General features: G+C 71.7%; 48 protein-coding genes (1 of these 48 cut by a window edge). 22 read left to right on the top strand and 26 right to left on the bottom strand.

Annotated features, from left to right (window positions below; translation table 11 throughout):
• From ACZ4UV_RS05640 to ACZ4UV_RS05625, 4 genes are all read right to left on the bottom strand, one after another.
• Window positions 1–938 carry the 5' portion of a carbohydrate ABC transporter permease gene (locus ACZ4UV_RS05640; RefSeq protein WP_351495410.1) on the bottom strand. The gene continues 4 nt to the left of window position 1, outside the view, so the window shows 938 of its 942 coding nt (coding positions 1–938); its start codon is at window positions 936–938; its stop codon lies beyond the left edge, outside the window.
• A gap of 2 nt (window positions 939–940) precedes the next feature.
• Window positions 941–2,284 (bottom strand): ABC transporter substrate-binding protein, encoded by a 1,344-nt coding sequence (locus ACZ4UV_RS05635; RefSeq protein WP_451018986.1) that lies wholly within the window; start codon window positions 2,282–2,284, stop codon window positions 941–943.
• A 65-nt stretch (window positions 2,285–2,349) separates the two neighbouring features.
• On the bottom strand, window positions 2,350–3,561 hold the full coding sequence (locus ACZ4UV_RS05630; protein ID WP_390039984.1) for an ROK family transcriptional regulator: 1,212 nt from the start codon (window positions 3,559–3,561) through the stop codon (window positions 2,350–2,352).
• A gap of 249 nt (window positions 3,562–3,810) precedes the next feature.
• Window positions 3,811–4,638, bottom strand: coding sequence for a hypothetical protein (locus tag ACZ4UV_RS05625; protein WP_451018985.1), 828 nt, complete (start codon window positions 4,636–4,638; stop codon window positions 3,811–3,813).
• A gap of 251 nt (window positions 4,639–4,889) precedes the next feature.
• Between ACZ4UV_RS05625 and ACZ4UV_RS05620 the strand changes: the two genes are divergently transcribed.
• Window positions 4,890–5,426 (top strand): hypothetical protein, encoded by a 537-nt coding sequence (locus ACZ4UV_RS05620; RefSeq protein WP_467835923.1) that lies wholly within the window; start codon window positions 4,890–4,892, stop codon window positions 5,424–5,426.
• Between the two features lie 12 nt (window positions 5,427–5,438).
• Here the strand turns inward: ACZ4UV_RS05620 and ACZ4UV_RS05615 are convergent, their stop codons facing one another.
• Window positions 5,439–6,074, bottom strand: coding sequence for a Uma2 family endonuclease (locus ACZ4UV_RS05615; protein ID WP_451018983.1), 636 nt, complete (start codon window positions 6,072–6,074; stop codon window positions 5,439–5,441).
• Between the two features lie 139 nt (window positions 6,075–6,213).
• A complete protein-coding gene (locus ACZ4UV_RS05610) occupies window positions 6,214–7,317 on the bottom strand; it encodes a mechanosensitive ion channel family protein (protein WP_467835921.1) in 1,104 nt (367 codons plus the stop codon).
• 352 nt (window positions 7,318–7,669) lie between these two features.
• On the opposite strand from ACZ4UV_RS05610, the gene ACZ4UV_RS05605 reads away from it, so the two are divergent.
• Window positions 7,670–8,206 carry an HNH endonuclease gene (locus ACZ4UV_RS05605; protein WP_181805740.1) on the top strand — a complete coding sequence of 179 codons (537 nt, stop codon included), beginning with the start codon at window positions 7,670–7,672 and terminating at the stop codon, window positions 8,204–8,206.
• Between the two features lie 121 nt (window positions 8,207–8,327).
• On the opposite strand, the gene ACZ4UV_RS05600 is transcribed toward ACZ4UV_RS05605, so the two are convergent.
• Window positions 8,328–9,026, bottom strand: a complete 699-nt coding sequence (locus ACZ4UV_RS05600) for a TetR/AcrR family transcriptional regulator (protein ID WP_451018982.1) — start codon at window positions 9,024–9,026, stop codon at window positions 8,328–8,330.
• A 99-nt stretch (window positions 9,027–9,125) separates the two neighbouring features.
• Between ACZ4UV_RS05600 and ACZ4UV_RS05595 the strand changes: the two genes are divergently transcribed.
• From ACZ4UV_RS05595 to ACZ4UV_RS05580, 4 genes are all read left to right on the top strand, one after another.
• Entirely contained in the window at window positions 9,126–9,683 is a 558-nt protein-coding gene (locus ACZ4UV_RS05595; RefSeq protein ID WP_390039996.1) for a hypothetical protein, read from the top strand.
• A gap of 343 nt (window positions 9,684–10,026) precedes the next feature.
• Window positions 10,027–10,236, top strand: a complete 210-nt coding sequence (locus tag ACZ4UV_RS05590) for a hypothetical protein (RefSeq protein ID WP_366364196.1) — start codon at window positions 10,027–10,029, stop codon at window positions 10,234–10,236.
• Window positions 10,237–12,282 carry a 4-alpha-glucanotransferase gene (malQ, locus tag ACZ4UV_RS05585; protein WP_467835917.1) on the top strand — a complete coding sequence of 682 codons (2,046 nt, stop codon included), beginning with the start codon at window positions 10,237–10,239 and terminating at the stop codon, window positions 12,280–12,282. It begins immediately after the preceding gene.
• Window positions 12,283–12,389: 107 nt separating this feature from the next.
• Entirely contained in the window at window positions 12,390–13,433 is a 1,044-nt protein-coding gene (locus tag ACZ4UV_RS05580) for a helix-turn-helix transcriptional regulator (protein ID WP_451018978.1), read from the top strand.
• 68 nt (window positions 13,434–13,501) lie between these two features.
• On the opposite strand, the gene ACZ4UV_RS05575 is transcribed toward ACZ4UV_RS05580, so the two are convergent.
• Window positions 13,502–14,557 carry an SDR family oxidoreductase gene (locus tag ACZ4UV_RS05575; RefSeq protein ID WP_467835915.1) on the bottom strand — a complete coding sequence of 352 codons (1,056 nt, stop codon included), beginning with the start codon at window positions 14,555–14,557 and terminating at the stop codon, window positions 13,502–13,504.
• Window positions 14,558–14,689: 132 nt separating this feature from the next.
• Between ACZ4UV_RS05575 and ACZ4UV_RS05570 the strand changes: the two genes are divergently transcribed.
• Complete coding sequence (locus tag ACZ4UV_RS05570) at window positions 14,690–14,941, top strand: hypothetical protein (protein WP_390040004.1); 252 nt, start codon at window positions 14,690–14,692, stop codon at window positions 14,939–14,941.
• 113 nt (window positions 14,942–15,054) lie between these two features.
• Here ACZ4UV_RS05570 and ACZ4UV_RS05565 read toward each other — a convergent pair whose 3' ends face one another.
• Complete coding sequence (locus ACZ4UV_RS05565) at window positions 15,055–15,654, bottom strand: TetR/AcrR family transcriptional regulator (protein ID WP_390040006.1); 600 nt, start codon at window positions 15,652–15,654, stop codon at window positions 15,055–15,057.
• 142 nt (window positions 15,655–15,796) lie between these two features.
• On the opposite strand from ACZ4UV_RS05565, the gene ACZ4UV_RS05560 reads away from it, so the two are divergent.
• Window positions 15,797–17,311, top strand: coding sequence for an FAD-dependent monooxygenase (locus tag ACZ4UV_RS05560; protein WP_451018976.1), 1,515 nt, complete (start codon window positions 15,797–15,799; stop codon window positions 17,309–17,311).
• Between the two features lie 5 nt (window positions 17,312–17,316).
• Here the strand turns inward: ACZ4UV_RS05560 and ACZ4UV_RS05555 are convergent, their stop codons facing one another.
• The 4 genes from ACZ4UV_RS05555 to ACZ4UV_RS05540 form a co-directional block, all read right to left on the bottom strand.
• Window positions 17,317–17,775: a DUF5707 domain-containing protein gene (locus ACZ4UV_RS05555; protein ID WP_467835912.1), complete on the bottom strand. Its 459-nt coding sequence runs from the start codon at window positions 17,773–17,775 to the stop codon at window positions 17,317–17,319.
• A 212-nt stretch (window positions 17,776–17,987) separates the two neighbouring features.
• A complete protein-coding gene (gene pepN / locus ACZ4UV_RS05550) occupies window positions 17,988–20,561 on the bottom strand; it encodes an aminopeptidase N (RefSeq protein WP_390040012.1) in 2,574 nt (857 codons plus the stop codon).
• Between the two features lie 101 nt (window positions 20,562–20,662).
• On the bottom strand, window positions 20,663–21,451 hold the full coding sequence (locus ACZ4UV_RS05545; RefSeq protein WP_451018974.1) for an SDR family NAD(P)-dependent oxidoreductase: 789 nt from the start codon (window positions 21,449–21,451) through the stop codon (window positions 20,663–20,665).
• Between the two features lie 261 nt (window positions 21,452–21,712).
• The gene (locus ACZ4UV_RS05540) at window positions 21,713–22,729 is read right to left on the bottom strand and encodes an aspartate-semialdehyde dehydrogenase (RefSeq protein WP_390040016.1); all 1,017 of its coding nucleotides are present in this window, start codon (window positions 22,727–22,729) and stop codon (window positions 21,713–21,715) included.
• A gap of 320 nt (window positions 22,730–23,049) precedes the next feature.
• Here ACZ4UV_RS05540 and ACZ4UV_RS05535 point away from each other — a divergent pair, with 320 nt between their 5' ends.
• A complete protein-coding gene (locus ACZ4UV_RS05535) occupies window positions 23,050–23,577 on the top strand; it encodes an RNA polymerase sigma factor (protein ID WP_390040018.1) in 528 nt (175 codons plus the stop codon).
• A 2-nt stretch (window positions 23,578–23,579) separates the two neighbouring features.
• Window positions 23,580–24,380: a hypothetical protein gene (locus tag ACZ4UV_RS05530; RefSeq protein ID WP_451020211.1), complete on the top strand. Its 801-nt coding sequence runs from the start codon at window positions 23,580–23,582 to the stop codon at window positions 24,378–24,380.
• Between the two features lie 47 nt (window positions 24,381–24,427).
• Here ACZ4UV_RS05530 and ACZ4UV_RS05525 read toward each other — a convergent pair whose 3' ends face one another.
• On the bottom strand, window positions 24,428–27,739 hold the full coding sequence (locus ACZ4UV_RS05525) for a S8 family serine peptidase (RefSeq protein ID WP_467835909.1): 3,312 nt from the start codon (window positions 27,737–27,739) through the stop codon (window positions 24,428–24,430).
• A 211-nt stretch (window positions 27,740–27,950) separates the two neighbouring features.
• On the opposite strand from ACZ4UV_RS05525, the gene ACZ4UV_RS05520 reads away from it, so the two are divergent.
• The 6 genes from ACZ4UV_RS05520 (at window position 27,951) to ACZ4UV_RS05495 (ending at window position 34,480) form a co-directional block, all read left to right on the top strand.
• Complete coding sequence (locus ACZ4UV_RS05520; RefSeq protein ID WP_451017587.1) at window positions 27,951–28,415, top strand: NUDIX hydrolase; 465 nt, start codon at window positions 27,951–27,953, stop codon at window positions 28,413–28,415.
• A 244-nt stretch (window positions 28,416–28,659) separates the two neighbouring features.
• Entirely contained in the window at window positions 28,660–30,435 is a 1,776-nt protein-coding gene (locus tag ACZ4UV_RS05515) for a TIGR03767 family metallophosphoesterase (RefSeq protein ID WP_467835907.1), read from the top strand.
• 96 nt (window positions 30,436–30,531) lie between these two features.
• On the top strand, window positions 30,532–30,948 hold the full coding sequence (locus ACZ4UV_RS05510; RefSeq protein ID WP_451017585.1) for a YciI family protein: 417 nt from the start codon (window positions 30,532–30,534) through the stop codon (window positions 30,946–30,948).
• On the top strand, window positions 30,948–32,093 hold the full coding sequence (locus tag ACZ4UV_RS05505; protein ID WP_390040029.1) for an RNA polymerase sigma factor: 1,146 nt from the start codon (window positions 30,948–30,950) through the stop codon (window positions 32,091–32,093). The genes ACZ4UV_RS05510 and ACZ4UV_RS05505 overlap by 1 nt, the downstream gene beginning before the upstream one ends.
• A 310-nt stretch (window positions 32,094–32,403) precedes the next feature.
• Window positions 32,404–33,615: a glycosyltransferase gene (locus tag ACZ4UV_RS05500; RefSeq protein WP_451017594.1), complete on the top strand. Its 1,212-nt coding sequence runs from the start codon at window positions 32,404–32,406 to the stop codon at window positions 33,613–33,615.
• A 250-nt stretch (window positions 33,616–33,865) separates the two neighbouring features.
• The gene (locus ACZ4UV_RS05495) at window positions 33,866–34,480 is read left to right on the top strand and encodes a hypothetical protein (protein WP_467835905.1); all 615 of its coding nucleotides are present in this window, start codon (window positions 33,866–33,868) and stop codon (window positions 34,478–34,480) included.
• Window positions 34,481–34,603: 123 nt separating this feature from the next.
• On the opposite strand, the gene ACZ4UV_RS05490 is transcribed toward ACZ4UV_RS05495, so the two are convergent.
• Together ACZ4UV_RS05490 and pepN (ACZ4UV_RS05485) are read right to left on the bottom strand one after the other, a co-directional pair.
• Window positions 34,604–35,641, bottom strand: coding sequence for a hypothetical protein (locus tag ACZ4UV_RS05490; protein WP_467835903.1), 1,038 nt, complete (start codon window positions 35,639–35,641; stop codon window positions 34,604–34,606).
• A gap of 207 nt (window positions 35,642–35,848) precedes the next feature.
• A complete protein-coding gene (gene pepN / locus ACZ4UV_RS05485; RefSeq protein WP_467835901.1) occupies window positions 35,849–38,434 on the bottom strand; it encodes an aminopeptidase N in 2,586 nt (861 codons plus the stop codon).
• Window positions 38,435–38,583: 149 nt separating this feature from the next.
• Between pepN (ACZ4UV_RS05485) and ACZ4UV_RS05480 the strand changes: the two genes are divergently transcribed.
• Window positions 38,584–39,246 (top strand): mycothiol-dependent nitroreductase Rv2466c family protein, encoded by a 663-nt coding sequence (locus ACZ4UV_RS05480; protein ID WP_351495350.1) that lies wholly within the window; start codon window positions 38,584–38,586, stop codon window positions 39,244–39,246.
• Window positions 39,247–39,424: 178 nt separating this feature from the next.
• Here ACZ4UV_RS05480 and ACZ4UV_RS05475 read toward each other — a convergent pair whose 3' ends face one another.
• The 7 genes from ACZ4UV_RS05475 to ACZ4UV_RS05445 form a co-directional block, all read right to left on the bottom strand.
• Window positions 39,425–40,072 carry a superoxide dismutase gene (locus ACZ4UV_RS05475; RefSeq protein WP_390040036.1) on the bottom strand — a complete coding sequence of 216 codons (648 nt, stop codon included), beginning with the start codon at window positions 40,070–40,072 and terminating at the stop codon, window positions 39,425–39,427.
• 142 nt (window positions 40,073–40,214) lie between these two features.
• Window positions 40,215–41,105: a TauD/TfdA dioxygenase family protein gene (locus ACZ4UV_RS05470; protein ID WP_451017581.1), complete on the bottom strand. Its 891-nt coding sequence runs from the start codon at window positions 41,103–41,105 to the stop codon at window positions 40,215–40,217.
• A 54-nt stretch (window positions 41,106–41,159) separates the two neighbouring features.
• Window positions 41,160–42,500, bottom strand: coding sequence for an LLM class flavin-dependent oxidoreductase (locus tag ACZ4UV_RS05465; protein WP_390040040.1), 1,341 nt, complete (start codon window positions 42,498–42,500; stop codon window positions 41,160–41,162).
• A gap of 130 nt (window positions 42,501–42,630) precedes the next feature.
• Window positions 42,631–43,344 carry an ABC transporter ATP-binding protein gene (locus ACZ4UV_RS05460; protein ID WP_451017579.1) on the bottom strand — a complete coding sequence of 238 codons (714 nt, stop codon included), beginning with the start codon at window positions 43,342–43,344 and terminating at the stop codon, window positions 42,631–42,633.
• Complete coding sequence (locus ACZ4UV_RS05455) at window positions 43,320–44,165, bottom strand: ABC transporter permease (RefSeq protein WP_467835898.1); 846 nt, start codon at window positions 44,163–44,165, stop codon at window positions 43,320–43,322. The genes ACZ4UV_RS05460 and ACZ4UV_RS05455 overlap by 25 nt, the downstream gene beginning before the upstream one ends.
• Complete coding sequence (locus ACZ4UV_RS05450) at window positions 44,162–45,229, bottom strand: ABC transporter substrate-binding protein (RefSeq protein ID WP_467835896.1); 1,068 nt, start codon at window positions 45,227–45,229, stop codon at window positions 44,162–44,164. Before ACZ4UV_RS05450 ends, ACZ4UV_RS05455 begins: the two co-directional genes overlap by 4 nt.
• 195 nt (window positions 45,230–45,424) lie before the next feature.
• Window positions 45,425–46,633, bottom strand: a complete 1,209-nt coding sequence (locus ACZ4UV_RS05445) for an ROK family protein (protein WP_467835895.1) — start codon at window positions 46,631–46,633, stop codon at window positions 45,425–45,427.
• A 435-nt stretch (window positions 46,634–47,068) separates the two neighbouring features.
• On the opposite strand from ACZ4UV_RS05445, the gene ACZ4UV_RS05440 reads away from it, so the two are divergent.
• Window positions 47,069–47,653: a biotin transporter BioY gene (locus tag ACZ4UV_RS05440; protein ID WP_451017575.1), complete on the top strand. Its 585-nt coding sequence runs from the start codon at window positions 47,069–47,071 to the stop codon at window positions 47,651–47,653.
• 65 nt (window positions 47,654–47,718) lie between these two features.
• Here ACZ4UV_RS05440 and ACZ4UV_RS05435 read toward each other — a convergent pair whose 3' ends face one another.
• Window positions 47,719–48,435 carry an LPXTG cell wall anchor domain-containing protein gene (locus ACZ4UV_RS05435; RefSeq protein WP_451023364.1) on the bottom strand — a complete coding sequence of 239 codons (717 nt, stop codon included), beginning with the start codon at window positions 48,433–48,435 and terminating at the stop codon, window positions 47,719–47,721.
• Window positions 48,436–48,738: 303 nt separating this feature from the next.
• Between ACZ4UV_RS05435 and ACZ4UV_RS05430 the strand changes: the two genes are divergently transcribed.
• Window positions 48,739–50,406: a serine/threonine-protein kinase gene (locus ACZ4UV_RS05430; RefSeq protein ID WP_467836582.1), complete on the top strand. Its 1,668-nt coding sequence runs from the start codon at window positions 48,739–48,741 to the stop codon at window positions 50,404–50,406.
• Window positions 50,407–50,409: 3 nt separating this feature from the next.
• Here ACZ4UV_RS05430 and ACZ4UV_RS05425 read toward each other — a convergent pair whose 3' ends face one another.
• Window positions 50,410–51,843 carry an amino acid permease gene (locus tag ACZ4UV_RS05425; RefSeq protein WP_390040052.1) on the bottom strand — a complete coding sequence of 478 codons (1,434 nt, stop codon included), beginning with the start codon at window positions 51,841–51,843 and terminating at the stop codon, window positions 50,410–50,412.
• Between the two features lie 204 nt (window positions 51,844–52,047).
• Here ACZ4UV_RS05425 and ACZ4UV_RS05420 point away from each other — a divergent pair, with 204 nt between their 5' ends.
• Both ACZ4UV_RS05420 and ACZ4UV_RS05415 read left to right on the top strand, forming a co-directional pair.
• The gene (locus ACZ4UV_RS05420; RefSeq protein WP_351500145.1) at window positions 52,048–52,533 is read left to right on the top strand and encodes a ribose-5-phosphate isomerase; all 486 of its coding nucleotides are present in this window, start codon (window positions 52,048–52,050) and stop codon (window positions 52,531–52,533) included.
• 359 nt (window positions 52,534–52,892) lie between these two features.
• Window positions 52,893–53,696 (top strand): Fpg/Nei family DNA glycosylase, encoded by an 804-nt coding sequence (locus tag ACZ4UV_RS05415; protein ID WP_467835893.1) that lies wholly within the window; start codon window positions 52,893–52,895, stop codon window positions 53,694–53,696.
• Between the two features lie 22 nt (window positions 53,697–53,718).
• Here ACZ4UV_RS05415 and ACZ4UV_RS05410 read toward each other — a convergent pair whose 3' ends face one another.
• Window positions 53,719–54,960, bottom strand: coding sequence for a GNAT family N-acetyltransferase (locus ACZ4UV_RS05410; RefSeq protein ID WP_451023069.1), 1,242 nt, complete (start codon window positions 54,958–54,960; stop codon window positions 53,719–53,721).
• Window positions 54,961–55,134: 174 nt separating this feature from the next.
• Between ACZ4UV_RS05410 and ACZ4UV_RS05405 the strand changes: the two genes are divergently transcribed.
• Entirely contained in the window at window positions 55,135–56,298 is a 1,164-nt protein-coding gene (locus ACZ4UV_RS05405; RefSeq protein WP_351500139.1) for a PP2C family protein-serine/threonine phosphatase, read from the top strand.
• Window positions 56,299–56,544: the final 246 nt, after the last annotated feature.

The raw sequence follows: 56,544 nt of genomic DNA, 5'->3' as shown, positions 1-56,544 counted from the left end.
TCACCTGCCTGGATGAGACCGCCCCGGCGCCGCATCAGGAACGCGGTGAACACCATGGACAGGGCGAAGAGCACGAGGGCGACGACACACGCGGAGCCGTAGTCGAAGCGCTGGAAGCCGAGGTTGTAGACCAGTTGCGGGAGCGTCAGCGTCGACTTCTCGGGATAGCCGGGCTCGAACTGCGTGCCCGCGCCCTGGATGACACCCGAGGCGACCTTTCCGGCGATGAGCGGCTGCGTGTAGTACTGCATCGTCTGGATGACACCCGTCACGACCGCGAACATCACGATCGGCGAGATGTTGGGCAGCGTGACGAAGCGGAAGCGCTGCCAGGCCGACGCGCCGTCCAGTTCCGCCGCCTCGTACTGCTCCTTCGGCACGTCGAGCAGTGCGGCCATGAAGATGACCATCAGGTCGCCGACGCCCCAGAGCGCGAGCAGGGTCAGGGCCGGCTTGGACCAGGACGGGTCGTTGAACCAGCCCGGGGCCGGGATGCCGACCTTCTCCAGGATCGAGTTGACCGGTCCGGTACCGGGGTTGAGCAGGAACGCGAACGCCATGGTCGCCGCGACCGGCGGGGCCAGGTAGGGCAGGTAGAAGAGGGTCCGGAAGACCCCCGTACCCGTCTTGATCTTCGTGATGAGCATGCCGACGCCGAGTCCGAAGACGACCCGGAGCGACACCATCACGATGACCAGCCACAGGGTGTTGCGCAGCGCGGGCCAGAAGTACGGGTAGTGCTCGAAGACGTACGTCCAGTTCTTCGTGCCGGTCCACGTCGGCGCCTTGAAGCCGTCGTAGTGCATGAAGGAGAAATAGACCGTGGAGATCAGCGGGTACGCGAAGAAGACCGCGAACCCGATCAGCCAGGGCGACATGAAAGCGACCGTGCGAAGCGCCGACCGGCGGCGCTTCGACGCCAACGTGATGGTGCTCATCGCTACTTGGCCTGCGCGATGTCCGTGTCGATCTGCTTGGCCGTGGCCGCCAGACCGGACTTCAGGTCCTTGACCTTGCCGCTCTCGTAGTCGTATCCGAAGTTCTGGATCGTCGCCAGGTACACACCGCCGTTGATGGAGGCGGGAGAGGTCGTGGAGTTCGGGTTGGCGGCGATGTCCAGGAAGGTCTTGAAGCGCGGGTCGTACTTCAGCTTCGGGGACTTCAGTGCCGCCAGCGTGGACGGCACGTTGTGGATGGCGTTGGAGAAGTTCACCACCGCGTCCGTGTCCGTGGTGATGTACTTGACGAACTCCCAGGCCGCGTTCTGCTTCTTGCTGTTCGCGGCGATACCGGCGATCGTGCCGGTGATGTAGCCCTTGCCGTACTGCGCGACCTGGTCGTCCGGTACCGGCAGCGGGGCGACGCCGATGTCGAACTTCGGCTTGGTCGCGAGCGCCATGCCGAGCCGCCACTCGCCGTCGAGCTGCATGGCGACCTGACCGGTCTGGAAGGGGTGCTTGTCGCCCCACTCGTCGCCGAGCGTCGCCCGGTACTTCTCCAGCTTCTGGAATCCGCCGAGTTCGTCGACCAGGTTCTTCTGCAGCGTGAACGCCTCGGTGAACGCGGGGTCCTTGGCGATGTTCGACTTGCCGTCGGAGGTGAAGTACGTCGGCGAGAACTGTGCCGCGTAGTGCTCGGTCGTGGTCTCCCAGCCGTGGTAGTCCGGCATGAAACCGAGCTGCTTGTAGCTGTCGCCCTGGTTGATCGTCAGTTTCTTGGCGTCCGACTGGAATTCGGTCCAGGTCTTCGGCGGGCTGGTGATGCCGGCCTTCTTGAACGCCGTCTTGTTGTAGTAGAGGCCGTACGCGTCACCGAGCAGCGGCGCCGAGCAGCGGTTGCCGTCGTACTGGGTGTACTCGTTCATCGCCTTCGGGAACGTCGTCGTCGGGTCGATCCCGGACTTCTTGAAGAACGGGTTCAGGTCGACCAGCGCGCCCGAGGAGCAGAACTTGCCCACGTTGTTGGTGGTGAACGACGAGATGACGTCCGGGGCCTTGTCGCCGCCGCTGCGCAGCGCCTGGTTGATCTTGTCGTCGGTCATGTTGCTGACGACGTTGACGTGGATGTTGGGGTGCGCCTTCTCGAAGCCGGCGATCAGCGCGTTGACCGCCTTCACCTCGTTCGGGGCGCTCCAGGCGTGCCAGAAGTTGATGGTGGTGTTCGCGGAGGCGTCGTCGTCGGCTCCGGAGGAGGACTGGCCGGTACAGGCGGTGAGCAGGGCCAGTGAACTGGCCGCCGCGGTCAGGGCAAAAGCCGTCTTTCGGGCAGCGGAGGGTATGGGCATGGCGAGATCTCCCGGGGCGGGCGGTGAGCGTGGGAAGGACTGGCTGTGCGGGGGTCTGAGGGGGCTCAGCGCGAGGTGTCGAAGACCTCGTCGCGAGTGGTCGCGAGCGCGCTCTCCAGCGCGCCGCGCAGCACGGGGTGTTGACGGACGTCGCCGACGACGAGCCGTGGCCGGGCCGCCGCCAGCTCCTCCAGTTCGGCCTGGACGAGGGCGCGCAGCACCTCGCCGCCGGCGGTCAGGGCGGTGCCGCTGAGGACGACGAGTTCGGGGTCGAGGACGGAGACGAGGGAGGCGAGACCGGTGGCGAGCCGGGTCGCGTAGGTCCGCAGCAGCTGGTGGTAGGGCCCGGTGGCGTGGTCGGCGGCGCGCGCGACGAGCTCGGCGGCCACCTCGTCGTACGGCCCGGCCGGCAGGTCCTCGATGCCCAGCTCGCGCGCCAGCCGGGGCACGGCCTGCGAACCGGCGAGTTCCTGGTAGCCACCGCTGTTGGCCTTGGTGACCTGGCGGACCAGCGGGGTGCCCGGCACCGGCAGGAAGCCGACCTCGCCGGCGCCGCCGGTCCAGCCGCGGTGCAGCCGGCCGCCGAGGACCAGGGCGGCGCCGAGGCCCTCCTGGTTCCACAGCAGCACGAAGTCGCCGTGGCCGCGGGCCGCGCCGAGCCGCTGCTCGGCGATGGCGGCGAGGTTGACGTCGTTCTCGTACTCGACCGGCATCGGCAGCGCGGCGGCGAGCTCGTCGAGCAGCGCGGGGGAGTGCCAGCCGGGCAGGTGCGAGGCGTACCGCAGCCGGCCGGTGTTGGGGTCGAAGGCGCCCGGGGTGCCGACGACGACGCGGTGGACGTCGTCCCGGGCCAGCCCGGCCGCCTTCACGGCGCCGTCGAGGGCGTCGGTGACCTGCCGTACGACGGACTGCGCGGAGCGCCGGCCGGGGGTCGGCAGCTCGTACTCGCCGACGGTACGGCCGGTGACGTCGGCGACGGCGGCCCGGATCCGGCCCGGGTTGACGTCCAGTCCGGCGGCGTGGGCCGCGCCCGGGTTCACCGAGTACAGCTGGGCGTTGGGGCCCGGCCGGCCCTCGCTGGTGCCGGTCGCCAGCACCAGCCCGGCCGCCTCCAGGCGGGCCAGCAGCTGGGAGGCGGTCGGCTTGGAGAGGCCGGTGAGCTTGCCGATCCGGGTGCGCGAGAGCGGGCCGTGCTCCAGCAGCAGGTCCAGTGCGGCGCGGTCGTTCATGGCGCGCAGAACGCGCGGGGTGCCCGGCGTACCGGCGGTTCCTGCCATGGGGTTCGACACCTGCCTTTCCAGCCGCTCAGTTTCCCAGTGACCCGGACCTCCGGTCCAGCCGGGTGACCGGCTTGATCACTGTTAGGAAAGTTTCCTGTTGGCTGGAAAACGTAGGCCGCCGGAAGGAGGGCGTCAATAGTCCGCCGGGGCGGCAACCCAGTCGTTACCTGGGCTTGGACATGCGAAGGGCCCGCCCGGAGTGATCCGGACGGGCCCTGCCGCGCGTACGCCGCAGGAGCGGAAGCGTCACTTCACCTTGATGTAGTCCCCGGTGGCCTTCGCCGCCGCGGTGGTCGTCGTACCCGCGAAGACGTACCGGTAGTAGCCGCTCTTCGACGCCTTCACCGTGGTGGACAGGGCGCCGCCGGTGCCGGAGGTGATGCCCTTGACGTTCGTGTAGGTCTCGCTGCCCTCGGCACGGAACTGCAGGACCGCCTTCTGCCCCGAGTAACCCTTGTACGCCATGGCGTCCCAGTCGGCCCGCGTCAGCTTGCCCTTGACGGTGATCGTCTTCCCCTTGGCCACCGGCTCCGGCGAGGCGTCGGCCGTCAGCTTGGCGGCGCGCTGCACCTTGGCCGTGGTCAGGTTGCCCCAGATGGCCACGTCGGACTCGGTGCTGAGGAAGTCGTCCGAGGCCGTGGCGTCGAAGTGGGCGTACAGGCCCCCGGCCTTCCACGTGGTGGCGTCCGCGGCCTCGTACAGGTAGCCGCGCGGGTCGACCGGGATGGTCTCGGTGCAGCTCTCGGTGACCGTGGTGTCCGTGGTGGCGGTCGTCGTGCAGACGGGCATGACTTCCGGGTCCAGCTCGTTGGCGAGCGACTTCAGCGTGCCGCGGTAGAGCATCACCGCCGCGAACGTCTTCGTGTTGTCGATGACCAGATCGGCGGGCCGGGTCAGGGTGTACGTCACCGGCACGTTCACCGTCTTGGTGGTGCCGACGACGATCGCCTTGCCCTTGTTCACGGTCACGTCGGAGAAGACCAGGTTCGGAGTGGCCGCGGAGGCGGCGGGGGCCGCGATGCCGGCCAGGGCCAGGGCGCCGGACAGGGCGGTGCCTATGGCGAGCTTTCTCATGTTTCCCCACATTCGAGACGGGCCCCCGGGCGACGTCGCGCTCCAGAACAAGGACCCGTAGTGGGCTGACCATAGATCATCGCGGTTGCGGGGAGAATCCGGGGGACCTGTGAAGATCGTCTGAATCCGTCCGGGGGCCGCTTCGTGATCACGGCTGCGTCACGATCTTCGTCATTCCTGGTCAAGCGGGCCCTTCGCGCGGCTTCCTGCTCTTGCGATCCCGACACCGACCTGGAGAACGGCGGCTGAATATGACCCCCCGAAGAGGGCTGTTCGTACGGCTGCTGCGGAGCACCTGCGCCGACTTCGCGGCCCTGGCGATCATCGTGTGCGGCGTCGCTCTCATCGACGACGGCTTCGCCTGGCGGGCCCTGGGCGAGGCGGCCCAGATCGTGGCGGTGTGGCTGCTGCTCTCCCTGCTGTGGGCGGCCTGGCGGACCCGCTCGCTGGTGCGTGTCGCGCGCGGATTGCGCATCGAGGTCTCCGCGAACGCCCTGAACGGCACCCAGACGCACACCCTCACCGGCATCCCGCTCTCCCGCGTCCGTGTCGAACTGGGCGTGGCCCGGCGGGCGTCCGAGGTCGGCGGCGGCAACCCGGTCGGCTTCCGGTGGCGCCCGTTCCGGAGCCGGGCGTCCGCCGACGGGACGGTCACCTACGTCGAGTCCACGGGGGAGGCCCACGTCGAGGTCCGCGCCGGCCGACGTCTCGGGGTCGACGTCGTCGTCTTCCGGGGCGCCGCCTTCATCGCGCTCTGCCAGATAGTGCGCACGCTCGAAGGTCGCTGAGCCGAGGACTGCTCACTCGTCGAGGAAGGGGGTCGTGTCGAGGGTGGGGTAGGGGGCCGGGAGGCGGAGGGGGGAGCCGAGGACGACCGTCACCTGTCCGCGGTAGCGACCTGCGGTGAGATCGTCGCCTGTGGATTCGGGGTTGTAGAAACAGTAGGCCTCCTGCTTCTTGCGGTGAATCAGTACATAGACAGGGACGCCGGAGTTTGCATAGATGCGCAGTTTGGGGCCTGTGTCCGTTTCGTGATTCGTAGACGTCACTTCTCCCACGAGGCCGAGCATGTCGATCGGGTACCAGCCCTTGTGGGTCTTGGCGTATGCCTCGTCCAAGTCCGTGGCCTTGCGGTGGCGGACGTAGAAGTCCGGGACGAGCAGGGCCTGGGTCCGGCCGTCCTTGTGTGCGGCGCGGAAGCCCATCCCGAAACCCGCGAGGGGGAACCCTGCGCTGTTGAGCTGGAGAAAGAGCTGTGCGACGACGTCGCTGTGTTCGGCGTCAGGCTGGGGCGGCACGATGCCCGTCTCCTCGAGGTACTCCGCTCGAATCGGCATCGGTGCAGCCGCCTTTTCGAACGAGATCAGCAAGTCGATGGGGTCCACCTGCGGCACGACCGGTTCCATGACCGTCTCCATGATCGGCTCGGCGCTCATCCCTGGTTCTCCTCACGCTGATGCCAGGCTAAGCCCGCGCTGGGTGCCCCGGCAGAACGATGGGGCACCCCGGGCGTCGTAAGACGCCGGAATGCCCCGCCGTTCACTCGAACGAGCGTGCTGAACCGTTCCGCTCCCTCTACCTCCCCGCAGACGCGGACCGCGGCGAAGCGATCGGGGCCGTCGCCGCCACCTGCGGCGAGTCCGAGTCGGCGAACACCGACGGCGCCGCCACCCCCGCCGCGCGGTCGGGGGTCTCCTCGTCCAGGAGTACGGCCGTCTCGCCGCCCACGATGCGGATGTGCGCCGCGTCGAACGCCCGCTTGATCCGCCAGCGCAGCTCGCGCTCGACGGTCAGCGCCTTGCCCGGCATGGTCTTCGCGGAGACGCGGACCACCATCGAGTCGATGAGCACGGAGTCCAGGCCGAGCACCTCGATCGGGCTCCACAGGACCTCGTTCCAGGGCTCTTCCTTGGACATCTTCTCGGCGACCTCGTCCAGGGTTGCGCGGACCCGGTCCAGGTCCTCGTTGGCCCGGACGGTGACGTCGACGCCCGCCGTGGCCCAGCCCTGCGAGAGGTTCCCGATGCGCTTGATCTCGCCGTTGCGGACGTACCAGATCTCGCCGCTGGCCCCGCGCAGCTTGGTCACGCGCAGGCCGACCTCGACCACCTCGCCGGAGGCGACGCCCGAGTCGATCGAGTCGCCGACGCCGTACTGGTCCTCCAGGATCATGAACACGCCGGACAGGAAGTCGGTGACCAGGTTCCGGGCGCCGAAACCGATCGCGACACCGGCGACACCGGCGGAGGCCAGCAGCGGGGCGAGGTTGATCTGGAAGGCGGACAGCACCGTCAGCGCGGCCGTGCCCAGGATCACGAAGCTCGCCACCGAGCGCAGCACGGACCCGATCGCCTGCGACCGCTGCCGCCGCCGCTCGGCGTTGACCAGCAGCCCCCCGAGGGTCGTGCCCTCCGCGGACTCGGCGGTCCGGTTCATCCGGTCGATGAGCTTGGTTATGGCCCGGAGCACGACCCTTCTGAGCACCACCGCGATCACCAGGATCAGCAGCACCTTCAGACCTATCGCCAGCCAGGTCGACCAGTTCTGCTCGACCCAGCTCGCGGCGTTGGTGGCGCTCTCCTGGGCGTCCTGGAGCGTGGGCACCGCCGGGGTCGACGAACCCGAGGGGGTCGGCGACGGCGACGAACCGGCGGCCAGTAGGACGGCGGGCAAGGACACGGCGGGTACCTCCAGGCGGTGCGGTGCTGCCCTCCGGTACGGCGATCAGGGTCGGGTACGGCGTTCAAGGTCACGGAAAGGTCACCGGACGGACAGGACCACCACACTAACGGGGCATTGTGTGTGGGCCCTGCCGATACGAGAAGGAGAGACCGCGCTCACGCCCGCTTCTCGCCACCGCTTGAACAGGCCCGCTTGAAACGGGGTGCGTGCGGGGGATGAATGCGGTGTGGTCGAAAACACTCCCAGCCCGTTACCGGGAGATGGTGGCGCGTCCACCTGGCAGGAGGGGAGACTGGCCACAGATCGTCCCGGCGCGAGCCACGCGCCGCCGACGCCCAAGGAGGCCCCCGTGCCGCATGTCCTGGTCCTCAACGCGTCGTACGAGCCGCTCGGCGTCGTACCGCTCCGCCGCGCGCTCGTCCTCGTCCTGGAGAACAAGGCTGTCGCCTTGGAGGAATCGGGCGCCTATATGCACAGCGCAACCGTCACAGTCCCCGCACCCAGCGTGGTCCGGCTCAAGCGATTCGTGCGGGTTCCCTACCGGGGGCCCGTTCCTCTCACCCGAAGGGCGCTCTTCGCGCGCGACGGGGGCCGGTGCATGTACTGCGGTGGCGTCGCAACCAGCGTCGACCACGTCATCCCGCGCAGTCGCGGGGGTCAGCACGTCTGGGACAACGTGGTGGCGTCCTGCCGCCGCTGCAACCACGTCAAGGCCGACCGCCATCTCTTCGAGATCGGCTGGCGGCTGCGTCACAAACCGGCCCCACCCACCGGCCTGGCCTGGCGCATCATCGGGACCGGCCATAGGGATCCGCGCTGGCTGCCCTATTTGCAGCCGTACGGCGCGGACGACGCCCTGGCCCGGATCGACGGCATCTCCGCCTGACGATCCGGGCCTTCGCACACCCCGTGGCTGCCCGTTCGGCCACGGGGCCCTTCGTCGTGCACGGGGCGCCCCGCGACCGGGCCGGCTCACCTGGACGATCGCGACGCGCTCGCCTCGTACGTCACGCGCCGGGCGGCGAGCACTCGATGCGGGAGGCCGTCGTGGCCGCCGGGGCGGCCTGGCCGGGTGCGGGGGAGGCGGGCTCGTCGAGCCCGCGGGCGGTGTGGACCCGCAGCAGTCCTTCGATACCGCGCAGCAGGGTCTCGCCGGCGAGGACGGGGTCGCCGAGGTAGCCGGCGCTCATCGCGCCGTCGCGGAGCATGACGAAGTGCCGCCCGGCGTGCTCGGCCTGTGCGGCCGTGATCCCGGCGAACAGTCCGGTGACCGTCTGCAGGAACCATGCGCGGTGCCGCACGACGGCACGGTGGACCGGGTGGTCGGGGTCGGGGAACTCCGCTGCCGCGTTGAGGAAGGCGCATCCGCGGTAACCGGGTGAGCGGATCTGCTCGACCAGGGACGCGCCTATGCCCCGCAGGATGCCGTCGGGCGGCATGTCCGCGGCCGTCAGGGAGCCGATCTGGGTGCGGATCGCCTGGTCGACGCTGTCGAGGTAGGCGACGGCGAGGTCTTCTTTGCTGCGGAAGTGGCGATAGAAGGTGGCGTTGGTGACCTTCGACTCGGCGACCAGGCGGTCGACGCCCACCGTGTGGATGCCCTCCGCGTAGAAGAGCTGCCCGGCGGTCCTCAGGAGCCGTTCCCGGGCCGCGGAGACTCGCCTGCCGGTGCCTGGGCCGGCTTCCGTCTTCGTCATGCCGTCCATGATAGCGGGTAGAACGCTCTCTCTTGTTTTCGTGGAGAGCCTGTGCCAGGGTCAAACGAGAAAGAGCGTTCTACCTGCCTTGTAGTCACTGGAGAACCCATGGCATCCACCGCCTCCGCCGAGCCCCTCGCCGCCACGTCCGCCCTGCGCCGGCTGTACGTCGTCCGCTTCGTCTTCGCCGCCGCGTGGGCCGCGCTCCTGCTGGTGTCCGGCTCAGGGCTCACCGCCGGGGCCAAGCTGCTGCTGGTCGTCTATCCCGCCTTCGACGTGGCCGCGGCCGTCGTCGACGCGAGGTCGGCACGCGCCGCCGGGCCGCTCAAGGGCCTGTATGCCAACATCGCCGTCAGCGTGCTCGCCGCCGTCGGCCTCGCGGTCGCCGGCACCTCGGGCGTCGCCGACGTGCTGCGTGTCTGGGGCGCGTGGGCGGTCGTCTCCGGCCTCGTCCAGCTCCTCGTGGGCGTCGCGCGCCGGCCGCTGGGGGGCCAGTGGGCCATGATCCTCAGCGGTGGCATCTCCGTCCTCGCCGGCGCGTCCTTCATCCGGAGCGCCGCACAGGACGACCCCTCGCTGACCGTCCTCGCCGGCTACGCCGCTTTCGGCGGCATCTTCTTCCTCGTCTCGGCGGTCCGCCTGTCCCGCCCGACCTCCAGGAGCTGACCCGTACCGGCCTAGGATCGCTCCCACCGGGCGCGGCGCGCGAGTCGTGACCTGCGCGTCGGGGTCCGGCTCGGCGGGCAGGCCGGTGCGGCGGACGGCGTTCAGTGCCGTCGGAGGTTTCACCGAGGGCGGCCCGCCGCAGCGTCGCGTCGCCGTCCGCGCGTCGTCCTCCCGGCGGCCCCCCGTGGGGCGGAGGGGGCTCACACCGTCTCCTGTCGATCACCCGGACGCGGTCGGTTCGCGGCGCGCGGTCCGGCCGTCACGCGTGCCCTCGCGACGACGGGGTAGGGCTCCTCTGACCCGGCATTCGCCGCCGTACCCGACGTCAGACGAGGAGGCCGCCGTGGCCGCAACGGTTCATCATCCGATCCCGGCCCAGTTCAAACCCCCGGTGCGGACCGAGGAGGAACCCCACCTGTGCGTGTTCAGCGCCGAGAGCGCCTGCGCCGAGGCCCCGCTCACCAGTGAGCCGCCGCTGCCCGACGCCGAGCCCCTCACCAGTGAGCCGCCGCTGGCCGACGCGGTGCCGCTGACCAGCGAGCCGGGGTTGTAGATGAACGAAGCCCTGGACCCGGGGCTGTGCCGGCTCGCGGAGCTGCACGGCGTCGCCACCTCCTACAGCCCCGCCCCGGACCGCACGGTCGCCGCCTCCGCCGGTGCCGTGACCGCCGCGCTGGGCGCCCTGGGCGTCGACGCGAGCGGCCCGGAGGCCGTCCGCGCCGCCCTCGCCGACCGGGAACGGGAACTCGCCGGGCGGCTGCTGCCGCCGACGGTCGTCCACTGGTCGGGCACCGGCGAGATCGCCCTCGGCCTGCCCGCCGGCACCCGCCTTCAGGTCCGGACGGAGGACGGGGAGAGCCGGGACGACGTGCGGGGCCTGCCGCCCGGGGTGCACCTGCTGACCGCCGCCGCCCCCGACGGCCGTACCGCCCGCGCCCACCTGGTCGTCGCCCCCGTGCGGCTGCCCACCCCGGCCGGCCGCTCGTACGGGATCCTCGTCCAGCTCTACTCGCTCCTGTCCCGCCGCTCCTGGGGCATGGGCGACCTCGGCGACCTCGCCGAGCTTGCCGACTGGGCCGGGCGCACGGCCGGCGCGGGGTTCGTCCAGGTCAACCCCCTGCACGCGGCCGTACCCGGAGCCCCTACCGACCCGTCGCCCTACCGGCCCTCCTCCCGCCGGTTCCCCGACCCGGTGCACCTGCGGCCGGAGGCCGTCCCCGAGTACGCCGCCGACCCTTCCGCCGCGGACCGCGCCGGGCACCTGCGCTCCGCCGTCCTCGACCAGGGCGCCCTCATCGACCGGGACGCCGTGTGGGAGCTGAAGCGGGAGGCGCTGGAGACTGCGGCCGCCGCACCGCTCACCCCCGGCCGGCAGGCCGCCTACGACGCCTTCCGCGCTGAGGAGGGGCAGGCCCTGGAGGACCACGCCACCTGGTACGCGCTCGCCGAGCGGCACGGCTCCGACTGGCACCGCTGGCCCGAGGCCCTGCGCGACCCCCGCTCGCCGGAGACCGCCCGCGCCCGCGCCGACCTGGCCGACCGCGTCGGCTTCCACGCCCGCCTCGCCTGGCTCACCGTCACCCAGCTCACCGCCGCCCAGCGCGCCGCCCGCGAGGCCGGGATGCCCGTCGGGATCGTGCACGACCTCGCCGTCGGCGTGCACCCCGCGGGCGCCGACGCGTGGGCCCAGCAGGACCACTTCGCCGCCGGGATGTCCGTCGGCGCCCCGCCCGACGCCTTCAACGCCCGCGGCCAGGACTGGGGCCTGCCGCCCTGGCGCCCCGACCGCCTCGCCGCCTCCGGCCACGCCCCCTTCCGCGAACTCCTGCGCGCCCTCTTCCGCTACGCGGGCGCCCTGCGCATCGACCACGTGATGGGCCTGTTCCGGCTGTGGTGGGTGCCCGAGGGCCGGCCGCCGACGGAGGGCACGTACGTCCGCTACGACGCCGAGGCCATGCTCGCCCTGCTGGCCCTGGAGGCGACCCGCGCCGGAGCGGTGGTGATCGGGGAGGACCTGGGCACGGTGGAGCCGGGGGTGCGCGAGACGCTCCAGCGCCACGGGGTGCTCGGCACGTCCGTGCTCTGGTTCGAACGGGACTGGGCGGGCGACGCCCGCCCGCTGCCCCCGGAACGCTGGCGCGCCGACTGCCTCGCCACCGCCACCACCCACGACCTGCCGCCCACCGCCGCCCGCCTCACCGGCGAACACGTCGAAATCCGCGACCGCCTCGGCCTGCTCACCCGCCCGCCGGCGGAGGAACGGGCCGAAGCGGCGGCCGACACCGCGGAGTGGCTGGCCCTGCTGACCCGCCTGGGCCTGCTCGCCGCGTCCGAGTCCGGCGACGAGGAGGCCGAGATCCGGGCCGTCCACCGCTTCCTGCTCCGCACCCCGGCCCGCATGATCGGCGTCTGGCTCCCGGACACCGTCGGCGACCGCCGCCCCCAGAACCTCCCCGGCACCTGGGACCAGTACCCGAACTGGCGCCTCCCGATCGCCGACACGAAGGGCCGCCCCGTGACCCTGGAGGAGCTGACGGCCTCGGAGCGGGTACGGGCGCTGTTCCGCACCCTGCACACGGACGGCCCGTCCACGGCGTGACGACGACCCGGCCCCGGTCCCCGGCCCGGGTCCCCGGCCCCGGTCCCCGGCGTCGGGCGGCCGGGGGCCGGAAACCGTTCGGGGCGCCGGTCCACGATCCTTGAGGAATGCGTGCCGCCCGCCTGATCCGCATGGCGCTTCTCGTCCAGTCGAGTCCCGGCCTGACCGCCGACGCCCTCGCCCGCGAGCTGGACGTCTCCAGACGCACCGTGATCCGTGACGTCCAGGCCCTGCAGGAGGCGGGCGTTCCCGTCCGGTCCGAGCGCGGCCGCGCGGGCGGCTACCACCTGGCGCCCGGCCACCGCACCCGGCTCACCACGCTGCATCCCACCGAGGCGGAGACGCTCTACCTCTCCGGTCTGCCCACGGCCCTGCGCGATCTGGGCCTGTCGGACGCGGCGGACACCGCCCGGCTGAAGCTGTCGGCCACCCTGCTCCCCTCCCTGCGCGCGGCGGCCGAGTCGTCGGTGCGCCGCTTCCACCTGGACGCCCCGGCCTGGTTCCGCGAGCCGTCGGCGCCGGAGCTGCTCCCGGAGCTGGCCCGCGCCGTGTGGTCCGACCGCACCGTCGAGCTGGCCTACGCCCGGCCGGGCCGGGACGGCGCACCGCCCCGCACGGTGACCCGCCTGCTCGAGCCGTACGGGCTCGTCCTGAAAGCGGGGGTCTGGTACGTCGTCGGGCGGGTCCCGGAGGAGCGGACGACGGGCCGGGACAGCGCCTGGCGGACGTACCGCGTCGACCGTGTCACGGCACTCTCCCCTGCTCCCGGCGACGGCGAACCCTTCGTCCGCGACCCGTCCTTCGACCTGGCCGCGCACTGGCGGGCCCACGCGGCCGGGTTCGCCCGGGCGCTGCTGCGCACGACCGTCACCGTGCGGCTGACCGGGACCGGCCTGCGCCGGCTGCCCGCCGTGGCGGACCCGGCCGGCGTGGCCGCCGCGCTGGCCTCCGCGTCCGCGACCGCGCCGGACGCCGCCGGGCGGGTCACGGTCGACCTGCCGATGGAGTCCGAGGAGGTCGCCTTCGGCCAGCTGACCGGGCTGGGCGCGGACGTGGAGGTACTGGCCCCGGCGGGCCTGCGCGCCCGCTTCCGCGAGCACGCGCGCGCCCTGGCCGCCGTGTACGGCGCCGAACCGGACGGGCAGCGGTAGACCGGCGGTGGATCAGCGGCAGGGCGGCGGTGGATCAGCGGCAGGCCAAGCGGGAGATCGGCGGTGGATCAGCGGTAGTCGTCCGGTGAGCCCGCCTTCCCGCCGAACACGACCTCCTCGAAGTACGCCAGGGCGTCCGGCCGGCTGCCGTCCACGTCCCGCACGCCGTAGGTCCTGGCGAGCTCCCCGCTGGAGGTGGACCTGCCGTTCCAGCGGGCGGCCCGGTCCGGGTCGGCGGCGAGCGCGGCGACCGCGCGGGCGAGGTAGTACGGCGACTCGGCGACGCCGAAGTGCGGGTCCCGGGCGACGGCGTCGCGCCAGTTCTCCTCGGTCACGCCGAAATGGGCGAGCATCTGCTCCGAGCGCAGGAAACCCGGCGTGACGGCGACCGCCGTGCCCCCGTACTCCGCCAGCTCCTGACCCAGCCCGAAGGCGATGCGGATCGGGGCGTTCTTCGCGAGGTCGTAGTAGAGGTTCTCGCGGTAACGGCGGTTGGAGACCGCCGTGCCGTCGGTGACCTCCACGTGCAGCGGCGCGTCCGACCGGACCAGGAGCGGGAGGGCGAGGGCCGCGGTGATCACGTGCGAGCGCACGCCGAGGTCCAGGATGCGCAGGCCGTCGGCGAGCGGCGTCTCCCAGCTCTTCTTGCCGAAGACGGAGCCGACGAGCAGGTGTTCGCCGCCCCAGAGGTCGTTGACGAGGATGTCGAGCCGGCCCTGTTCGCGGCCGATCCGCTCGACCAGGACCCGGACCTGGTCCGGGTCCAGGTGGTCGGTGGGGACCGCGATGCCGGTGCCGCCCGCCGCGGTGACCAGTTCCGCGGTCTCCTCGATGGTCTCCGTGGTCCGGCCGACCTCGCTGGCGCGCTCGCGGGTGGTGCGGCCGGTGACGTGGACGGTGGCGCCGGCGCGGCCGAGTTCCACGGCGAGGGCACGTCCGGCGCCCCGGGTGGCGAGCGCGATCCGGCCGGCGAGCGGGCCTTCGCGGTTGATGTCCTGCCTGCCGACGTCCTGCGTGCCGCTGCCCTGCGTGCCGCTGCCCTGCGTGCCGCTGCCCTGCGTGCCGCTGCCCTGCGTGCCGCTGCCCTGCCTGCCGATGCCCTGGGGGCTGAGGTCCTTGTCCATGGCACCACGGTGCCCGCCAAAGGTGACAGTTCCCGTCACCCTTTTCCGGAGATCTTCCCGTGCGCCGGGCGAGGACGGCTTACGGGTACCCCGGACGCGCGCCACCCGGATGGGCCAGCTAACTTTGGCTTCGTGGACAAGAAGAACGCCCTGCGCGCCGGCGCCCTGGCTGCCGGTACGACGCTGATGATGCTGCTCATGTCGTCGCCCGCCCTCGCGCTCACGCGTGACGACGGTGACGACCCCGGCAAGGGCCTGAGCGTCGTCCAGACGCTGGGTCTCTACGTCCTGACCCCGCTCGTGCTGTTCGCGGTCATCGCGGGTCTGGTGATGGTGCTGGACAAGTCCAAGGTCCGGGTCACCAAGCCGAAGGCCAAGGCGTAGGCCCGAGGCCTTCCTGCCCCAGCTGCCGCACCCCACCTGTTCCACCGAGGGCGCCGGTCGGCTCCCGTACGTACCGCACGTACGGCGGCCGACCGGCGCCCTCGGCGCGTCGCTCACGGGCTCGGCGCGGTCAGATACCGCTGCACGGTCGGTGCGAGCCACGCCATGATCTCCTCGCGCGCCAGCGCCGCGACCGGCGGCAGCCGCAACACGTAACGGGTCAGCGCGAGCCCCAGCAGCTGCGCGGCGCACAGCCCCGCCCGCGTCACCACCTGCTCGGGGTCCGGGCACACCCGCGCCGCCACCGGCACCACCTGCTCCCGGAAGATGTCCTGCAGGCGCTCCGCCCCCGCCTTGTTGGTGACGGCGACCCGCAGCACCGCGGTGAGTTCCTCGTTCGCCTCCCAGATGTCCAGGAAGTGGCCCACCAGTGCCCGCCCGGCCTCGGTGCGCGGCACCTGCGACACGTCGGCCATCCGCAGGTCTAGCGTGACGGCGGCCGCGAAGAGGCCGTCCTTGCTGCCGAAGTAGCGCATGACCATCGACGGGTCGATGCGGGCGTCCTTGGCGATGGCGCGGATGGTGGCGCGCTCGTAGCCGTCGGCGGCGAAGCGCTCGCGGGCGGCGGCCAGAATGGCGGAGCGGCTGGCGTCGGAGCGGCGCGCCGCCGGGCCGTTCGCCGGGCCTGTGTGTCCACTGGGAGTGCCGGTCATGCCAACGAGCGTAGGCCAACAGGTGTGGGCCAACAAGTGTTGACTGCGAAAAAGGTGCGCCCTAGGCTTGTCAACAAGCGTTGGCCAACGAGCGTTGGTCATCGGGTGTTGGCAAACGAGTGCAGGCATCCAGGAGGCCTCCATGAACGGCACGACTGGCACCCCCGCCCCGGTAACCACCGGCGAGACCGACCGCGTGATCGTCGTCGGCTCCGGCCCCACCGGCCTGCTCCTCGCCGGTGACCTCGCCGCCGCCGGCATCCCGGTCACCCTCCTCGAAAAGCGCCCCCACAAGATCAGCAACCTCTCCCGCGCCTTCGTCCTGCACGCCCGCGCCCTGGAGCAGCTCGACGCCCGCCCGTCGCCCACCACCACCCTCAACGGACGCGCTGCGCGCGCGCCTCTTTCTCGGAGCCTCGCCGACGACCTCGAGGCCGTCGGCCGGCCCATCAGCCGGATGAACCTCTTCGACGGGCTCACGCTGGACCTCGGCGCCCTTCCCTCCCGCTTCAACCACGTCCTCGTCCTCCCGCAGTACGAGGTGGAGAAGGTGCTGGAGCGCCGGGCCGCCGAGGCGGGCGTCGACTTCCGCAACGACTGCGAGGTGACCGGCCTGACCCAGGACGCGGACGGCGTGACCGTCCACGTCAAGGGCCGGGAGGACCTGCGCGCCGCGTACGTCGTCGGCACCGACGGCATGCGCAGTGTGGTGCGGGAGGCGGTCGGGCTGCCGTTCCCGGGCAGGTCGGCGATCCGGTCCGTGGTCCTCGCCGACGTGCTGCTCGCCGAGCGGCCCGAGACGCTGCTGACGGCCGCCGCGGTCGGCGACGCGTTCGCGTTCCTGGCGCCGTTCGGCGACGGCTATTACCGGGTCATCTGCTGGCACCGCGGCCGTGACGTCCCCGACCACGAGCCGGTGGACCTCGACGAGGTCAAGGAGATCACCCGCCTCGCCCTGGGCCGGGACTACGGGATGCACGACGCCCGCTGGATGTCCCGCTTCCACAGCGACGAGCGCCAGGCGCCCAGCTACCGGGTCGGCCGGGTCTTCCTGGCCGGCGACGCGGCACACGTGCACACCCCGGCCGGCGGCCAGGGCATGAACACCGGTCTCCAGGACGCGGCCAACCTGAGCTGGAAGCTCGCCGCCGTGCTGCACGGCCACGCCGCCCCGGACCTGCTCGACACCTACCAGAGCGAACGGCACCCCGTCGGCCGGACAGTGCTGCGCAGCAGCGGCGCGATCGTCCGCCTCGCGATGGCCAAGGGCTGGCAGCTGCCCGTGCGGGCCGCGCTCGCCACCGCACTCAACCACCTCGCCCCGGCCCGCCGTAAGGCGGTAGGCCAGGTCACCGGCATCGGCTACCGCTACCCCGCCCCCAGGGGCGCGCACCGCCTCACCGGCACCCGCGTCCCCGACCTCGCCCTGGCCGGCGGCGGCCGCCTCTACGAGGCCCTGCGCGGCGGCCGGTTCGTGCTCGTCACCCCGGGCTCCTACGACCCGGGTGCGGAACGCGCGGACCGCCTGACCGCGGCCCGCTGGGCGAGCGACCGTCGTACGACGGTGCTGGTACGCCCCGACGGCTACGTGGCCTGGGCGGCCGAGAACGCCCAGGCGCCGGAGATCGAGAAGGCGCTGGCCACCCACGTCGGGTGACCGGTTCAGGTGAGGGTGAAGTCCGCGGCCTTGGCGTCGAAGGTGGTGTGGCCGTCCTTCGCCGTGGCCAGCACGGCGATGTGCCAGGCGCCGTGCGCGGCGGACGCGGCGTCGGCGGCGGAGACCGGAGCCCTGTACACGCACCGGACGGTGTGGCCGCCGGCCGGCGTGCAGGTCGCCGACTCCACTTCGGCCATGTCCTTGGCGGTCAGCGGCTTCGTGGCGAACTCGGACTTCTCCGGCCAGGCCAGCACCTTCAGGCTCCTGACCCCCGAGGGCGCGCTGACCTCGGTGGTGAAGGAGAGCGACCCCTTGTGACCGGCCTCGGGAGCGGTGTAGCGGACGGTGCTGTGCGCCGGCGCGGGCGACGGGTCCTGGTCGCCGGCGTAGGCGAGGGCGAAGGCCCCGGCACCTCCGAGCACGACGACACCGGCGACCACGGACAGGGCGATACGACGGGACATGGCGAGTTCTCCGTAACTGGCTCAGGCCGGCTCGGGTCGTCCCGAGCCGAAGGGACCCGGCGCTCGCTGCCGCGCCGTTGCGTCGATACTCGCAACGCGCGGGCGCCCCGGGCGTGAGCACGGATACTCAACTCGTCCTGGGTGATGGGTACTTCGCGCACAGGGCGGGGCGCCCGGCGGAGATCCCACCGGACGCCCCGACGAGGTACCGCCTACTGGGCGGCCGCGTCCGCCGCCTGGGCCTTCAGGGCGCGCTCGACGCCCGCGCGGGACTCCGAGACGAGCCGGGCCAGGGCCGCGTTCGGCTGGGCCGAGGCCAGCCAGGTGTCCGTCTTGGCCAGGGTCTCCCGGGAGACCTGGAGGGACGGGTAGAGGCCGACCGCGATCTGCTGGGCGATCTCGTGCGAGCGGGAGTCCCACACCGACTTCAGGATCTCGAAGTACTTGTCGGTGTACGGCGCCAGCAGCTCGCGCTGGTCGGTCTGGACGAAGCCGCCGATCACCGCCTCCTGCACGGCGTTCGGCAGCTTGTCGGAGTCGATGACCGACGCCCAGGCCTCCGCCTTCGCCTCCTCGGTCGGGCGGGCGGCGCGCGCGGTGGCCGCGTGCCGTTCACCGGCGGCCGTCCGGTCCCGCTCGTACTCGCCCGCGATCTCCGCCTCGTCGAAGCGGCCGACCGCCGCCAGCCGCTCCACGAACGCCCAGCGCAGCTCGGTGTCGACGGCCAGGCCCTCGATGGTGTGGGTGCCCTCCAGCAGGCTGTCCAGGAGGTCCAGCTGCTCCGGGGTGCGGGCGGTGGCCGCGAAGGCACGGGCCCAGGCCAGCTGGTGGTCGCTCGCGGGCGCGGCCGAGCGCAGGTGGGCCAGCGTGGCGTCGGTCCAGCGGGTGAGCAGGGCCTCGCGGGCGGTCGGGTCGGCGTACAGCTCGATGGCGAGCTTCACCTGGCGGTGCAGGGACTGCACGACACCGATGTCGGACTCCTTGCCGATGCCGGACAGCACGAGGGACAGGTACTCGCGGGTGGGGAGTTCCGCGTCCCGGGTCATGTCCCAGGCCGAGGCCCAGCACAGCGCGCGGGGCAGCGAGGACTCGAAGTCGCCGAGGTGCTCCGTGACGAAGTGCAGCGACTGCTCGTCCAGGCGGACCTTGGCGTACGACAGGTCGTCGTCGTTGAGCAGGAACACCGCCGGCCGGCGGCGGCCGGACAGCTGCGGTACGGCGGTCAGCTCGCCGTCCACGTCCAGCTCGATCCGGTCGGTGCGGACCAGCTTGCCGGTCGCCTCGTCGAGGTCGTACAGGCCGATCGCGATCCGGTGCGGACGGAGAGTGGGCTCGCCCTTGGCGCCGGCCGGCAGCGCCGGGGCCTCCTGGCGGATGGCGAAGGAGGTGACGACACCGTCGGCGTCCGTCTCCACCTCCGGACGCAGGATGTTGATCCCGGCCGTCTGCAGCCACTTCTTCGACCAGGTGCTCAGGTCACGGCCGGAGGTCTCCTCCAGGGCGCCCAGCAGGTCGGACAGGCGCGTGTTGCCGAACGCGTGCCGCTTGAAGTAGGCCTGCACGCCCTTGAAGAACTCGTCCATGCCGACGTACGCGACCAGCTGCTTCAGGACCGAGGCGCCCTTGGCGTAGGTGATGCCGTCGAAGTTCACCAGCACATCGTCGAGATCCCGGATCTCGGCCATGATCGGGTGCGTGGAGGGCAGCTGGTCCTGCCGGTACGCCCAGGTCTTCATGGAGTTGGCGAACGTCGTCCACGAGTGCGGCCAGCGCGAGCCGGGGGCGTACGCCTGGCAGGCGATGGAGGTGTAGGTGGCGAACGACTCGTTCAGCCACAGGTCGTTCCACCACTCCATGGTGACCAGGTCGCCGAACCACATGTGGGCCAGCTCGTGCAGGATGGTCTCGGCGCGCGTCTCGTACGCCGCGTCGGTCACCTTGGACCGGAAGACGTACTGGTCGCGGATGGTCACCGCGCCCGCGTTCTCCATCGCGCCCGCGTTGAACTCCGGCACGAACAGCTGGTCGTACTTGGTGAACGGGTACGCGTAGTCGAACTTCTCCTGGAACCACTCGAAGCCCTGCCGGGTCACCTCGAAGATCGCGTCCGAGTCCAGGAACTCGGCGAGCGAGGGACGGCAGTAGATGCCCAGCGGCACGCTCTGGCCGTCCTTCTCGTAGACGCTGTGCACCGAGTGGTACGGGCCCACGATCAGGGCGGTGATGTACGACGAGATGCGCGGCGTCGGCTCGAAGACCCAGACGTCGTCCTTGGGCTCGGGCGTCGGCGAGTTCGAGACGACCGTCCAGCCGCTCGGCGCCTTCACGGTGAACTGGAAGGTCGCCTTCAGGTCGGGCTGCTCGAAGGAGGCGAAGACCCGGCGGGCGTCCGGCACCTCGAACTGGGTGTAGAGGTACGCCTGCTCGTCGACCGGGTCGACGAACCGGTGCAGGCCCTCACCCGTGTTGGTGTACGCGCAGTCGGCGACCACCCGGAGGACGTTGCGGCCCTGGAGCAGGCCGGGCAGCGCGATCCGGGAGTCCGCGAAGACCTCGGCGGCGTCGAGGGCGTCACCGTTCAGGGTGACCTCGTGGACCGCGGGGGCCACCAGGTCGATGAAGGACGCGGCGCCGGATTCGGCGACGTCGAAGCGCACCGTGGTCACGGACCGGTAGGTACCGCCCTCCTGCGCGCCGGAGAGGTCGAGATCGATCTCGTACGAGTCAACGGTGAGCAGCTTCGCCCGCTGCTGTGCCTCTTCGCGAGTCAGGTTTGTGCCAGGCACGCGGTCATCTCCTCGTTATGTGTGGGTTGCGCCATCCTTCCATGGGACCGGGGAGGAGGGCGACGAGGGAAAACCCCAGAGATCGCGCGCGTCCGGTGCCGTCAGGCCGCCGTCGTGCCGCCGTCGACCGGCATCGCCGCGCCGGTGACGAAGGAGGCGCGGTCGCTGCACAGCCAGAGCGCGGCCTCGGCGACCTCGGCGGGGCCGGCCATGCGCTTCTGGAGCGTCTCGTCCTCGAACCGCTCCCGCAGCTCCGGCATGGTCCGCACGGCCCGGTCCATCATCTCGGTGCGGGTGCTGCCCACCACCAGCGCGTTGACCCGGATGCCGCGCTCCGCGTACTCGGCCGCCGCCGCCCGGGTGAGCCCGAGGACCGCGTGCTTGGCCGCCACGTACGCCGCCGACGCCCCGGTGGCCCGCTGCCCCGCGACGCTCGACGTGTTGACGATCGTGCCGCCGCCGGCCCCCAGCATCTCGGGGATCTGGAAGCGCAGACAGTTCCAGACCCCGCGCACGTTGACGTCCATCGTCTGCTCGTAGACGTCCTGGCCGGTCTCGTGCAGCTCGGTGCCGGCGGTGCCGAACCCGGCGTTGTTGAAGGCGCAGTCGAGGCGCCCGAAGGCGTCGACGGCCGAGCGGACGACCCGCTCGACGTCCGCGGCCGAGGCCACGTCCGCCGGCACGGCCAGCGCCCGCCCGCCGCCGGCCGAGATCTCCTCGGCCAGCGCCCGCAACCGCTCCACGCGCCGCGCCGTCACCACGACGGCCGCCCCCTCCCGCGCGAACAACCGCGCGGCAGCCGCCCCGATCCCACTGGACGCCCCGGTGATCATGGCGACTTTGCCGTCGAGAACACGTGAGCCGCCGTAGGCAGACCGGGTGTCGCTCATGTCTGGTGGCTCCCCTGGAAGACGAACGTGAGCATCAGCGCCCCTGAAAGGGGCGCGGGGCTGTGCCTATATGCGGCTCCGCCGCATGGACGCGACCGGCCAGGACGGCGCCCACCCGTCCGGACGCGGCCACGGCAGCGCCCCGTCAGGGGCGCTGGGGGTACCCCCGGCCGAAGGCTGGGGGAGGAACTGCGCGACCAGCCCCCACGCACCCGCACCCGCGCGACGGCCCACCCCCGCACCCCCTGAGGCGCCCGGCACCTAGGAAGCCAGCTCTTCCGCCACCAGCTCAGCGATCTGCACGGCGTTCAGCGCAGCCCCCTTGCGGAGGTTGTCGTTGGAGACGAACAGCGCGAGCCCGTTCTCCACCGTCTCGTCACGCCGGATCCGGCCCACGTACGACGGATCCCGCCCGGCCGCCTGCAGCGGGGTCGGGATGTCGGACAGCTCGACACCGGGGGCGTCCGCGAGCAGCTCGGTCGCCCGCTCCGGGGAGATCGGCCGGGCGAACCGGGCGTTGATCTGGAGCGAGTGCCCCGAGAACACCGGGACGCGCACGCAGGTGCCGGAGACCTTGAGCTCCGGGAGCTCCAGGATCTTGCGGGACTCGTTGCGCAGCTTCTGCTCCTCGTCGGTCTCGTTCAGACCGTCGTCGACGAGGTTGCCGGCGAACGGCAGCACGTTGAAGGCGATGGGCCGCTTGTAGACCTGCGGCTCGGGGAAGTCGACCGCCGTGCCGTCGTGGGTGAGCTTCTCCGCGTCGGCGGCGACCTTCTGCACCTGGCCGTGCAGCTCCGCGACGCCCGCGAGACCGGAGCCGGACACCGCCTGGTAGGTGGTGGCGACCAGTGCCTCCAGACCGGCCTCCCGGTCCAGCACCTTCAGGACCGGCATCGCGGCCATGGTCGTGCAGTTCGGGTTGGCGATGATGCCCTTCGGGCGGTCGGCGATCGCGTGCGGGTTCACCTCGGAGACGACCAGCGGGACCTCGGGGTCCTTGCGCCAGGCGGAGGAGTTGTCGATCACCACGGCACCCTGGGCGGCGACCTTCTCCGCGAGCGCCTTCGAGGTGGCCCCGCCCGCCGAGAACAGCACGATGTCCAGGCCCGTGTAGTCGGCGGTCGCCGCGTCCTCCACCGTCACACCGTCGAGCACGGTCCCGGCCGAGCGGGCCGAGGCGAACAGGCGCAGCTCCGTGACGGGGAAGTTCCGCTCCGCGAGGATCCTGCGCATGACCGTGCCGACCTGACCGGTGGCTCCGACGATTCCGACCCTCACAGCGACTCCCTCTGCATACGTTGACGTGTGTCTACGGCCTTTCCATCATGCGGCCGACCAGGGCCAGCCTGTCCAATTCTTTGCGCGCCATGCCCACCGACCGGACCACCCGGCCCGCGGAACTCCCGTTTGCACCCCCGCTGAGCTGCAGAAATTACCTCCGCTTGGCCGTCGTACCGCAAGCTGTGCTGCGCCGCGGGCCGGTGTGACGTACGCCTCGGAGGTCCCCCGGGACACCGCGCAGAAGATTTCCGGGAACCGGGGCGAACGTTTCCGGCGGCTGCGGCGTCGTAGGAGAAACGCGGTGAGGGGGGTGGGTTGTGCTGCGCAGAAAGGCCCGCCGCGCCCAGGGGGACCAGCACGGTGATCCCCTGGACGCGGACCAGGAGCGCAGGGTGCGGGCGGTCCTCGCGCTGGGCGGCGTACCGCAGGCGGACCTGCCGGACGGGGTACAGCAGGTACGTCTGCGGTTGCTGGAGCGGGCCGCGAGCGGCCAGGAGGCGCCGCGGGACGTGTCGGCGTGGGCGGCGGTCGTCGCCTCCCGGCTCGCCATGGACTGGCACCGCGCCAAGCGCCGCCAGGAACGGCTCGGCGAACGGCTGGCCTCCCTCCGCCAGCCCGACCACGCCCTGGGCGAGGACAGCAGGCTGCTCTCCGTCGCCGTCGCCCGCGGTCTGGACGAGCTGCCGGACGCCCAGCGGCAGATCCTCGTCCTGCGTTTCTACGCCGACCTGCCGGTACGCGACATAGCCGGGGAGCTCGGCATCCCGGAGGGCACCGTCAAGAGCCGGCTGCACACGGCGGTACGGGCCCTGCGCGCCCGCCTGCACGAGGACGAGGTGGTGTGACCATGCCCGCCGACCACATGCCCGACGAACACGACGGGCACCTGCCCGCCGGACCCCACGGCGACCCCGGTGAGCCGGGCGGCACCGACGCCCTGTTCGCCGTTCTCGCGGAGGAGCCGCTCACCGCCGAACAGCGCGCCGACCCCGCCTTCATGGCCGAGCACCGGGCGGCCGCCGCCGACGTGGCGCTCCTGCGCGAGCACCTCGGGATCATCGGGGACACCCTCGCCGCGCCGCCCCCGCGGCCGGCGCCCCGCCCCCGCCCGGCCGGACGCCGCCGCCCCTGGCAGCACCCGGGCGTCCGCGCCCTCGGTCTCGCCGGTGCCCTCGCGGCCGCGTTCGCCGGGGCGGTGTTCGGCATCGGCTGGCTCGCGGCGAACGGCGGTACGGGCTCCATGTCCAACGGCGCCAGCGCCGACAAGGCCGCGGGCAGCGCGGCGAGCTCGGCGGGCCAGGGCGGCACGGAGCAGGCCGGCGGCCCCGGCTACCTCGCCTGTGCCCGGCTGGTCGTCGAGGGCACGGTCACCGGGGTCCGCCAGCTCGCGGACTCCGGCGAGGAACGGGTCACCCTGCGCGTGACCCACGCCTACAAACCGGTGAAGACCGCCGAGGAGGTGGAGTTCCTCTTCGCGTCCGGCACCGACGCCCGGATCCGCACCGGCGCCCGCCTGCTGGTCGGCATCACGAGCGGGCAGCAGGTGCCCGACCGGTACGCCGTCGGGGAGGCGCGGATCGCGGCGGAGCGGTCCTGGATCGTGCGCGACCTGCCCGCGTCGCGGACCATGACGTGCCCGGACAGGTGAAGGGGCGGGCGCCCCGCAGGGCGCCCACCCCCCAGCACCGGACTTCGTTACTGCGTGACCTTCTCGATCTGCACGCTGCCGACGCCCGCGACCGTGCCGCGCGCGTTGACCAGCTGCACCCGGCCGAAGAACTCACGTCCCTCGGGGGCCGCCGCGGCGGCCGTGACCTGGCCGGTCACCGTGGCCGAGTCGCCCGTGGCCAGCTGGACCGGCGTCGACCCGTCGACCGTGACGGAGCCGAGCGCGGCGGAGAAGAACACGTCCCGGTAGTCGTAGTCGGTGGAGCCGGCCGGGACCGAGTAGCCCACGACCTCGATCGTGTAGGTCCCGGCGGCCGGCGAGGCGATGGAGACCGCCTCCTCCGAGTCGCCGTCGGCGGACTGCGCGACCTGCTTGCCGGACGCGTCGTACACGGTCAGGTCCAGGTCGGCCGAGGCGTCCGACACGTTGCCGATCGCCACGTCCAGGGAGTTCGTGCCCGCCGGCACGGTCACCGTCGTGGTCTGGGTCTCGCCCTCCCTGATGGCCGGGCGGGCCGTCTTCGAGGAGCCGAGCGGGCCGCCGACCAGCTTGCCGTCGAGGGCGGCGAACTTGTTGGTCACCTTCCAGGAGGCGGTGACCGGCGTGCCGACCTTCGCCTCGGGCACGGTCACGGTCTCCGGGTCGAAGGCCGCGCCGAGCACGGTGACGCCCACCTTGTACGGGTTGTCGAGCAGCGGCGAGGTGCGGCGCGCCTCGACCTCGATCTCCCAGACCCCGGCCTGCGGGTCGGCGTACGAACGGACGTCGGGCGTGCAGCCGTTGCCGTTCAGGTAGTTGTTGTAGCAGTACGGGGTACCGGTGTTGTCGACCGGAGTGCCGTACGGGTGGATGGCGATGAACCGCGTCTGGCTCTTGTCGGCGAGACCGCTCATCGCGACCTCGAGGGAGGTGGCGCCCTCGGGCACGGTCACGAAGTACGACGTGGAGCTGTTGCGCTGGACCGAACCCGACGCCGAGTAGGCGTAGTGGACCGGGTCCGACACCACGACCGTCGTCAGGATCTGCTTGTCGACGCCCTCGGTCCGCGGGTCGTCGACCTCCAGGATCGCGGACTTGATGCCCGAACTCTTCGGCTTGGCCTGCACCTTGACCGTCACCGGCTGGTTCAGCGGCAGCGTCACCTCGTCGGAGCCGAGGATCTTGAAGGTGTGCCCGGCGTTGTTCTCCAGGTGCAGCTCGTGGCGGATCGCCTTGTCCGCTCCGGAGGTACGGGTGATCGTGACGTCGTACGTCTTCTTCTGCCCGGCCTTCAGGCCGCCTTCACGGTCGTACAGGCCGGTGCCGTAGCCCGGGGTCTTCAGCGCGTAGTCGATGGCGGTGTCGACCGGCGCCTTCACCGTGTAGTCGTGCGCGGTGGCGTGGTCGCGGATGGACTCCCACGCGTCGACGATGTCGATCCGGCCCGCGCCCTCCTCGTACGCCTGAACGCCCTTGATGTGGTGGGCGGTCGAGGTCAGCGCGGTGCGCAGGTCGGCGGGGGAGAGGGCGATGCCCTTCTCCTTGGCGGCGCTCAGCAGCAGCGCGCTCGCGCCCGCCGCCTGCGGGGACGCCATCGAGGTGCCCTGGAGCATCGAGTAGCCGGCCGGGAGGGAGTAGCCCGCCTCGGCGACCGGGGAGCCGGGCAGCCAGGTCTGGGTGGAGTTGATCGCGGCGCCGGGCGCGACCAGGGTGGGCGTGAAGCCGCCGTCCTCGCGCGGGCCGCGGGAGGAGAAGGGCAGCAGCTGGTACTTGGTCGTCACCTGGGAGCCGTAGTTGGCGGCCCAGGTCTGCTTGGAGATGGCCGCGCCGACCGAGATGACCTTGTCGGCCAGCCCTGGGTCGCCGATGGTGTTCGCACCCGGGCCGGAGTTGCCGGCCGAGATCACCAGCTGCACGCCGTAGGTGTCGATGAGCCGCGTGTACAGCTCGGCGCGGGCGTTGTTGCCGTCGTTCAGCGCCGGGAGGCCGCCGATGGACATGTTGACGATGTCGACGCCCCGGTTGGCGACCAGGTCGATCATGCCCTCGGTGAGGGCGACGTTGGTGCAGCCGCCGGTCCAGGTGCAGGCGCGCGAGGAGACGATCTTCGCGCCCGGCGCCGCGCCGTTCATCTTCCCGCCGAACAGGCCGTTGGCGGCGGTGATGCCGGCGACGTGCGTGCCGTGCTCGGACTCGATGACCCCGATGTTGACGAAGTCGGCCTTCTTGCCGACCCAGTCCCCGCCGTACGGGTCCATGGGGACGTCCTTGCGGATCTGCACGACGAACGGCTGCCGCTCGACGACGTCGGTCGCCGGGTTGTCCGTACCGAACCAGCCGATCTGGTAGCCGTCCTTGTACGGCTTCATCGGCGTGTCGTCGGAGAAGTCGTTGTTGTTGTTCAGGTCGACGGTGACCGTGCCCGCCGCCGGGTCGTAGAGCACGCCCCAGCTGTCGGTGGTGTCGCCGTCCCGGTTGGCGTCACCGGCCGCGTCGCCGCCCGTGGTGTACGACTCCTTGAAGGTGCTGATCTCGTACGACCCGGCGGGCGCCGTCCAGGTCCTGCCCCCGTAGGTGAAGCTCGGCCCGGACACGGCCGTGACCATCGGCCGCCAGGTCTGGTCGCTGTCCACGATCGGGTCGGTCGAGGTCACCCAGTCGACGATCTTCCGCTCGCCGGTGGTGGTCTTCTGCAGCGCCGGGTGGCCGAGGTCCACGCCGGAGTCCAGGATGCCGATGGTGATGCCCCGGCCGTCCGCCTTCGGGTGCTCCTTGACGAAGTCGACGGCGCCCGTCTCGAAGGAGGGGTTGTAGGGGTTCTCGGCGGGGGTGTTCTTGTCCGGCCCCGAGTAAGTGGAAGAGGACTTGCCGGACTTGGCGGCCCCGGCGCCGGTCCCGCTCACCGTCGGGTCGTCGAGCCGGATCTCCTGGCGCAGGTCGATCGCGTGCACCGAGGACAGCTTGGCGGCGGCGGCGATCGCCGAGTCCGCCCGCCCGGTGGGGACGGTCGCCCGGACGTAACCGAGCTTGTCGTACGTACGGCCCACCGAGCCGCCCTTGACCGCGTCCAGTTCCTCGGCGACCTGCTCGGTCTGCCCCGGCGCGGTCGCGACCATCATCGTGACGTTCTTGGCGCCCGCGGCCTTGGCCTCGGCGAGCAGTTCGGCGTCGTCCGAACCGAGCTTGTCGTGGGCGGACTTGACGCCGGGGTCGGCGGACGCGGCGGAGGCCGGGGTCGCGGCGGCGGCCAGGGGTATCGGCCCGGCGGCGGCGAGCGCGGCCACGACACCGACGGCGAGGGCCATGCGACCCAGGCGTCTGTGGCCCGGTATCGGGTCGTGCTGGGGGCTGAGGGTCATCTGCATCCCTTGTAGGTAAAGGAACGAGCATGGAGTGGCCGGAACTTGGTCAAGTACCGGCGCGTAAGCGCACAGCTTTCCCCAAGGGAACGGCCTTTTGGGAACGTTGACCGAATCGATATGAACGTATGGGGAAAACCCCCTATCTGCGCCCTTGCTGTGCGAGGAAATCCCGTTGGCCGCCGGCCGCCGCGGGCCCTACCGTGCCGACGTGCGCGAGAAGCTCAGGGTGGCGGCCTACGCCGTGTGTGTCCGTGACGGTCAGATCCTCCTCGCCCGGTCCCCGGCCGACGACGGCACACCCGAATGGGTCCTGCCCGGCGGCGGCATGGAACACGGCGAGGACCCCTACGACACCGTCCGCCGCGAACTCATGGAGGAGACCGGCTACCGCATCGAGGTCACCGGGCTGCTCGGCATCGACTCCCAGCGCCACCGCTTCCCCCGCGCGGGTCTGCGGCGCCCCGCCACCGACCACCACGGCGTGCGGATCGTCTACACCGGCGAGGTCGTCGGCGGCGAGCTGAGGAACGAGGTGAACGGCTCCACCGACATGGCCGCCTGGCAGGACCTCGACGCCGTACCGTCCCTCCGGCGCGTCCCGCTGATCGACGTCGCGCTGCGGCTGTGGCGGGAGCGGCCGGCCGCCGGACGGTTTGCACAAGAGCAGTCGTAAGCGCCGGAGACCCTCCCCTACCCCGGCAGATGAACGCGGAGTAGCCGGGCCCCGGCCGCCCGCAATCCGCTCCATGACCGGTCCCCACCTCGGCTGATCCACGTACGGTGATCGGCGCTGCGCGTTGCCGCCGCGTTCACGCGCAGGTCATCCCCGGTGCCAACGATCCACAGTGAGCGGGAAGTTCGCGGAAGCGACCGCCCGCGACCACTGTCGACGCGTTCGTACTCGGGGAGATCGCGCCATGTCGCGCATACGCTCTGTCGCCACCTCCGCGGCCCGCACGGGCCGCGAGGCACTGGAGATCAACCGCCGTACCGTGCTCGCCGCCGCCGGAGCCGTCACGCTCTCCGCGGGCGTCGGCTACGCACTGCGTCCCACCGACAGCGAGGCCGCCCCCGCCGCGGCCGAGGAGCAGCCGGTCGCCGAGGGCCGCAAGGCCGCCGCGGCCCCCCTCGCCCCGTACACCAAGGGCACCACCCTCGCCTCCGTCGCCGCGCCCCGCAACAGCTCCGGCTACCGGCGGCTCGGCGACGGCGCAGGCTGGGCGCGCGTGCTGCGCTCCGACCTGGCCGCCGCCAAGTCCGGCCGGGAGAACCGCCGCACCGCCCTCGCCGCGTTCGTGCAGTTCACCGACCTGCACCTGATGGACGTCCAGCACCCGCTGCGTCTGGAGTACGTCCGCGTCCACGACCGGCACGCCTGGCGGCCGCACGAGGCGCTCACCGTGCCCGGCGCGGTCTCGCTCGTCGAGCGGGTCAACGCGCTGCGCGGCGCCCCGGTCACCGGCTCGCCGCTGCACTTCGTGATGACGACCGGCGACAACACCGACAACAACGCCCACTCCGAACTGGAGTGGTTCATGAAGGTGATGAGCGGCGGCCGGATCACCCCCAACACCGGTGACCCCAAGCACTACGAGGGCGTCCAGAACAGCGGGATGAAGCTGTACTGGCAGGCCTCCTCGACCGTCCGCGACCAGGACAAGGCGCTCGGCTTCCCGCACCTCGCGGGCTATCTGGCCGCCGCGATCCGCGAGGTGAAGAGCCCCGGCCTCAACCTGCCCTGGTACTCCACGGTCGGCAACCACGACGCCCTGCCGCTCGGCTGCTACGGCTCGCACGCCGACCCCTACCTCGTCGCGGCCGCGGTCGCCGGCAAGAAGCTGATGTCCGTCACCGACGCCGACGCCAAGAAGCTCCAGGACGCCATCCACAACGCCCAGGACCCCAAGGGCAGCGGCTACCGCGACTTCCTCAAGGCCCACGCCCGGTCGATGCGCTCGGTCACCGCCGACGAGAAGCGCGCCCCCTACACCGCCGCGGACTACCTCAAGGCCCACCTGGACCCGGCCTACCAGGGCGTCGGCCCGGTCGGCCACGGCTACTCGAGCGCCAACGTGGCCGCGGGCACCCAGTACTACGCCTTCCGTATCTCCGACGACGTCATCGGCATCAGCCTCGACACGACGGACGCGGGCGGCCACTACGACGGCTCGATCGGCACCACCCAGCTGACCTGGCTGGAGAAGACCCTGAAGGAGAACAAGGACTCCTACGCGGTCGTCTTCAGCCACCACACCAGCCAGTCGATGACCAACACCCGCCCCGACCCGGCCCACCCGAGCGACCGCCGCCACACCGGTGCCGAGCTGGTCACCCTGCTCAGCCGCCACGCCAACGTACTGGCCTGGGTGAACGGCCACATCCACCGCAACCTCATCACCCCGCACAAGGCCTCGAACGGCAACTCCTTCTGGGAGATCACCACCGCCTCGCACGTCGACTACCCGCACCTCGCCCGGATCGTCGAGCTGGTGGACAACAAGGACGGCACGATCTCGCTCTTCACCACCCTGATCGAGTCCGCCGCCCCGCACCGCACCGACTTCTCCGACCTCTCCCAGACCGGCCTCGCCGCCCTCTACCGCGAACTGGCCTTCAACGCCCCCGGTGCCAGTAAGGCCCTCGCCGGGAACACGACGGACCGGAACACGGAGCTGGTCCTGAAGAAGAGCTGAAGAACCCCCGGCGGCGATGTCGAGAACCCGTGGCCGGCTCCGTCCCCGGGGTGAAGGCGGCCACAATGGGTCGCATCGGCACCGAGGAGAACCACCATGGCCAAGTACCTGCTGCTGAAGCACTACCGCGGCGCCCCGGCCCCGGTCAACTGCGTGCCCATGGACCAGTGGACGCCCGAGGAGATCTCGGCCCACATCCGGTACATGAACGATTTCGCGGCCAGGCTGGAGAAGACCGGGGAGTTCGTCGACGGCCAGGGACTCGCCCCCGACGGGATGTGGGTCCGCTACGACGGCGAGGGGCGCCCGCCGGTCACCGACGGCCCCTTCGCCGAGACCAAGGACCTCATCGCCGGCTGGATGGTGATCGACGTCGACAGCCAGGAGCGCGCCGTCGAGCTGGCCGGTGAACTGTCGGCGGCACCCGGGGCGGGCGGCAAGCCGATCCACGAATGGCTGGAGGTGCGCCCCTTCCTGGCCGCGCCGCCCACCATCGCGGAGTCCTGCCACTGATGGACGAGGTCCTGCTCAGGAGCCTCACCCCGGGCGTGCTCACCGTCCTCGTCCGCCGCGGAGCCGACTTCGCGGCGGCCGAGGACGCCGTGCAGGACGCCCTGGTCGAGGCGATCCGGGTCTGGCCGGCGGATCCGCCGCGGGACCCGAAGGGCTGGCTGGTCACCGTGGCCTGGCGGCGGTTCCTCGACGCGACCCGCGCGGACACCGCCCGCCGCCGGCGCGAGGACCGGGTGGACGAGGAGCCGCCGCCCGGGCCGGTCCCCGCCGCGGACGACACCCTCCAGCTCTACTTCCTCTGCGCCCACCCCTCCCTCACCCCCTCCGCCGCGGTCGCGCTCACCCTGCGCGCCGTCGGCGGTCTCACCACCCGCCAGATCGCCCGGGCCTACCTGGTGCCCGAGGCGACCATGGCACAGAGGATCAGCCGGGCCAAGCGCACCGTCTCCGGCGTCCGCCTCGACCGGCCCGGCGACGTCGCCACCGTGCTGCGCGTCCTCTACCTGGTCTTCAACGAGGGCTACTCCGGCGACGTCGACCTCGCCGCCGAGGCGGTCCGGCTCACCCGGCAGCTCGCGGCCCGGATCGACCACCCGGAGGCGGCCGGGCTGCTCGCCCTCATGCTGCTCCACCACGCCCGCCGCGCCGCCCGCACCGCGCCCGACGGCAGCCTGGTCCCCCTCGCGGAGCAGGACCGGAGCCGCTGGGACACCCGCCTGATCGCCGAGGGCGTCGGGATCCTCCAGGGCGCCCTCGCCCGCGACCGCCTCGGCGAGTACCAGGCCCAGGCCGCCATCGCCGCCCTGCACGCGGACGCGCCCACCGCCGGGGAGACCGACTGGGTGCAGATCGTCGAGTGGTACGACGAACTCGCCCGCCTGACCGACAGCCCCGTCGTCCGGCTCAACCGCGCGGTCGCCGTCGGCGAGGCCGACGGACCCCGCGCCGGCCTCGCCGCACTCGCCGAGCTGGACGCCGGTCTGCCCCGGTACACCGCCGTCGCCGCCCACCTGCACGAACGCGACGGCGATACGGCGACCGCCGCACGCCTGTACGCCGAGGCCGCCCGCAAGGCCCCGAACCTCGCCGAACGCGACCACCTGACCCGCAGGGCCGCCCGCCTCAACGCCCACCGCGGTTCGTGACATCGTCGCGCGTCCGGGCGCTCCGCTTGCCGATTTTTTGCCGTCGGCCGCACTCGTCCGGAGGGCGCGGGGGAGTCGGATGCCCTTGCAAAAGCGCAGGTCAGAAGGGTGACAGCGAGGGAAGTGGAATGATGTTGGCGGCAGCGGGTCCGGCACTGATCCTGTAAACGCATCCGACTCCGACACGAGACACTCCGTTCATCCGAATGAAACGTCCGTACCGCCTCATATCGGCTAACCCGCGGATCCCGGGGATGGCTCGATCTGGTGCAAGGCAGGTGGTCGTGTGGACGCTCGGCTCGGACTTCGTGTGCTCTCGGTCTACGAGGGTTTTTTCTCCGGGGGAGCCCGGATCGTGCACAGCGATGTGCTGCTGGGCCTGGTAGAAGGCGGACAGCAGTGGCATCGGGTGCTGAGTCTGCACGGTGAGGTCCACCGAGAAGCCACCACGCAACGCATGGAGGACGACGCGTGTTACCGGGCCCTTACGGCCGGTGGCATCGAGGTCTCCTCCCTCGGCCGCACCGCCGGGCTGGTGGACGGCACCGTCGCGGCGTCGGTTTTCAGCGGCCCCGAGCTGGCCGATACGGCCCGGGCCATGGCCGGCGCGGACGTCATCCTGTCGCTGAAGGAGCAGCCGCTCGCGCTGCTCAACCAGGCCGGGCTGCCCCGCCGCCCCGTCGTCGTCTGCCTGCACCGGTCCGACCCGGAGAACCAGGGCCCGGCGCTGGACGAACTCAAGGCCGCCATCGCGGACGGCACGGTGGTCGCCTGCGTGTGCTGCGCCGAGTCCACCCGGGACGCGTACGAGGCCGCCGGGATCCCCGGCGAGCTGCTGCACGTGATCCCGAACGGCGTCGACCTGCTCCGCTTCCGGCCGGACGCGGCGCTGCGGCTCGCCTTCCGCGAGTCCCTCGGCATCCCCGCCACCGCTCCCGACGCCCCCGTGGTCGTGTTCGCCGCCCGGTACGCCGGTATGAAGAACGTGCCGCTCTTCCTGCGGGCGGCGCGGGCCTGGCTGGCCCGCGAGGGCGGCGGTCACGTCGTCATGTGCGGGGCCGGGATGACCGAGGACAACCCCGCCCTGTGGGCCGACATCGAGGTCGCCTTCGGCACCGACCGGGCCGCCCTCGGCGACCGGCTGCACCTGCTCGGCGTACGGCACGACATGGAGACCGTCTACGCCGGCTCCGACGTCGTCGCCCTCACCTCCGCCTCCGGCGAGGCGGCGCCGCTCTGCCTCATCGAGGGCATGATGTGCGGTGCCGTCCCGGTCACGACGGACGTCGGCGACAGCGCCTCGATCGTCGAGGGACACGGGTTCGTGACGCCCTTCGACCCCGACGCGATCGCCTTCGCCTGGTCGGCGGCGGTGGCCGACCGGGAGCTGTTCGCGCCCGCGCTGGCGGCGAGCCGCGAGCGGTTCAGCCGTACCCGCATGATCGCCGCCTACGCCGACCTGCTCGACCACGTCGTCGGCGACGTCCGCGACGAGCTGCGCCCCGGCGTCGGCGGGCAGTAGCAGCCCGCCGGTCCGCTCCGCCCGCGACTGCGCCGCGGGCGGAGCGGACCGGCGGCCGCAGTACAGCCTGCTGTACCCGGAGTTGGGGTGCGTACGGCAATGATCCGCGGGCGCGGCGCTGGTGTGCTGGCACCAACCACCGCCCCACCCGAGGTTCAGCCACCCCCCCCATGCGCACGGAACTGGACGCCTTCTCCGCCACCGCCCCCCTGACCGCCTACGCGGCGGCTTCCGCGTTCGCGCCGGCCTGGTGATCGGCGACGCACGGCGGGCGCCGTCCGCGACGGGCCCGCCGGGGCACGCCGGCGCCGGTCTCCACACCCTGCTGCAGCACCCGATACTGGCGGCGGCTCCGCCCGACGACGTCTACGACGGGATCTGGCGCGACGCCAGGCTGGGCAGGCTCGCCGCGGCGGAGCACACCATCCGGCAGTCGGAGAACCACGCCGTCCGGCTGCACGGAGCCAAGTCGGCCGAGGCGACCCACTGGATCGAGGTGCGCGCCCACGTCGTCCACCTCACCGGCGACGGCCGCCTCGCCGTGCGCCTGTGGCTGAGGGCGGCCCGCTTCCACGCGGATCCGCCCCGGCGGGAGACCGCGCGGACCCGGCTCTGCCTGGAGCGGGCCTTCACGGAGTGGCAGCGCCTGCACGACGACACCGCGGTGCGTGAACTGGCCCCGGCTCTGCGGCAGATGTACGTGAGCCAGCCGGACGACCCGGGTGAGGGCCGCCGGTGGGCCGGCGGTGTGCGTGAGATCGACGCCCGGCTCGGCGCCTACGGCGCCGCGGATCGCGACGTGAGAAGTGGCCGTCGGTCCCCCTCCGAACCGGCGGCCCCTCCCTTTCCCGGCCCCCTCGCCTGAACGCTGCGGTGCTTCGCCGTCGTTCGGCTGCTGCGCCGTCGTGGCTGGGCGCGCAGTTCCTCCCCCAGCCTTCGGCCGGGTACCAACAGCGCCCCTTACGGGGCGCTGTTTCGGGGGCGTTTTTCAGCGTGGGAGCACCACCACGTGCGCGGCCGGGTCGCGGTCGTCCGCCGCCATCAGGGCCGTGCGGACCACCGCCGCCTGCTGCTCCATCGCGTCGCGGAGCTTCCTCGGGGTGAGGTAGACGACCGTGATGCCGAGGCGTTCCAGGTGCTCCCGCTTGCGGGCGTACTCCGACCACAGGGCGTCCTCATCCTGGCGCGGTGCGCGCGTGTCCAGTTCGACGGCGACCCCCTGCTCCGGCCAGTAGGCGTCGAGGCCGCCCAGGTGGGGGCCGCCCGGCAGCCTCAGGTCCACGTTCCAGACCGGGTCGGGGAGGCCGTACTCGCGGACCATCTGGTAGAGGCGCGCCTCGGCGATGGCCCGGCCCTCGGCGACCAGGGAGTCGACGGCGTCCACCACGTGGGGGCGGGAGAGCAGCTTGGCCTGGTTCAGCTCCCGCACCACCGCCGCCGGTTCGCAGTGGCCGCCGCGCACCGCCTCGGTCAGCAGCCGCCGTACCGCCTCCGCGTCGGTCAGGTCCGCCACCGCGTCCGCGAGGGCACGGGGGACCGGGGCGACCGGGAGGCCCGTCACCTGCTCGGGGGTGGGCAGGGCCGGGGTGCGGAGCACGCGGACGTAGGAGGTGGAGCGCAGCCGGCGCATCCGCGGGACCAGGACGTCCACGTGGTCCAGGGCGAGCAGCGGCGGGGTCGCGGACAAGCCGTGCAGGGTCAGTGCCGCCAGGCCCGTGATCATCGCGTCCGCGTAGACCGTGCGGTGCGGGGAGTCCGGGGTCGGCTGCGCCGGGACGCCCGGGGCCGGTTCGCGCGCCGTGAACAGGAGGGCGCCGTGCAGGCGTTCCTCGCTGGTCGGCGGGCCGGGGTGGAGCAGGACCACGCCGGGCAGCAGCTGCTGCCAGGGGCCGCCCGGCCGGCACTGCTCGGCGATCTCGGTGGCCGCGACGCCGTGCGAGCGGAGCTGGGCCGTCGTCAGCACCCGGCGGCGGACGTCGGACAGGTGGCGGAGGGGGCGGGGGGAGAGCGGGGTGTTGTGGGTCATGGCGTCGGGATTCCCGGGGCCGGCCGGGTCCTTAACCGGTGTTACGCGTTCGTCGAAAAATGCGGACAACACGGTACTAAAGGACGGGTGTTCGGATGCCGAGTAGGGAGCCAAAACCCCTGGTCCGGATGGGTGGGGACCAGGGGTTACGGCCATGATGGAATGAATTGCGTAACGGTCACCCGGAGGCTAACCGTTGGCCAAAGGTCAGCGCGCGGCGGCCTCGGCGGCCCGCGCGTCGCACTCCTGTCCGCGCAACGTCCGTGCCAGGTCGTCCCGGGCCTCCAGGACCAGCCGGCGCAGCGCCGGAGGCGCGTCGGCGTGCGCCGTCAGCCACGCGTCCGTCGCCTTCAGGGTCTGCGGGCGGTCCTGGAGGGAGGGGTACAGGCCCCGGACCACGTCCATGCCGATCTGGATCGAGCGGTCCTCCCAGATCCCGGCGATGACCTCGAAGTACTTCTCGGCGTACGGAGCCAGCAGCTCCCGCTGCGAGGCCTGGGCGAAGCCCGCGATCGTCGCCTCCACCAGCGCGTTGGACAGCGCCTGCGACTCCACGACCTGCGCCCACGCCTGCGCCTTCACCGCCGCCGACGGACGGGCGGCGAGGCAGCGCACCTGGTGGCGCTTGCCGGACGCCGTGTCGTCCCGGGCCAGTTCGGCCGCCAGGACCGACTCGTCGGCCAGGCCGTGCGCGGCGAGGGGTTCGAGGAACGCCCAGCGCAGCTCCTGGTCGACGTCCAGGCCCTCGATCGCCGCCGCCCCCGACAGAAGGTCCTGGAGCAGCCGGAGGTCCGGACCGTCCGCCGCCGTCGACGCGAAGAACCTGGCCCAGGCCAGCTGGTGCTCGCTGCCCGGCGCCGCCTGCCGCAGCTCCCGCAGGGCGCCCTCGGCGAGCAGCCGCCCGGCCGCCTCCCGCCCCTCGGGCGCCACGTAGTGCACCAGCGCCGACTCCGCCCACGCCTGGAGCATCTGCAGCACGCCGATGTCCGACTCGCGGCTCGCGAACCGCAGCACCAGGCCGACGAAGTCACGGGCGGGCAGCAGCGCGTCCCGGGTCAGGTTCCACAGCGCCGACCAGCACAGCGCCCGGGCCAGCGGGTCGGTGAGCGCGCCGAGGTGGCCGCGCAGGGTCGCCAGCGAGGTCTCGTCGAAGCGGATCTTGCAGTAGGTGAGGTCGTCGTCGTTGACCAGGACCAGCTCCGGGGCCTCGGCGCCGGCCAGCTCGGCGATCACCGTGCGGGGGCCGTCCACGTCCGCCTCGGCACGCGCGTACCGGACCAGATCGCCGCCCTCCAGCCGGTACAGGCCGATCGCCACCCGGTGCGGGCGCAGCTCGGGGTGCGACTCGGCCGCCTCCTGCAGCACGGCCAGCTCGGCCACCCTGCCGTCCCCGTCCAGCAGCACCTGCGGGGTCAGCGAGTTCACACCCGCCGTCTGCAGCCACTTCCCGGCCCAGGCGCCCATGTCCCGGCCGCTGGTCTCCGCGAGGACCGACAGCAGGTCGCCGAGGCGCGTGTTGCCGTACGCGTTGCGCTTGAAGTAGCGGCGGGCGCCCTCCAGGAACGCGTCCTGGCCGACGTACGCCACCAGCTGCTTGAGGACCGAGGCGCCCTTGGCGTAGGTGATGCCGTCGAAGTTGAGCTTGGCGTCCTGGAGGTCGCGGATGTCGGCCGTGATCGGATGCGTGGAGGGCAGCTGGTCGGCGCGGTACGCCCAGGCCTTGCGGCGGTTGGCGAAGGTGGTCCAGGCGTTCTCGAAACGGGTCGCGCCGACGTTCGCGAACGTGCCCATGAAGTCCGCGAACGACTCCTTCAGCCACAGGTCGTCCCACCACACCATGGTGACCAGGTCGCCGAACCACATGTGGGCCATCTCGTGCAGGATCACGTTGGCGCGCGCCTCGTACGACGCCTGCGTCACCTTGCCCCGGAAGATGTACTCCTCCCGGAAGGTCACCAGGCCCGGGTTCTCCATCGCGCCGAGGTTGTACTCGGGCACGAACGCCTGGTCGTACTTCCCGAACGGGTACGGGTAGTCGAAGTGGTCGTGGAAGAAGTCCAGGCCCTGCTTGGTGATCAGGAAGACGTCGTCCGCGTCGAAGTAGGGGGCGAGGCCCTTGCGGCACATCGCGCCGAGCGGGATCTCCAGCGTCGAGCCGTCCGGCAGGGCGCGGGAGTACGAGTCCGTCACGTAGTGGTACGGCCCGGCCACCACGCACGTGATGTACGTCGAGATCGGCTTCGTCTCGGCGAACCGCCAGACCCCGTCGGCGAGTTCACCCGCGCCGTTGCTCCACACCGTCCACTCCTCGGGTGCCCGCACCTCGAAGCGGAACGGCGCCTTGAGGTCCGGCTGCTCGAAGTTGGCGAAGACCCGGCGGGAGTCGGCCGGCTCGTACTGCGTGTAGAGGTAGACCTCGCCGTCCTCGGGGTCGACGAAGCGGTGCAGGCCCTCGCCGGTGCGGGAGTAGGCGCACCGGGCGTCCACCACCAGTTCGTTCTCCGCGGCCAGGTCCTCCAGGGCGATCCGGGTGCCGTCGAAGACCTCGCCGGGGTCGAGGTCCTTGCCGTTGAGGGTCACGGCGGTCACGGCCGGTGCGATCAGGTCGGCGAAGCTCGACGCGCCCGGCTCGTTGCAGCGGAAGCGGATCGTGGTCACCGAGCGGAAGGTGCGCGGCTCGTCCTGGCCCTCCCCGACGGCGGACCGTACGTCCAGCGACACGTCGTACCCGTCGACCGACAGCAGGGCGGCCCGCTCCCGGGCCTCGTCGCGGGACAGATTCTCACCGGGCACGGGCGGCACTCCTTCGTGTCGATACGCATCGTTGTCGGTACGCCGAAACAGCACCGATCCTCCCACGTGCACCTGACGGCGGGCACCCGGGAATGGGGTGGCCGGTGCCGGTGTTGCCGCTGGAAAAGGCCCGTATTCCGAGGAGAGCCATGTCCGAGACCGTGACCAGCTCAGGCAAGACCCCCGTCGACTTCTGGTTCGACCCCCTGTGCCCCTGGGCCTGGATGACCTCCCGGTGGGTCCTGGAGGTGGAGAAGGTCCGCGACATCGAGGTCCGCTGGCACATCATGAGCCTCGCGGTTCTCAACGAGCCGAAGCTCGACGAGCTGCCCGAGGAGTACCGCGAGCTGCTGGAGACCAAGGCGTGGAAGCCGATCCGCGTGGTCACCGCGGCCTGGCAGAAGCACGGCTCCGACATCCTCGGCCCGCTGTACACCGCGCTCGGCACCCGTATCCACAACAACGGCGAGGGCCCGACCGTGGAGGCCATCGCGGGCGCGCTCGCGGACGTCGGCCTGCCGGCCGACCTGATCGACTACGCCGACCAGGAGGACTTCGAGTTCGACGCCGAGCTGCGCGCCTCCCACAAGGAGGGCATCGACAAGGTCGGCCAGGACGTCGGCACCCCGGTCATCGCGGTCCCCGGCTCCGACGGCGAGCAGATCGCCTTCTTCGGCCCGGTCGTCACCCCCGCCCCCAAGGGCGAGGAGGCGGCCCGCCTGTGGGACGGCACCCTCGCGGTGGCCTCCGTCCCCGGCTTCTACGAGATCAAGCGGACCCGTACCAAGGGCCCCGACTTCAGCAACCTGTAGGCCGTCCCGCCGCGCCCGGCCGTCCCGCCGGGCGCGGATCCTCCCGACAGCCCCGCACGCCCGCAAGGGGCAGCGCACAGGCGGCCCCCGCGAGTCACGTCCTCGCGGGGGCCGCCCGCTTTCCGCCTGCCCCGGTGAACGGTGAGAAGACGATCACGAGGCAGGACGTGTCGGCGGCTCAGGGAGCCAGGAGCAGCACATCCGCCCGGGACCGCGCCGCCGCGTAGCGGCGCGCCACGTCCTGCCAGTCGACGACCGCCCACATGGCGTCGATGAAGTCGACCTTCTGGTTCCGGTACTGGAGGTAGAAGGCGTGCTCCCAGGCGTCGAAGACCAGGACCGGGGTGGACCCCTGGCCGACGTTGCCCTGGTGGTCGTAGACCTGCTCCACGATCAGCCGCCCGCTGAGCGGCTCGTGGGCGAGGACGCCCCAGCCGGAGCCCTGGGTGGTGGCCGCCGCCTTGGTCAGCTGCGCCTTGAAGCCCGCGAAGGAGCCGAAGGACTCGGTGATCGCGTCCGCCAGCTCGCCCACCCCGTCCGCCGCGAGCGGCTCGCCCCCGCCGTCCTTCGGGCCGGTCATGTTCTGCCAGTAGATGCTGTGCAGGATGTGGCCGGAGAGGTGGAAGGCCAGGTTCTTCTCCAGCCCGTTGACCGCCCCCCAGCTCTCCTTCTCGCGCGCCTCCGCCAGCTGCTCCAGGGTGTCGTTGGCGCCCTTCACGTACGCCGCGTGGTGCTTGTCGTGGTGCAGCTCGATGATCTCGGGGCTGATCACGGGCGCGAGCGCGGAGTAGTCGTAGGGCAGTTCAGGAAGCGTGTAGACGGGCATGGGTCCCCTCCGAACCTCTTATTGCAAAGAGCTTGCAACTACACGTTAGCAACAACAAGCCGGACGGGGGTAAGAAGCGAGGCCCTCACGTGTCGTCACGTGGGGGCCTCGCGGAAGCGGGCGCGCCGTCAGCGCGCCGCGGTCACGCCGCTACGGATGTGTAGTGCGAGGCGTCCCCCTCGATCGAGTAGCTCTCCTTGCCCTCGATGCCTGCCGGGACGTCGCCGGCGACGGTGACGCGGTTGAGGCGGCGGGGCCTGCCGTCGTAGTTGTCGATGGCGTAGTGCTGGGTGATGCGGTTGTCGAACAGGACGAGCTGGTTCGGGGACCAGCGGTGGCGCAGGATGTTCTCGGGGCGGGTGACGTACGCCTGGAGCAGGTCGAGGATCCGGCGGGACTCGTCCTTCGACAGGCCGACGATCCGCTGCGCGAACCCGCCGATGAACAGGCCGCGCTCACCGGTCAGCGGGTGCACCCGGACCACCGGGTGGACCGTGCGGAAGTTGATCGACGTGAACTGGGCGCGCTGGGCGGCCTTCTCCTCGTCGATCTCCTCGTCCGGTACGGCGTAGTCGTAGTCGTTGGTGTGCTCCGCCCACAGCGTGTCGGCCAGCGCCCGCAGCGGGTCGGGGAGCTGGCGGTAGGCGGCGGCCGAACTGGCGATCAGGGTCTCGCCGCCGTACGGCGGGACCGTGATGGAGCGCAGCGTGCTGGCCTGGGGCGGGTTCAGGACGAACGTCACGTCGGTGTGCCAGTGGTTGGCCCGGCCGCGCTCGCTGTCGACGGGCAGCACGTTCGGGGCGCCGTCGACGGCGGGCACCGTCGGATGGGCGGTGGTGAGGTCGCCGAACTGCCGGGCGAAGGCCTCCTGGCCCTCGTCGTCGAGGCGGACGTCGTCGAAGACCAGGGCCTTGTGGACGTTCAGGGCCTCACGGACCGCGGCGACCTGCTCCTCGTCGAGCGGCTTGGCGATGTCCACGCCCAGGACCTGGGCGCCTATGTTCGCGGTGACCTTGCGGATCTCGATGGACATGCGGGGGCGTCCTTTCGGGTTTTCGGGCTCTCGGGCTCTCGGGCTCTCGGGCTGTCAGGCGGTGGCGAGTGCGGGGGTGACGTACTGGTTGGCGGGGCGGGGGAGGCCGTAGCGCTCCCGCAGGGTCCGGCGCGGGCCGTAGTCCGTACGCAGCAGGCCGCGGGCGCGCAGGATCGGTACGACGTGGTCGACGAAGGTCTCCAGGCCGGAGGGCAGCACGGGCGGCATGATGTTGAAGCCGTCGGCGGCGCCCTGGGTGAACCAGGTCTCGATGGCGTCGGCGACCTGCTCCGGTGTCCCGGCGAAGGTCAGATGCCCGCGGCCGCCGCCGAGCCGGCCGATCAGCTGCCGTACGGTGAGCCGCTCGCGGCGGGCGAGCCCGACGACCAGCGTGTAGCGGCTCTTCGCGCCCTCGATGGCGTCCTCGGGCGGCAGCTCGGCGGGGAGTTCCGCGTCCAGTTCCAGGGTGCCGGCGGGGAGATGCAGGAGCCGCTCCAGGTTGGCCACGCCGTGCCGGTGCACGATGTGGTCCTCCAGGAGCTGCTCGTGCGCCCGCGCCTCCGCCTCCGTCGAGCCGATGACGGGGACGATGCCGGGCAGCACCTTGACGTGGTCGGGGTCGCGGCCCGCCGCGGCCGTCCGTGCCTTGAGGTCGGCGTAGAACGCCCGCGCCTCCTCGACGGTCTGCTGCGCGGTGAACACGGCCTCCGCGTACCGGGCCGCGAACGCCTTGCCGTCCTCGCTGGAGCCCGCCTGCACGAGCAGCGGGTAACCCTGCGGGCTGCGGGGCACGTTGAGGGCGCCCTCGACACCGAAGTAGGTGCCCCGGTGCCGGGGCGGGTGGATCTTCGCGTCGTCGCCCCAGACGCCGGCCGCCTTGTCGGCGACGATCGCGTCGTCCTCCCAGCTGTCCCAGAGCTTCAGCGCCACGTCGAGGAACTCGGCGGCCCGCGCGTACCGCTCGGCGTGGGCGGGCTCCTCGTCGATCCCGAAGTTGCGGGCGGCCTCCGCCCCCGCCGTGGTGACGATGTTCCAGCCCGCCCGGCCGCCGCTGACGATGTCCAGCGAGGCGAACCTGCGGGCCAGGTTGTAGGGGGAGTTGTAGGAGGTGGAGGCGGTGGCGATCAGACCGATGTGCTCGGTCGCCGTCGCCAGCGCGGTGAGCAGGGTGAGCGGTTCCAGGGCCCCGGCGGGCCGCTGCGCGACGCTGCCCCACAGGTGCGGCCCGTCGGCGAGGAAGAGGGAGTCGAAGGTGCCGCGCTCGGCGGTCCGGGCGAGCCCGACGTAGTGCCCGAGGTCGACGTGCGCGTACGGGTCGCTCTCCGGCAGGCGCCAGGAGGCCTCGTGGTGACCGGTGTTCATGAGGAAGGCGTTGAGGTGGAGCCGGCGGGTCATGCGGGGTCCTTTGCGTGGTGTTTTGAGCCTGTCTGGGGGTACCGCCTCTGGGGGAGTTCGAGGACGAGGCCGAAGGCCGAAGCGGGGGTCCGGGGGCGGCAGCCCCCGGGGCGGCCACCGCGACCGACGGTCACGTGACGTCCTCCGTGACGCCCAGCGCCGCCAGCAGCCGGCCTCGGTACTCCCCGCGCGGGCGGTCATGGTCCACGGTCAGGTCGAGCCCGATCCGCCCCCGCTCCAGCACGAGCACCCGGTCGGCGAGGACGATCGCCTCGTCGACGTCGTGGGTGACGAGCAGCACCGACGGGCGGTGCCGCTTCCACAGCTCGCGCAGCAGGTGGTGCATCCTGATCCGGGTGAGCGCGTCCAGGGCGCCGAACGGCTCGTCGGCGAGGAGCAGTTCGGGCTCGCGGACCAGGGACCGGGCGAGCGCGGCCCGCTGCGCCTCACCGCCGGACAGCTCGCCCGGCCAGGCCCGCTCGCGGCCGCCGAGGCCGACCTCTTCGAGCGCGGCCCGCCCGAGGTCGTGGGCGTCCTTGCCGTCCAGACCCAGCACCACGTTGTCCAGCACCCGCCGCCAGGGCAGCAGCCGGGAGTCCTGGAAGACCACCGACACCCGTTCGGGGGCGGTGAGTTCCCCGCTGCCGGTGACCCCGTGGTCGAGTCCGGCGACCGCCCGCAGCAGGGTGGACTTGCCGGAGCCGCTGTGCCCGAGCAGCGCGGTGAACTGCCCGGCCGGCAGGTCGAGGTCGACGGAGTCGAGGACCGTACGGTCCCCGAACGACCGGGTCAGTCCCCGGAGCCGGACGGCGGGGCGGGTCAGCTGCTCAGTGTGCGGCGCCACGACAGCACCCTCCGTTCGATGAGTCGGACCACGGTGTCGGAGACCAGGCCGAAGACGCCGTAGATCAGCAGACCGACGAGGATGATGTCGCTGCGCCCGTAGTTCTGGGCCTGGAACATCATGTAGCCGAGACCGCTGGTGGCGTTGATCTGCTCCAGGACGACCAGGCCGAGCCAGGAGCCGGTGACGCCGAGCCGGAGCCCCACGAAGAATCCGGGCAGCGCGCCGGGGATCACGACCTCCCGGATGAACCGGACCCGCGACAGGTCCAGCACTTCGGCGAGTTCGACGTACCGGCTGTCGATGGCGGACAGCGCGGCATGCGTGTTCAGGTAGATGGGGATGTAGACGACGATCGCGATGATGGCGATCTTGAAGGTCTCGCCGATGCCCAGCCAGAGGATGAACAGCGGGATCAGGCCGAGGGTGGGGATCGCCCGGTTGATCTGCACGGTCCCGTCGATCAGCGCCTCGCCGGTGCGGGTGAGCCCGGAGGCCAGGGCCAGCAGCACCCCGGCGGTCAGACCGATCGCGAAGCCGTACCCGGCCCGCTCCACGGAGGTCAGGATGTCGGTGCGCAGCGTCCCGGCGGTCCACAGGTGGACGGCGGTGTCCAGGACGGTCCAGGGCGCCGGGATGGCGCCGGGGTCGAGCTGCCCGGCGGCGGAGGCGATCGCCCAGGCGGCGAGGACGACGAGCGGACCGGCGAGCCGGGCGGCGGGCAGCCGGCGGCCGGGGGAGAGCCGGCGGCGCGGCCGGACCCGGTGCGCCTCCTCCTCGGCCACGGGAACCGGCACGGTGCCGGTGGTCACGGCGGTCATTTCCGGTACTCCGCCGGTACGGCCTTCGCGGCGAGGGACTCGAAGCGGTGGTCGAAGAGCGAGGTGACGTCGGTCTTCTTCACGAACCCGCCCTCCGCCAGCAGGTCCGCGGTCTCCTGCTCCCACTTGACGGCCTCGTCCCAGCTGGGCGGGAACAGCGGCTTGTTGGCGAGCTTGGTGATGCCCTGGGCCTGGGCGAGGGTCAGGTTCTGGGTCTTGACGTAGAACTCCTCGTTCCAGGTGTCCGGGTTCTCCCACTGCCAGACCAGGCCCTTGGCCCACTGCGGGATGTATGCGGCGACCGCGGCCGCCTTGGCCTTGTCGTTCAGCACCGCCTGCGGCGCCCACAGCAGGTTGAGCAGGTCGACGACGTCGGTGGCGATGGTGTGCGCGCCCTTCGGGCCGTACTGCTGGAGGTACGCCGGCGCCTGGGAGTTGGCCAGCGGGGCCACGTCCACCTGGCCGGACTGCAGGGCGGTGAGGAACTGGTTGCTGGTCAGCGGGACCAGTTTCACGTCGTCGTAGGCGAGCCCGGCCTCCTTCAGCGCCCGCAGCAGGACCACGCCCTGCGCCTGCCCCTGCGAGAAGGCGAGCTTCTTTCCCTTGAATTCGGCGACCGTGCGTATGTCGCTGCCGGGCTTGGTGGCGAACAGGTAGTTCGGCTTGCGGGTCAGCTCGATCGCGACGATTTTTGCGGCGAAACCCTGGTACTGCGCCTGGATCGGCGGAATTCCCGCGTTGTTTGCGAGGTCGAGGGACTGGGCGCGGAACGCGTTGATGACATCGGGACCGGCGCCGATGTTCACCCAGCTCGACACGGTGAACGGCAGCGCGGGCAGCTTCGCCAGCTTGAACTGCAACTGCTGCTGGCCCAGATAGGAGGCGATCTTCAGGCTGGTGCCGGCCGGGACCTTGTCGGCCAGCGGAGCGGTCGAGGCGCCCGCGGTGTCGGCTGCGGCACTGCCGCCCGCGCAGCCGCTCAGCCCGGCCACGGCCGCCGAGGCGCCGAGCAGGGAGGTGAGGAAGAGCCGGCGGTCGATGCCGGAGGGGGACGCAGAAGGCATGGGAGTGCTCCGGGGAGAAAAGCAGCAGAAAGGCAGGGCGAATTCCCGGCGACAGAAGGCCGGAAAGAGAGATCTCACGCAGAGGGAAATGCGCGCCCGGGGCGCGTCAAGACGTCAGCAACAGAGGGTGCGACAGGTCATGAGAAGGATGTTCCTTGCCGTCGACGACGGCTGTCAATATTCCGAGTTTCTGAATTAAATAAGCTCTGGTGACAGGGTCGGAGCCGGGGCGTGCGAGGCGCTCAGCGGGTCCCGGTACAGCACGTCGAGGACCACCGAACCGCCCGCCACCGCCAGCACCGACTCGCGGAAACTGGTCGGTGCGACCAAGGCCGCCCGCTCCGCACCCACCGCCTCCCGCAGCGCGGCGAGGCAGTCCTCGCGGTACAGCACCCCGACCTCGGTGACGACCACGCTCTCCGGGTTGAGGACGTCGAGCAGCAGCGCCGCCGCCCGCCCGGTCAGCCGTGCCCGCTCCACCAGCAGCCGTACGGCCGCCGGATCGCCGGACCCGGCCGCCGTGAGGACGTCCATCGGATTGGCGCCGTCCACGACCCCGGCCGCCCGGGCCCGCCGCACCAGCGTGCGTTCGCTGAGCTCCACCTGGAGACAGCCGGTGCGTCCGCAGTCGCAGGGCTCGGTGCCGCCCGGCACCGGGAGGTGGCCGATCATGCCGGCCTGGGAGCGCGGGCCGTGGTGCACCTCGTCGCCGGTGGCGAAGGCCGCGTCGACCACGTTCCCGACGAACAGGTGCAGCACGCTCCGGCTGCCCCGGGCCCGTCCGAAGAGCCGCTCCCCGTTGACCAACGCACGCGCGTGCCCGTCCACATGGACCGGCAGCCCGGTGTGCGCGCCGAGCAGCTCGCGCACCGGCACCTCGCGCCAGCCCAGCAGGGGGTGCTCGACGACGGTGCCGGAGTCCCGGTCCACCCAGCCGCCGACGGCCACGCCGACGCCCAGCGGCCTGCTGCCGGGCACCTCGTCGAGCAGCGTGGCGAGCCCGGCGGCGGCCCGGGCCAGCACCCCGCGCGGATCGGTGTCCCGGTGCTTCAGCTCCCGCCGTACGACGACCCGGCCGCGCAGGTCGAGCAGCGCGACCGTGGTGTACGGGACGGCCACGTGCACCCCGCCGACCACGAACCGCGAGTCGTCCAGGTCGACCGGGACGTGCGGCCGTCCCACGCCCTTGACGCGCTGCGGCGCCTCCGTCTCCCGGATCAGGCCGAGTTCGGTGAACCGGGCGCAGTAGTCGGTGACGGAGGCCGGGGACAGCCCGGTCAGCCGGGCGATGGTGGAGCGGGCGACCGGACCGTGCTCCAGCACCGAGCGGAGGACCACACTGGCGCTGGTCCGCCGCCGGTCACGGGGCGCGGAGGTGAGCGGGGGTGCCGCGGTACGGGGCATGGGAAACCGTCCTCGGGAACGGGGCCGACACGTCTCGGACGTCGAGGCGCGCCGGACCGGTCTCCCGCCGCGCGGCCTCAGAGCGGACGGCGACAGACGGCAGCCCCTTGCCGTCGCAGGTCGACATAGCGACGCGACGTGAGGTTCAGGGACTGGGCGACCATGTCCGGAAGCGTAGGCCAGAAACCTTGAATCCCACCAGACCGCTAGGGTTCGATTGGTGGAACTCCACAGGCCTGTTCAACGCCGTTGACGTGACTGAAACATCTCTGCCTCAGTGATCGGCGTCACCCCGTACCGCGTGTAACCCACACCCTTTGTGGAGAGCCCACCAAGTGCCGCTTCCGGCCTTTGTCGATCGCTGACGTGTTCGGCTCAGACGGCCCGGGATAGCGTCACGGTGTCCCTTGCCTGCCCCCACCCCGCGGAGTCCCCATGAGCACCGCCACCGCCGCCGCGTCGACCCGCACCGGCACCGTCCTCGCCGACCTCCTGCCCGCGTCCCGGGTGCGCGATGTCGCCCTCGTGGCGGGCGGCGCCGCGCTCACCGGCCTCGCCGCCCAGATCGCCGTCCCGGTGCCCGGCTCCCCGGTCCCGGTGACCGGCCAGACCTTCGCCGCCCTGCTCGTCGGCACCGCCCTCGGCGCCCGCCGTGGCCTGCTCTCCCTCGCCCTGTACGCCCTGGCCGGCCTCGCGGGCGTGCCCTGGTTCGCGAGCGGCACCTCCGGTGTCTCCGTCTCCTTCGGCTACATCCTCGGCATGATGCTCGCCTCCGCCGTCGTCGGCGCCCTGGCCCGGCGCGGCGCCGACCGCGGCGTGCTGCGCATGGCCGGCACGATGCTGCTCGGCGAGGCGATCATCTACGCGGTCGGCGTGCCCTACCTCGCTTACGCCGCCGACATGTCCGCGTCCGCGGCGATCGCGGCCGGCCTCACCCCGTTCCTGATCGGCGACGCGGTGAAGGCGGCCCTGGCGATGGGCGCGGTGCCCGCGGCGTGGAAGCTCGTCGACAAGCGCTGACCCGGCCCGACCGCAGCGGGGCCCGGGGTGCATCGGCACCCCGGGCCCCGCTGTCGTGCCGGGTGCTACGACTGCTGCCGCGGCCGCCGCTGCGACCACCACACCCCCGCCGCCCCGGCCGCGATCAGCGCCGCGCCCGCCGCGCCGAGCGGCAGCACGTCACTGCCCGCGCCGGTCTTCGGCAACTGGTCGCCGCTCGGCCCCACCGGCTTGTTGTCGGTGCCGAGCAGCAGCGGGGTGGCCGGGGCGTTCGGCGACGGGTTCGTCGTACCGAACGGCACCGGGCCCTGCTGCCAGAACGTCTTCTTCCCGTCCGCGCTCTGCACGGGCAGGCAGATCTTCCCGGTCCTGCCGAGGTCGAACGTGGCGTCCACGGCATAGGACTTCGACTTGCCCGCGCCGAGCGCTCCCACGGGACAGCTGAAGGCGCTGTTCGAGCCGGCCGGCAGATCTTTCGCGGCGACGGTGTCGCACCCCTGCACTCCGTTGACCTTCAGGCCGTCGAAACCGACCACCAAAAGCCGGATACTGTCGCTGTCCTTGGTCCCTTCGTTCTTCACGGTGGCGGTAATCGCCGTTTTCTGCGAACTGTTGTCGACCGAGATCCTCTCGGGCAGCGTGGTCGTCAGCCGCACACCGTCCGGCGCCTGGTCGACCGCCTTTCCCCCCTTGCCGCTTCCCGGTCCCTGGTCGTCGGCGACGGCCGTGAACGGCAGGATCAGCACGGCCGAGAAAGATGCCGTGACCAGCGATCCCGTGACCACGGTCAGCCGCCGGAGCATACGACGAGAACTCATGTTCGTCCCCCTTGCAACCCCCTGGACCGCGCCTGAATTCGCGGTCACCTGAAGAGGTACCACAAGATTTCTCCGCACTATGCTGGTACGGCCGTAAGTGTGACCATTGTGTGTCAGCAGGGGCGGTCGTTGAGGGGGTGCAGCGAATTGCCGGGGAATTCAGAGAATTCAGGGAATTCAGTTGGCGCGGGGAGTCCGGGGAATCCGGAGAACGCGGGGCCGGGCGGGGTTCCCGGGCTGCTGGTGACCGGCCGCTACCGGCTGGCCGAGAGTATCGGGCAGGGCGGCATGGGGCGGGTGTGGCGGGCCGCCGACGAGACGCTCGACCGGCAGGTCGCCGTCAAGGAGATGCGGATCGACGGCCTCGACGCCGAGGACACCCGCACCCGCCGCGAACGCACCCTGCGCGAGGCCAGGGCCACCGCCCGGATCGACCACCCCAACGTGGTACGTGTCTACGACGTCGTCGACGAGGGCGAACGCCTGTGGATCGTCATGGAGCTGATCAACGGCCGTTCCCTGGAGTGGATCATGGCCGAGGAGGGGCCGCTGAGCCCGCGCGCGACGGCCCGGATCGGCCTCGGCCTGGTCGCGGCGCTGCGCCAGGTGCACGCCGGGGGAGTGCTGCACCGCGACATCAAACCCGGGAACGTACTCGTCGAGAACACCGCGGGCAGGGTCGTCCTCACCGACTTCGGCATCGCCGCGATCCAGGACGCCAAGGCGCTCACCATGGCCGGCATGCTCGTCGGTTCCCCCGACTACATGGCACCCGAACGCGTCTCCGGCCGCCCGCAGGGCCCGCCCTCCGACCTCTGGTCGCTCGGCGCGACCCTGTGCGCCGCCCTCGGCGGCCGCTCCCCCTTCTCCCGCGACACCACCCTGGCCACCCTGCACGCCGTCCTCTACGAGAACCCCGAACTCCCCGCCACAGCAGGCCCGTTGCACGACCTGCTGGCAGCACTGCTGGAGAAGGAACCGACGGTACGGCCCGGCCTCGAGGAGGTGGAACGGCAACTGCGCCCGGTGGCCCACCCGACCCCCGTGGAACGCCGAACCCCCACGTACGTGCTGCGCCCACCGATACCGCAGGACGAACCCCCGCAGCCACCACCGACAGAGGTGCGGACAGCCCCGTCGTTCAGCGCGTCGACGGAGGCGGCCTCGGAACTGCGCTCGGAGGTCCGCTCGGAGACCCCGTCGAACAATTCGGCGGTCCCGACCCTCCCGGTCCGTCCTCAGGTGGGCCCCACCCTCCCACGCCCCGAACCACAGCGCCCCGAAAGGGGCGCGGGGAACGGCGCGACCAGCCCCCACGCACCCGCAGCGCCCCACCACCGCAAGGCCCCCAAACGCACAACTCTCCTCGCCGTACTGGGAACCGCAGCGGTAGCCACCGCCCTCGCCATCCTCCTCACCACCACAACAGGCGGCAGCGACAGCAACAAAGCGACCGGCACCTCCTCAACCCCCTCGACACCGACGCCCACTTCATCGGCGCCCACAGTCGAGGGCACCGCCCGCCCCCGCTCCCTCCCACCCGGCACCCACGAGGAGGCCGGCGGCTTCGCCTGGGCGCCCCCCACCGGCTGGCGCAGGGACGTCAAGACGGGCGCCGAGGTCCACTACACCTCCCCCGACGGCGGCCAGGAACTCGTCGCCAAGTCCTCGCTCGCCCGCGGCGACCTCATGGACAGCTGGAGCGCCTCCGAACAGAGCGCCCACCAGGGCCGGGACTACACCAAGATCCGGCTGGCCGAGACGACCTTCCGCGGCTACCCGGCGGTGGTCTGGGAGTACACCTTCACCCTCAAGGGCACCCCCTGGCACGCACGGCTGCTGGGCTTCGACGCCGACGGCAAGTCGTACCAGATCAACACCTGGTACCAGCCGGCGGTCGAAGCCCAGGCCGTACGGACGTACGAGAAGGTGAAGGACAGCTTCACCCTGCTGTGAGGATCAGCCGACGGACACCCGGTCGGCGGGCTCGGCGACCGCCTCGTCCGCACGGCCGCCGGACACCTTCTGCTTCACCAGCGCGACGACGATCACCGCCGCCGCGACCAGCAGCGAGAGCAGCACCGTCGTACGACCGCTGCTCTCGCCCTCCGTGTCGGTCAGCATGTAGCCCAGCACGAAGACGATCAGACCGGCCGTCGCCCAGGTCAGGTACGGGTAGAGCCACATCTTCACGACGAGCTTCTCCGGCGCCTCGGCCTGGATGATCTTCCGCATGCGCAGCTGCGAGAAGCAGATGACGAGCCAGACGAACAGGGCGACCGCGCCGCTGGAGTTGACGAGGAAGAGGAAGACCGAGTCCGGGAACTTGTAGTTGAAGAAGACGGCGACGAACCCGAACAGCACGGACGCGATGATCGCGGCCATCGGCACACCGCGGGCGGTGGTCCGCGCGAACGCCTTCGGGGCGTCGCCCCGCTGCCCGAGCGAGAAGGCCATCCGGGAGGCCGTGTACAGGCCGGAGTTGAGACAGGACAGCACGGACGTCAGCACGATGAAGTTCATGATCTGACCGGCGTGCGCGATGCCGAGGGAGTCGAGGGCGGCGACGTACGAGCCCTTCTCCTTGATGGCCGGGTCGTTCCACGGCAGCAGCGAGACGACGATGAGGATCGAGCCGAGGTAGAAGACGCCGATCCGCCAGATGATGCTGTTGGTGGACTTGGTGACCGCGCGCTGCGGGTCCTCCGACTCGCCGGCGGCCAGGGTGGCGATCTCGCTGCCCATGAAGGAGAAGACGACGAGCAGGACGCCGGTGAGGATGGCGCCGGGCCCGTGCGGCAGGAAGCCGCCGTGGCCGGTGAGGTTGGAGAAGCTCGCCCTGTCGGTGTCCGCGCCGGGCAGCACGCCCAGCACGGCCAGCAGACCGACGACGATGAACGCGCCGATCGCGACGACCTTGATGCCGGCGAACCAGAACTCGAACTCGCCGTAGGAGCCGACGGAGACCAGGTTGGTGGCGGTGAGCACCGTCATCACGATGAGCGCCCAGGCCCACTGCGGTACGGCCGGGATCCAACCTTCCAGGATCGTGGCACCGGCGGTGGCCTCCACCGCCAGCACCACCACCCAGAAGAACCAGTACAGCCAGCCGATGGAGAACCCGGCCCAGCGGCCGAGCGCGCGGTCCGCGTGCGCGGAGAACGATCCGGAGGTGGGGTTGGCGGCGGACATCTCGCCGAGCATCCGCATCACCAGCACGACGAGCGTGCCGACGAGCGCGTACGACAGCAGGATGCCGGGGCCTGCGGTGGTGATGCCGGTACTGGAACCGACGAAGAGGCCGGCGCCGATGACACCGCCGATGGCGATCATCGACAGATGGCGGTTCTTGAGTCCTGCTTTGAGACCGTCCTGGGGACCGGTGCCAGTCATGGGGGGAATCCTTTGCGCCGGGTGAGCGGGCTCTCGTACGAGCGGCGTACGAGTTGGTCCAGTGAAACGGAGGTGGACTGATTCCTGAACCTTTGAATCCAGATCGTTACTTGAGGTTTTCCTGAGGTTCTGTAGTGTTGCTCACAATTTCCGGGGCCCGGCCCCGCCCCTGCCGTGCGTTCACGCCCATGTCACACTCATCCCATGCGCGTGTATCTCGGCTCCGACCATGCGGGCTTCGAACTCAAGAACCACCTCGTCGAGTGGCTGAAGGCGGCGGGCCACGACCCCGTGGACTGCGGCCCCCACATCTACGACGCCGACGACGACTACCCGCCCTTCTGCCTCCGCGCGGCCGAGCGGACGGCAGCGGACCCCGACTCCCTCGGCATCGTGATCGGCGGCTCCGGCAACGGTGAGCAGATCGCCGCGAACAAGGTGAAGGGCGTGCGGGCTGCGCTTGCCTGGAGCGAGGAGACGGCTTCGCTCGGCCGGCAGCACAACGACGCGAACGTCGTGGCGGTGGGCGCGCGCATGCACACGCAGGACGAGGCGACGAAGTTCGTCGAGACCTTCCTGAACACGCCGTTCTCCGAGGGCGAGCGCCACATCCGGCGCATCGACATGCTGACGGCGTACGAGACCACGGGCGACCTCCCGCCGATCCCGGCGCACCACCCCCAGCCGTAGGCCTTCGCCCACCCACCCGCCCGACTCGGTCGCCCGAGAGGCGAGGCCCGGGGGCGGGTGGGGCCGGGTAGCACAGAGCGGGGCCGTATCTCTGCCGAGGGACGGCCGGCGGGGCTCGCGGGGGCTGGTCGCGCAGTTCCTCCCCCAGCCTTCGGCCGGGGGTACCCCCAGCGCCCCCACGGGGCGCCGGGGGTGGAGCCGCCGACCGACGCGGTCCCGCGCCCCCACGGGGCACTGCACGGTGGTGCCGCCGACCGACGTAGTCCCGTGCCCCTGACGGGGAGCTGCAGTCGGGTCCCTTCGACGTTCGCCTCTCCACTGACCGAGTCGGGTGGGTGGGTGGGAAAGGAATCACCTCAGTGCCAGAAGGGCACACGATCCACCGGCTCGCGCTGGACTACCGTCGGCTCGCCGGGCCCGTGAGGGCAACCAGCCCGCAGGGCAAGTTCTCCGACGCCGCCGAGCTGATCGACGGCGCCCCCCTCACCCGTACCGAGGCCCACGGCAAGCACCTCTTCCTCGGCTTCCGCGACAGCGACTGGGTCCACATCCACCTCGGCCTCTTCGGCAAGGTCGCCTTCGGCGACGCCCCCGCGCCCCCGGCCACCGACACCGTCCGCCTGCGCCTGGCGAACCCCACCGCCTACGTCGACCTGCGCGGCCCCACCACCTGCGCCCTGATCACCGACGCCGAGAAGAACGCCGTACACGCCCGCCTCGGCCCGGACCCGCTCCGCGACGACGCCGACCCGGACGCCGCGTACCGCAGGATCTCCCGCAGCCGTACGACGATCGCCGCCCTGCTGATGGACCAGAAGGTCATCGCCGGGGTCGGGAACGTCTACCGGGCCGAGGTCCTGTTCCGGCACGGGATCGACCCGTACCGCGCGGGAAAGGACATCACCCCTGCCGAGTGGGACGGCATCTGGACCGACCTCGTCGGACTCATGCACGAGGGCGTCCGCAACAACCGCATCGACACCGTCCGGCCCGAGCACACCCCGCAGGCGATGGGCCGCCCGCCGCGCGTGGACGACCACGGCGGCGAGGTGTACGTCTACCGCCGGGCCACCCTGCCCTGCCACCTCTGCGGCACCGGGATCCGCACCGCGGGCCTGGCCGCCCGCAACCTCTTCTGGTGCCCCGCCTGCCAGCAGCGCTGACCGCGCGGCGAGAACCGGCGGACTAGAAACCGTGCGGCAGCCACGGCTGCACCGGTGAGCCGAACGCCACCGACGCCTCCGCCAGCGCCCCCGGCCGCAGTTCGCCCACCCGCCCGGCCCGCGCCAGCGACAGCAGGGACACGCCACCCAGGTACGCCGCCCCCAGCTCCCGTACCGACAGCGTCAGCTCGGCCGCGTCCGTCGTACGCTCGCAGGACGCCCCCTTGGTGTCCCCGGTCAGCCGCCAACGCCCCGCGTTCCAGGGGCAGAAGGCGTCGGCCACCTCCAGCACCACGTCCACCGGCGTCTGGTAGGTCCGCGCCGCGAGCGCCGCACCGACGTCGACGAGACGCACGTACCCCATGTCCCGCACCCGCGTCAGACAGCGCCGGATGTCGGAGACCTGGTACTGCCAGGCGTCGTCGACCGGCCGCCCCCGCACCGTCAGCGTCGACATCAGGTCGATGCCGAACAGGAACCGCCACAGTGCCGCGTCGCTCGCGGGGTCCAGCGCGGCCAGGTACTCCAGCGACACCGTGCCGTCGTGCCCGCTCGGCGACCAGCCCAGCTTCGTACGGAACCGGGCGTACCCGGTGATCCGCCCCTCCCGCTCGGCGACCACGCACTGCAGCGCCGAGGCCCCGCCCCGCTCGCTCTCCGGGTCCAGCAGCCCCACCCGCTCCCAGCCGGGCTGCCGGGACAGCATCCCGGGCCGCAGCGGCACCAGTTCCGCGTACACCGCCTCGCACGCGGCGAGCACGTCGGCCGGGTCGGCGTACCGCAGCCGTACGTCATCGGTGCCGGCCGGCACGTCCAGCGTCACCCGGCTCGTGTCGATCTCGGCCTGCAACTGGAAGGTCGCGGCGTCGTACCCGAAGCGGCCGTAGATCGCCGGCTCGGAGGCGGTCAGCGCGGCCAGCGGCTCGCCCCACTCCCGTACGTCGTCCAGCTGGCGGCGCATCATCGACGTCAGCACCCCGCGCCGCCGGTGCGTCGCGGCCACGCTCACCATGGTGATCCCCGCGGTGGGCAGCACGGCACCGCCCGGCACGGTCATCCGGAACCGGAACGCCCCCGCCGTGCCGACCAGTTCGGACCCGTCCCAGACGGCCAGCGAGCGCTCGCACTCGGTCAGGGACCGGTCCAGGTCGCGCTCCTCGGCCGCAGCCGGACCGGCGCCGAAGGCCCGCACCAGGTGGTCCCACCACCCGTCGAACTCCTCCGGACGCAGCACCTTCAACTCGGTCGCACGCTCGGTCGCCATACGCCATGCCTACCAGCGCACAGCAGGACGGGCCAGCGAATTTCTCCCGGACGGCGACGCGGGGGCGTCCGGTGAAGTTCACTGTGAAGTCGCACCCGAAGGTGAGCCTCGGACGGGGGACAAGTGGGACCTCCCGTGCCAAGCAGCTGGTCCGATGGATAGGGTCCCGAACTAATGGCAGTAGACCGAGAGCGGCGCGCGAAGGCCGAGACGCTTCCGGCCCGGTGGAAAGTGCAGTGGCACCGGGTCCGCGTCGGCGTGCGCAGAAGCGCCGTGGACTACTTCCGTGGCGACGGATCCGACTGGATCGCCCTGATCGGGCTGCTCCTGACGGTCCCGGTCCTCGCCGCCATGACCCTCGCCAACTCGGTCTGGTTCTCCCCGGCCGCGCTGGTCCTGCCGATCATCGCGGGGGGCCTGCTGCTGCGCCCGGCGAGCCTGCTCGGCCTGTACGCGGCGGCGGCCACCGCCCTGATCGTGGAGTCGGTACGGCTCGGCCCCTACACCGAGGGCCCCTCCCGGGTCACCCCGGGCGTGGTCCTGGTCGTCGCCGCCTGCGGTTTCTTCGGTCTCCTCACCGCCCAGTTCCGCAGCCGCGTCGGCGTCCCCTGGCGGCGCGGCGGCACCATGCTCTTCGACCTGCGCGAACGCATCCGGGTGCAGAGCAAGCTGCCGAAGCTGCCGCCGGGCTGGCACCGCGAGATGGCCCTGCGGCCGGCCGGCGGGCAGTCCTTCTCCGGCGACTTCGTGGTCGCGGCCCGTACGAACAACGGCCGCACGATGGAGGTCGTCCTCACCGACGTCTCCGGCAAGGGCATGGACGCGGCGTCCAGAGCCCTCCTGCTCTCCGGCGCCTTCGGCGGCCTCCTCGGCTCCCTCCCGCCGCACGCCTTCCTCCCCGCCGCCAACGGCTACCTGCTCCGCCAGGACTGGGACGAGGGCTTCGCGACCTCCATACACCTGGTCCTGGACCTCGACTCCGGCGACTACGAGCTGTACTCCGCGGGCCACCCGCCCGGTCTCCAGCTCAGCGCCGGCAGCGGCCGCTGGGAGGAGAAGGCCGCCGAAGGACCCCTCCTCGGGGTCTACGACGGTGCCCAGTTCGACCCGGTCAAGGGCTCGTTGCGCCCCGGCGACGTCCTGATGATCTTCACGGACGGCCTGGTGGAGACGTCCGACCGCGACATCGTGGAAGGCATAGACCGCCTCACGGGAGAGGCCGACCGCTACGTCGCCGGCGGCTTCCACGGCGCCGCCTGGCACCTCATCGAGGCGGTGGCCAAGGACGTCAACGACGACAGGGCGCTGCTCCTGATCTGCCGGGAGGCGGCGAGATGACCGCGGACCGGGTCCGGCTGCGGACCGTCGGCGGCCGCGGGCCCGCGGGGGCTGATCGCGCGGTTCCTCCCCCAGCCTTCGGCCGGGGGTACCCCCAGCGCCCCTGACGGGGCGCTGCCCCAGCCGCGTCCTGCACAGCCACGCGCGGCTATGCAGCGCCTTCAGCCGTGGGCAGTTGTGTCAGCGCCTTCAGCCGTGGGCGGTCGTGTCAGCGCCTTCAGCCGTGGGCAGTTGTGTCAGCGCCTT

Source organism: Streptomyces sp. NPDC028289 (assembly GCF_055565975.1).
This window is presented reverse-complemented; position numbering and strand designations above follow the sequence as displayed.

Bases quoted from the DNA above. Each gene is read 5' to 3' on its own strand.
- ACZ4UV_RS05630 (WP_390039984.1), bottom strand. From the start codon at position 3,561: ATGGCAGGAACCGCCGGTACGCCGGGCACCCCGCGCGTTCTGCGCGCC.
- ACZ4UV_RS05470 (WP_451017581.1), bottom strand. From the start codon at position 41,105: ATGTCCATCGAGATCCGCAAGGTCACCGCGAACATAGGCGCCCAGGTC.
- ACZ4UV_RS05425 (WP_390040052.1), bottom strand. From the start codon at position 51,843: ATGACTGGCACCGGTCCCCAGGACGGTCTCAAAGCAGGACTCAAGAAC.
- ACZ4UV_RS05515 (WP_467835907.1), top strand. From the start codon at position 28,660: ATGTCGCGCATACGCTCTGTCGCCACCTCCGCGGCCCGCACGGGCCGC.
- ACZ4UV_RS05445 (WP_467835895.1), bottom strand. From the start codon at position 46,633: ATGCCCCGTACCGCGGCACCCCCGCTCACCTCCGCGCCCCGTGACCGG.
- ACZ4UV_RS05435 (WP_451023364.1), bottom strand. From the start codon at position 48,435: ATGCTCCGGCGGCTGACCGTGGTCACGGGATCGCTGGTCACGGCATCT.
- ACZ4UV_RS05440 (WP_451017575.1), top strand. From the start codon at position 47,069: ATGAGCACCGCCACCGCCGCCGCGTCGACCCGCACCGGCACCGTCCTC.
- ACZ4UV_RS05575 (WP_467835915.1), bottom strand. From the start codon at position 14,557: ATGGACAAGGACCTCAGCCCCCAGGGCATCGGCAGGCAGGGCAGCGGC.
- ACZ4UV_RS05490 (WP_467835903.1), bottom strand. From the start codon at position 35,641: ATGACCCACAACACCCCGCTCTCCCCCCGCCCCCTCCGCCACCTGTCC.
- ACZ4UV_RS05455 (WP_467835898.1), bottom strand. From the start codon at position 44,165: ATGACCGCCGTGACCACCGGCACCGTGCCGGTTCCCGTGGCCGAGGAG.
- ACZ4UV_RS05560 (WP_451018976.1), top strand. From the start codon at position 15,797: ATGAACGGCACGACTGGCACCCCCGCCCCGGTAACCACCGGCGAGACC.
- ACZ4UV_RS05420 (WP_351500145.1), top strand. From the start codon at position 52,048: ATGCGCGTGTATCTCGGCTCCGACCATGCGGGCTTCGAACTCAAGAAC.
- ACZ4UV_RS05450 (WP_467835896.1), bottom strand. From the start codon at position 45,229: ATGCCTTCTGCGTCCCCCTCCGGCATCGACCGCCGGCTCTTCCTCACC.
- ACZ4UV_RS05530 (WP_451020211.1), top strand. From the start codon at position 23,580: ATGCCCGCCGACCACATGCCCGACGAACACGACGGGCACCTGCCCGCC.
- ACZ4UV_RS05565 (WP_390040006.1), bottom strand. From the start codon at position 15,654: ATGACCGGCACTCCCAGTGGACACACAGGCCCGGCGAACGGCCCGGCG.
- ACZ4UV_RS05480 (WP_351495350.1), top strand. From the start codon at position 38,584: ATGTCCGAGACCGTGACCAGCTCAGGCAAGACCCCCGTCGACTTCTGG.
- ACZ4UV_RS05465 (WP_390040040.1), bottom strand. From the start codon at position 42,500: ATGACCCGCCGGCTCCACCTCAACGCCTTCCTCATGAACACCGGTCAC.
- ACZ4UV_RS05595 (WP_390039996.1), top strand. From the start codon at position 9,126: ATGGCATCCACCGCCTCCGCCGAGCCCCTCGCCGCCACGTCCGCCCTG.
- ACZ4UV_RS05510 (WP_451017585.1), top strand. From the start codon at position 30,532: ATGGCCAAGTACCTGCTGCTGAAGCACTACCGCGGCGCCCCGGCCCCG.
- ACZ4UV_RS05555 (WP_467835912.1), bottom strand. From the start codon at position 17,775: ATGTCCCGTCGTATCGCCCTGTCCGTGGTCGCCGGTGTCGTCGTGCTC.
- ACZ4UV_RS05525 (WP_467835909.1), bottom strand. From the start codon at position 27,739: ATGACCCTCAGCCCCCAGCACGACCCGATACCGGGCCACAGACGCCTG.
- ACZ4UV_RS05580 (WP_451018978.1), top strand. From the start codon at position 12,390: ATGCGTGCCGCCCGCCTGATCCGCATGGCGCTTCTCGTCCAGTCGAGT.
- ACZ4UV_RS05625 (WP_451018985.1), bottom strand. From the start codon at position 4,638: ATGAGAAAGCTCGCCATAGGCACCGCCCTGTCCGGCGCCCTGGCCCTG.
- ACZ4UV_RS05635 (WP_451018986.1), bottom strand. From the start codon at position 2,284: ATGCCCATACCCTCCGCTGCCCGAAAGACGGCTTTTGCCCTGACCGCG.
- ACZ4UV_RS05475 (WP_390040036.1), bottom strand. From the start codon at position 40,072: ATGCCCGTCTACACGCTTCCTGAACTGCCCTACGACTACTCCGCGCTC.
- ACZ4UV_RS05430 (WP_467836582.1), top strand. From the start codon at position 48,739: ATGGGGCGGGTGTGGCGGGCCGCCGACGAGACGCTCGACCGGCAGGTC.
- ACZ4UV_RS05545 (WP_451018974.1), bottom strand. From the start codon at position 21,451: ATGAGCGACACCCGGTCTGCCTACGGCGGCTCACGTGTTCTCGACGGC.
- ACZ4UV_RS05405 (WP_351500139.1), top strand. From the start codon at position 55,135: ATGGCAGTAGACCGAGAGCGGCGCGCGAAGGCCGAGACGCTTCCGGCC.
- ACZ4UV_RS05615 (WP_451018983.1), bottom strand. From the start codon at position 6,074: ATGAGCGCCGAGCCGATCATGGAGACGGTCATGGAACCGGTCGTGCCG.
- malQ (WP_467835917.1), top strand. From the start codon at position 10,237: ATGAACGAAGCCCTGGACCCGGGGCTGTGCCGGCTCGCGGAGCTGCAC.
- ACZ4UV_RS05600 (WP_451018982.1), bottom strand. From the start codon at position 9,026: ATGGACGGCATGACGAAGACGGAAGCCGGCCCAGGCACCGGCAGGCGA.
- ACZ4UV_RS05620 (WP_467835923.1), top strand. From the start codon at position 4,890: ATGACCCCCCGAAGAGGGCTGTTCGTACGGCTGCTGCGGAGCACCTGC.
- ACZ4UV_RS05505 (WP_390040029.1), top strand. From the start codon at position 30,948: ATGGACGAGGTCCTGCTCAGGAGCCTCACCCCGGGCGTGCTCACCGTC.
- ACZ4UV_RS05410 (WP_451023069.1), bottom strand. From the start codon at position 54,960: ATGGCGACCGAGCGTGCGACCGAGTTGAAGGTGCTGCGTCCGGAGGAG.